Below are 56,482 nucleotides of genomic sequence, written 5' to 3' on the forward strand. Positions count from 1 at the left end.
AACACGAGCCGAACCAGGCGCGCCACCCTTGAGGACACGATCCCTACGTGAAAGAGTCACTTCATGACCAACCCCCTGCTTAGCCCCAGTCCCCTGCCGTACGGACTCCCACCGTTTGCCGGCATATCAGCTGTTCACTACGCCGAGGCAGTCAACGCCGGACTGGCAGAGCATCTGGAGGAAATCAACGTCATCGTGGCCAACCCGGACCCCGCAACGTTCGAGAACACCGCCGTAGCCATGGAACGTTCAGGCCTGCTCCTGAACAGGGCAGCAGCCGCCTTCTTCACAATGGTTTCGGCCCACGCGGACGACGACATCAGAGCGCTCGAGACCGAGCTGTCCCCGAAATTCGCGGCCCATCAGGATGCCGTGTTCATGAACCGGGGCCTGTATGAACGCTTCTCAGCGATCGACGTGGCGGCCCTGAATGCCGAATCAGCCCGGCTGGTGGAGGAACACCTCAAGGAGTTCCGCCAATCGGGTATCCAACTCGACGATGCCGGGCAGGACCGCCTGCGTCAGGTTAACGCTGAGCTCTCACGGTTGGGAACCGACTTTGGCCAACGGGTCAAAGAGGCCATGAAATCTTCAGCGCTGCTTCTTGAGGATCTGGAAGACCTCGCCGGCCTGCCGGAGGAGGACATCGCCGGCGCCGCCGAAGCAGCCAGCTCTGCGGGCCACGCCGGCAAATACCTGCTCACCCTGATTCAGCCCAGTAACCAGCCTGCCCTCGCCGTCCTCGAAAATCCGGGCATCCGGCGTCGTTTGTACGAAGCCTCCCTCGCTCGGGGCACCGATGGTGGACCGTTGGACGTCCGTGATCTGGTGTTGGCCACTGTCCGTTTAAGGGCAGAAAAGGCCAAGTTGCTGGGCTTTGCGAACTTTGCCGAGCTGGTGGTGGATCAGCAGACCGCGCCTGGTTTTGACGACGTCCACGCCATGCTGCAGCGGTTGGCACCAGCCGCCGTCCGCAACGCCGGGGCCGAGGCTGAGGCGCTGGCCGAGGCAGCGGGCAGGAAACTGGACCCGTGGGACTGGCCGTACTACTCGGCCCGGGTCCGCAAGGACAAATTCGAAGTGGACGAACAAGCCCTGCGTCCCTACTTTTCCTTGGACAGGGTGCTCCACGACGGCGTCTTCCATGCCGCGACCCAGCTCTACGGGATCACGTTCCATGAACGTATGGACCTGGACGGTTATCACCCCGATGTCCGGGTGTGGGAAGTCCGCGACGAGGACGGGAAGGGACTGGGCCTCTTCCTTGGCGACTATTACACCAGGGCGACCAAACGTGGTGGCGCGTGGATGAACTCGCTCGTGGAGCAGTCCACTCTTCTTGGTACGCAACCGGTGGTCATCAACAACCTGAACATCACCAAGCCGGCGCCCGGCGAGCCCACGCTCCTGACCCTCGATGAAGTCAGGACGGTGTTCCATGAATTCGGCCACGCCCTGCATGGCCTGTTTTCACAAGTCACCTACCCGCGGTTCTCCGGCACCTCGGTGCCCCGCGATTTCGTGGAATACCCTTCGCAGGTCAACGAAATGTGGATCATGTGGCCGGAAGTACTGGCTAACTACGCGCGGCATCACATCACAGGTGAGGCACTCCCCCAAAACATCGTGGACAAACTCAATGACTCCGTGTTGTGGGGTGAAGGTTTTGCCACTACGGAGTATTTGGGCGCCGCGTTGCTGGATCTTGCGTGGCACGTACTGTCCGAGGCTGACGTACCCAAAGACGTCCTTGCCTTCGAAGCCAGCGCACTGTCCCGGGCCTCGATTGCCCACCCCCTGATTCCGCCGCGCTACCGTAGTGGCTACTTCCAGCACATCTTCGCCGGAGCGGGTTACGCCGCCGGCTACTACTCCTACATCTGGAGCGAAGTACTGGACGCTGACACGGTGGAGTGGTTCAAGGACAACGGCGGGTTGAACCGTGCCAACGGCACCCGGTTTCGATCGGAGCTGCTGGCACGGGGCAACAGTCGCGATCCGTTGGAGTCCTTCCGGGCCTTCCGGGGCCGCGACGCGCAACTGGAACCCCTTCTGAAGCGCCGCGGACTTGAGTAGAACGACGCCGGGCCGGTCACCTTGGTAGGTGACCGGCCCGGCGTCGTACTGCTTTTGCTTGTTACCAGCCGCGCTCTGCGAGGCGGTGCGGCTCGGGGATTTCGTCGACATTGATGCCGACCATGGCTTCGCCCAGACCGCGGGAGACCTTGGCGATCACGTCAGGATCGTCGTGGAAGGTGGTGGCCTTGACGACGGCGGCCGCACGCTCTGCGGGGTTGCCGGACTTGAAGATACCCGAACCGACGAACACGCCATCAGCGCCGAGCTGCATCATCATCGCAGCATCAGCCGGGGTCGCGATGCCACCGGCGGTGAACAGCACCACCGGAAGCTTGCCCGTCGCGGCAACTTCCTTGACCAGTTCGTACGGGGCCTGCAGTTCCTTGGCCGCAACGTAGAGCTCGTCCTCGGGAAGAGCCGAAAGCTTCGCGATCTCAGCACGGATCTTGCGCATGTGACCGGTCGCGTTGGACACATCCCCGGTACCGGCCTCGCCCTTGGAACGGATCATCGCAGCACCTTCGTTGATGCGGCGCAGCGCCTCACCGAGGTTGGTGGCACCACAGACGAAGGGAACGGTGAAGTTCCACTTGTCGATGTGGTTGATGTAATCCGCCGGAGTCAACACCTCGGACTCATCGATGTAGTCCACACCCAACGACTGCAGGACCTGGGCCTCGACGAAGTGGCCGATACGGGCCTTGGCCATCACCGGGATGGACACCGCGGCAATAATCTGATCGATCATGTCGGGATCGGACATGCGGGACACGCCACCCTGGGCGCGGATATCAGCCGGAACACGCTCCAGCGCCATGACAGCCACGGCACCGGCGTCCTCGGCGATGCGGGCCTGCTCGACGTTAACGACGTCCATGATGACGCCGCCCTTGAGCATCTCCGCCATGCCCCGCTTCACGCGGCTGCTGCCCGTGACGCTGTTCGCGGACGAACCGGCTTCGTTGCTTACATCTGGTGTAGACACAAAAACCCCTATGGGTAGATAAACGACCTTCTTGCCGGAGGCACGCGCAGCCAACGACCACATTCAGCGCACACCGGGTTTCAGGTCAAGGTGACCAAGTACTAGTAATAGTAGTCGCAGGATGCATGGCGGAAGTACATTCATTACTGCCCCCTGGGGCAATAAACAGGCGCGTGGTAGGACAGCTGCACAAACCGCCACGGCGAAATCTGGTCAGATGCCAGTTCCCTCGGCTTCAGCCATGGCTTGCCGGCGAACAGTCGCCATTCTTTGGACGATGGTGGCAAAGCTGGCCAGTGCCAGCAGGACAAGGGTCGCGAAAAGCACCACGCGGGGAAGGCCCAGTCCGGTAAGGCCGGTTATCAGGAGGACCGACGCCAAACGCTCCGCACGCTCGGCAATGCCTACGCTTGCGTGGTAGCCAAGTGATTCCGCCTTGGCCCTTGCATAGGAAACGACCATCCCCAGGACCAGGCAAACGACGGCCGCGGTTCCGATCGCAGCATCGCGGCCCCCTGTGAAAAACCAGATGGTGAGGCCGGCAAAAATGGCACCATCGGCCAAACGGTCCAAGGTTGAGTCAAGAAAGTTTCCCCAACCTCCGCTGCGACCCTGCAGGCGTGCCATGATGCCGTCAACCACATCGGAAAAGGCGAAGAGCGCCACGATGACCGAACCCCACCACAAGTGGCCCAGCGGGTACAGGATGAGGCCGCCGAGCACCACTCCGGCAGTGCCCGCAATAGTGACGGCGTCAGGAGAGACGCCCAACCGCAGGAGCCAACGCGCCAGCGGGGTAAACAATGAAGTGAAGAAACCGCGCGCATGCCTATTGAGCATTCGACTCCCCTGGCCAGGCTTCAGCCACGAGTTTGCGGACCTCATCCAGGGTCTGCGTGATGGCTTTGGTCTGGGCAATGATGGGGAAGAAGTTTCCGTCTCCACCCCACCGTGGAACCACGTGCTGGTGGAGGTGCGCGGCGATGCCTGCCCCACCGGTGACACCTTGGTTCATCCCAAGGTTGAAGCCGCTGGGGTTGGAGACCTTGCGCAGGACCCTCATGGCGGTTTGCGTCAAGTCAGCGAACTCGGCCGTCTCCTCAACCGTGATGTCCGTGTAGTCGGGCACATGCCGGTAGGGGCAGATCAGCAGATGACCCGGGTTGTAAGGGAAAAGATTGAGCACCACGTAGCACGTCTTTCCCCGGTGGACGATCAAGGATTCCTCGTCCGAGCGGGTGGGACCTACACAGAACGGGCAGTCGTCCTTGTTCTTGAACTGATCCTGCCCGCCCTTGATGTAGGCCATGCGGTGCGGAGTCCACAGGCGCTGAAACGCATCCGGAACGCCTGCAAGTCCGAAGTCATCGGTTACATCTGCATCGCCCGGAAAGTCAGCTGCCGCGCCTGTGTTCTCCTGCACCGTCACTGTATCCGTTCCGTCAGCTCTCGCGGTTCTTTACGGCGTCGACAATCCTGCGGACCGCCTCTTCCACGGGGACGCCGTTATCCTGGCTGCCATCCCGGAACCGGAAGGACACCGCGCCAGCTTCGGCGTCTTCGCCTCCGGCAATGAGCACAAAGGGAATCTTGTCCTTGCTGGCTGTGCGGATTTTCTTCGGGAAGCGATCCGAGGAGATGTCCACCTCGGCGCGGATGCCTGCAGCCTTCAGCTGCCCCACGACGTCGAACATGTAGTCGTTGAACGCTTCGGCAACGGGAATGCCCACCACCTGGACCGGTGACAGCCAGGCCGGGAATGCTCCGGCGTAGTGCTCGGTGAGGACACCCATGAAGCGTTCAACCGAGCCGAAGAGGGCGCGGTGGATCATGACGGGGCGCTGACGCGTTCCGTCGGCAGCCTGGTACTCCAGTTCGAAGCGCTCGGGCAGGTTGAAGTCCAGCTGGATGGTGGACATCTGCCAGGTGCGGCCCAGGGCATCCTTCGCCTGCACGGAGATTTTGGGGCCGTAGAAGGCAGCTCCACCCGGGTCAGGAACCAGCTCAAGTCCGGAGGCCTCTGCCACCTCCGCCAATGTGCGTGTGGCTTCTTCCCACGTGGCGTCGTCCCCAACGAACTTTTCTTCGTTCTTGGTGGAGAGTTCCAGGTAGAAATCGTCCAGGCCGTAGTCCTTGAGGAGACCGAGGACGAAGTTCAACGTGGTGGTGAGCTCGTCCTTCATCTGCTCGCGGGTGCAGTAGATGTGGGCATCGTCCTGTGTCATGCCGCGCACGCGGGTCAGTCCGTGCACAACGCCGGACTTCTCGTAGCGGTACACCGAGCCGAATTCGAACAGGCGCAACGGCAGTTCACGGTACGAGCGGCCGCGCGAACGGAAGATCAGGTTGTGCATGGGGCAGTTCATCGGCTTCAGGTAGTAATCCTGGGCCGGCTTGCGCACAGTGCCGTCCGGGTTGAGCTCGGCGTCCACCTGCATCGCCGGGAACATGCCGTCCTTGTACCAATCAAGGTGGCCGGAGACCTCGTACAGGTGCCCCTTGGTGATGTGGGGGGTGTAGACGAACTCGTAGCCGGCATCCACGTGGCGCTTGCGCGAGTAGTCCTCCATCTCCTTGCGGATGATGCCGCCCTTGGGGTGGAAGACCGGCAGGCCGGAGCCAAGCTCATCCGGGAAGGAGAAGAGGTCCAGCTCGACGCCAAGCTTGCGGTGGTCGCGGCGTTCCGCTTCGGCGATGCGCTCCTGGTAGGCCTTGAGGGCTTCCTTGGTGGGCCAGGCCGTTCCATAGATGCGCTGCAGCTGCTGGTTGTTCTGGTTGCCCAGCCAGTAGGCAGACGACGAACGGGTCAGCGCGAAGGCGTTGGAGATGATCTTGGTGTTGGGCAGGTGGGGGCCGCGGCAAAGATCGCACCATACGCTGTCTCCGCTTTTGCGGTCGACGTTGTCGTAGATGGTGATGTCGCCGGCGCCCACCTCGACGTTGACGCCTTCCGCGGCGTCCGTGGCATCGTTTTTCTTGCCGAGCAACTCAAGCTTGTAGGGCTCGTTGGCCATGGCTTGGCGGGCTTCTTCTTCGGTGACCACGCGACGGACAAACTTCTGGTTCTGGTTGATGATCTTTTGCATCATCTTTTCCAGCTGGCGCAGGTCTTCCGGGGTGAACGGCTCAGCGACGTCGAAGTCGAAGTAGAAACCGTCGGTGATGTAGGGACCGATGCCAAGTTTTGCGTCCGGGCGCAGCTGCTGCACGGCCTGGGCCATGACGTGGGCCGTGGAGTGGCGGAGGACATTGAGTCCGTCCGGCGATTCAATCGTGACGCCCTCGACGTTCGCACCGTCGGAAAGGGGCTGGTCAAGGTCCTTGAGCACACCGTCAACACGGGCTACAACGACGTCGCGGCGCTCGAAGAAGAGTTCCGCGCCGGTAGTCCCTTCCGTCACCTTGGTCTCTTCGCCATCGACGATGAGGGTGATCTGTTGGGCATCTGACACGGGTGTCTCCTATTCATAGTGAAGGCTTCATAGCTTGTGGCGTACGGGGACCACAGCCAGCCATCGTCAATCGTATCCGCTTCGGCTAGGGCGGCCAAAGCAGCGCGCCGGGGCCGTGATCCGGGGAGGTTCAGCTTCCCAGACCAGTGATGGCAAGGTTCCTTGAGATGCCATGGAGTGGCCCACGGTGCGTGTATTCGGCAGGTGGCTGCTCATCGCTACGCAGGATTTCCGGGTACGGCAAGGTTTCCGGCCTGCCAAGGTCCCAGGCCTTGCTCGCACTCAGGCTGATGCCTTTGGGGCCGGTCCGCCTGGTTGTTCCACGGATTAAAAGCAGGCGTGTTCCGAACAGCAATGGCCCCGATTCTTCCTGGGCTTCGTGGAAGAAGACCGAATCAACGCATCCAGTGCCGTCATCGATGCTGATGAAGACAACACGCCTTCCTCCCCGCATGGGTGGGGTCTGTGTTGCTATGCGGACACCGGCAACCAGTACTTCTGTTCCGTTACGCAGGCCCAGGAGTTTGTCGGCGGTTGTCACACCCAATTTATCCAAGAGCGGGCGGTGGCTCTCCATCAGGTGTTCACTGACATCAACGGCCATCAGATCAAGTTCCGCCCTGACATTCTCGACCATGGTTGGCTCGGGAAGTTCCGGGGCGATGTTCCTCAGCTCAACATCCCCCAGGGCGAATGACAATTGCCCATCGATGACGCCGTTCTGCTTCTTGGAGGGACTGCTTTGCAGCGCCTGGAGATGCTGCACCAGATCGGCCCGGTTGGCAGTTCCCCCCGAGTCTTTGTGAAGGGCATCGAAGGCGCCGAGTTGAGCCAGTCTTTTGATGTTTGGCTTGCTCACCCTCGCCCGGGTGCGCAGGTCGGCCAAGGAATCGAAGGGTTGACCCGCCACGACTCTTTTCAGTTCAGCCCCCGAGAACCCATAGATCCCTGAAAGGCTCAAACGGATTCCGAGTTTTCCGCTATCAGGTCCTTCGAGGATCTTCTCCACCCTGTATTCAGCCTGGCTTCGGTTGATGTCCAACGGCAGGATGGGAATGCCAAGACGACGTGCTTCAGCGACCAACAAGCGCTTGGGGTACATCCCGGGATCGTGTTCCCAGAGCCCGGCCAGAAAGGCTTCGGGATGGTGGGCTTTAAGCCACGCCGATTGGTAGGTAGGTACAGCAAAGGCAGCTCCATGGGCTTTGCAGAAGCCGAAGCTTCCGAAGGCCTTTAACGTTCCCCAAACCTTGTCCACGACCTCAGGCGTGTAATTCCTGATGGCCTCGCGACGGAAATAGCTCTCCACTTCAGGTTCCCGGATTTCATCGCCAAGGGCCCTGCGGAATTCATCGGCCCTGGCCAACCCGCACCCTGTCATGACGTCGAAGGTCTTGAGGATCTGCTCGTGGAAAACTGTCACCCCGTGCGTTTCCTGCAGCACGGGTTTGAGATCCGGATGGGGGTACACCTCCGGTGCGAATCCATGCCTGTGCTCAAGGAAGGGCCGCACCATGTCCGATTTCATCGGTCCGGGACGGAACAACGAAATGTCGATGATGAGGTCGTTGAATTCGCGGGGGGCCATTTTTCCTATGAGCTCCCGTTGACCCGGCGACTCGATCTGGAAGCACCCCAGGGTGTGGGTGCTTCGAATCAGGTCGAAGGTGGGTTCGTCGTCGAAGGGGACGTCGTTGAGCTCAATCCGGCCGTCTTCGGCGATGTAGTCAGGTCCTGTTCCTTCAGGTCCCACAGGGTGGTTTCCCGCTGCAACCACCTCTTCCTTGGAAGGATGGAGCCGGATCACCTCGCGCACCGCGAAGGCCATGGCACTTTGCATTCTTACACCCAGGACATCCAGTTTGAGCATGCCCATGGGATCCATGTCATGTTTGTCGAACTGGCTCATGGGCAGGCCCAGGCCGCTGGGCTGGACAGGGGTCCGGTCAAGGAGTGTCGCATCCCCCAGAATCACTCCACAAGGGTGCATGGAAATATGCCGGGGCAAGCGGTCAAGTCTTTCTGTGAGATCCACCAGGAGATCAAGCTGCTGGTTTTCTTCCATGCCGCCGCGCTCAACCCGGCCGGCAAAGTCGCGGAGCTCGGGCTTCTCCACCAGCGCTTCGCGGAATTTTCTTGCTGAGAACCTCCAGAGCTGCTTGGCGATATCCCCGACCTCGCCCTCATCCATTCCCAGCGCCATCCCAGCGTCCCTGACCGCACCGCGGGCCCTGTAGCCGTTTTGCATGCTCATGAGCGTGACCCGTTCAGCCCCGAACCGGTCGAAGATCTTTCGGTATACGTTGTGCCGTTCAGCGCTTTCGACGTCGATATCAATATCCGGCAGGGTGGAGCGGCGTCCGGAGAGAAACCGTTCAAAAATGAGATCGTGGCGGATGGGATCAACCTGGCTGATGTCGATCAGGTAATTGACCAGGCTGGAGGCACCTGATCCCCGGGCAGCAACCCTGACCCCCATATCGAGGATCATCCGCGAAACCTCGGCAACAGTGAGGAAGTAGGAGCCAAAACCCAGCCCGGCGATGATCCCCAGCTCGTGCTCCAGCCGCGAGCGCAACCGCCTTTCCGCATCACCGCTGATACCTGGGAACCTTCGGGTGATACCGGCTTCACAACGTTGGGTCAGTTCCAGCATGGGGTCGTTGTCGATGCCGATGATGGATGCCTCCGGTACCACGGGTTTTTTCCACCCCATGTCAAGGATGGGGTCCGCGCGGCATTTATCGGCGAGCGCTTCTGTGTTGGCAAGCAGTTTGCTGAGCCCGGATTGCCCCAACCCGGCGGCGTTCATGATTTCCTTGCCGAGCTGGAGCATGTGGCGGGGGCTCTTCAACCAGCCCTGTCCTGTGGGTTGAAGATGTCCTGTGGGTTGAAGGTGCCCTGCAGCGGGGAGCATGGGCTCTGTGGAGAGCTCGGGGAGGGACTTCAAGGTGCGTGCCGAGTCCAGGACATCAGCGGTTGCTGCACCGTCCTGGGCACAATAACGGACTGCGTTGGCCAGGACGGCGGGGACGTTGTGTTCGAGGGCGAGTTTGAGCATGCGTACGGCATGGGCCGTACTGAGCGGCGCCCCGGGTGCGCTGAGGTGCGAGACGATCTCGGCAACCAGCGTTCCCGGTGGCATGGCGTCGATCCATTGTTTGAAAAGGGTCCGTGGCCTGAGGTATTTGCGTCCGCCCATGGCCCGTCCGACATCCGAGTCGGGTCCGATCAGTACGGTCAGCACGGGCTTGAGTGTTGTGGGGTCCAATGTCCTGGAAGCAAGTTCAGCGCGGGTTACTGCAACGGGGACTGCACCCCCGGCTTTGCCCGAGGTGCGGGCATGGGCATCGGATACCAGGCGGCATAGTGCACGGTAACCGGCGCCGTTGTTGTGTCCATGGGCCAGTACGACGACGCGGCCCGCTACTTGGGTGCGGTGGTCGCCGTCGTCGTCGAAAACTGCCAGGTCCACCCCGACGATGGGATCGATGCCTGCGTCCATGCAGGCTTTGAGATGTTTGACTGTGCCGTAGAGTCCGTCCCGGTCTGTGCAGGCGAGCGCCGTAGCTCCGTCGGCTGCTGCGGTTTGGGCGAGTTCGTCGGGCCAGGAGACGCCATAGTGTGCGCTGAAGGCCGTGGAGACGTGCAGATGGGTGAAGCTCAACAGTTCACGCTGCTTCGTCGGGTTCCACGGCGCGGGCTGGTGCGGCGTCATGGATTCGAAGGAGTCGCCAGCGGCCGCTGCCTAGGTGCCGGACAAGGTCCAAGGTGATGGTGTGGTTGTCCTTTTGTCCGGTTTCCAGGGGTTGAAGCTGGACGCGCCAGATTTCGTGGTCAACCAGGCCTGCGCCGGCGCCGATGGGTGCGCGGTGTTCTTCGACCCACCATTGGCGGCGTTCGAACCACCGGACCGGCTCGGTGGTGACGGTGTACAGGGTCCCTTTCCATTGGACTTCCTGCGGCTGGCCTGTTTCTGAGCAGTTGACTGCAACGGACTCGCTGAACAGCCCCATCCCACACCTCACTACGCCGGTTCAATTTATTCGAAAGTATGTTCGAATATTTCCAGTTTACGCCGACGAGAGAACAAAACCTACTTCGATGTTCAGCCCCGCACTGAAGCCTTTGCCACACGTTTACCAACCCGCTTCAGCAACCCGTCGCGCCACGGCTGCATCCCTTGCGCCAGCGCGACGTTTCCCATGAGCGATGAGGCGAGCCTCAGCTGCTGGGTGCGAAGTACGCGCTTCCTGTTGTAGGCCCTGAGGGCTTCATTTTTGGGAAGTTCGTTCAGGAGTGCTCCCAGGGTTACGGCGTCGATCAGCGCTTCGCAAGCACCCCGGCCAAGGTTCGGCGTCATGGCGTGGCACGCATCCCCCACGAGCACCACATTTTCCCGTGTGTACCGGTTCATCGGCGGTGTCGTCCAGATGCGTTGTGCCAGGGAATTGCCAGGGGTCGCCTGGTTCAGAACATCCCTGACGGCGTCCGAGTAGTTGGTGTACCTCCCCCGGGTGATCTCAAGTGCTTCCTGGACGTCTACCTTCTCCGGTCCAAGGTCGGAACGAAATGATGCGTACCAGTTGGTTCCGCCTACGGCCGGGGCCAGCCCAAAGATCTCTCCCTTGCCCCAGTATTCGCCAACGTCCCCGGAGGCGGGCGTACCGGGAACAACTCCCCTGACAGCCAGGAAAGGGGTGGGCCGTGCCGCACTCCGCCGGCCCCAGTGGCTTCGTCGGACGATACTGTTGACCCCGTCCGCCCCCACGGTCAACCAGGCATTGCCCGGAGTAATTTCGGCCCTTCGGTAAACACGTTCCACGGAGGCCGGCACCGCAGAATCGAGCAACTTAAGGAGCTCGGGTCTGGCTATGCCAACTACCCCTTCCCCTTCGATGGCCAGCAGGGCTTCACCCGTGGGGTCGCGCAGGGCTCCTGCGGTGATGATGGACCCACGGCTTCGAACGGCACCGAGGATCCCGATGTCAGACAAAGCACGTTGGGCCTCGCCCCACATGGCCAATGTTGTTCCCACGGCGGGCAGCTCGGGCCTCTGTTCGTACACGGTGACCTCGAACGCGCCCGGGTCGAGCCGTGCTGCGAGCGCCAAGCCAGCTATTCCACCGCCAATGATGTCCACTTTTTTCATGCGCACACTCTACTACTACATTTGTAGTAGAGATAGGTCCGGGAGCTAGACTTTCGCCATGCCCGACCGCCGAACCCAGTTAGCAGATGCAGCGCTCGCCGTCGTTGCCGCCCAGGGCCTGAAGGGCCTCACCCACCGTGCCGTGGACGCACAGGCCGGAGTCGCCGTCGGGACAACGTCAAACTACTTCCGTAACCGCGCGACCTTGGTGGCTGCCGCCGTCGACCGTGTTGAAGAGCTGGACAGCCTCCTGCTGCAGCAGGGCGCAAGGGAACGCCCGACGTCGGTCGCAGCAGTAGCAGAGCAGGTGGCCGGAGCAGTCATGGGACTCGCACAGGAAAACGCCGGACTGACGAGGGCACGCTTCGTTTTCGCGCTGGACCAGCCGGAGGTAGTGGCGGCCGGACACGAGCGGCTGGTATCGGCGTTGGCACAGCTGCTCGAGGCCATGGGGGTGACGGAACCGAGGGCGCGGGCAGAAGCGGTTTCCGATTACAGCGACGGCCTGGTCCTGCACCTGCTGACCTCGAGGAAGGGCCAGGGCATCAGCAAGGAAAGGGTGGCGGAAAACATCAAGCGGCTCTTGGAGGCTTGAGCAAAGGATCACCTGCAGGGGTGGACGGCAGCGGGTCCGCAGAGCAGGATTGTGCCATGAGTACCAATGAGGCATTCCTGAAGCAGGTCAACATCTCAGCCGCTGATGACAACCTGGTGGCGAGGTTCGAAATTGACGGCAACATCCCAGGCTCCGGCGCTTATGTCGTGGGCCTTGTTGCTGCCAGTGAAGACTACTCCTCGCAGCGAAGGCTCGGCATCGAGTTCATGAACGGCGAGGCGATCTCGTTCTACTCCTTCAACCATTCCCTCAGCGCGGAGGAAAACTACGACATCAAAGGCGTAGAGCACTCGGGCAACGTCATCACCGGGAACTTTCCCATGTCCGCCATCCACGGACTCAGCAAAGGCCACGTGATGACGGCGTTCAGTGAAGCTGATGGCCGTGAGTTCCAATCCGGCGTGCCCGTCAATGAAGCCCTCTGAGGCCTGGAAATCCTCTGAAGCCTAGAACAGGCCCTCCACGGGTTCGATAAGCTCCGGAGAGTTGTTGCGGACATTCCCGACGGCGGCCCCCACCGGGTCCAGCGTCCAATCGGCAGCTGCGTCGTGCGCCCTTGAACGGACCATGTCCACGAGCCCTGCGGCATCCTTTTCCCGCGGATCAAGCCACGCTTCCATCGTCTCCGTACTCATGGGCAGGGGAACGCGATCATGAAGGGATGTCAGTTCATCGAACACCGAGGCACTGCGCCGTGTCCGTGCTGAGTCCGCCGTCGGGGTATCCGCGGTCAAAATGGACATCGACAGCAACCAACGGGCGGGATCGTCCGGGGACGCACTCTGGTCCCGCCACCACTCATACAAACCCGCGAACACCAAGCCGTGTCCGTCGACGGGATGGACATAGTAGGGCTGCTTGTTCTTGCCCTCGCCCTTCTTCCACTCGTAATAGCCATCGGCCGGTACCGCGCACCGCCGGGCTACGGCAGCCTTCTTGAAGGAAGGTTTCTCCAGAAGTGTTTCACTGCGCGCGTTGATCAAGCGGGCGCCACCTTTGGGATCCTTGGCCCAGGAGGGCACCAATCCCCACTTGGCCACGTGAAGCTGCCTCTTGACGTCGTCATCGACCAGCCGTTCCAGCACGATCGGGACCGCATCCGTCGGGGCAACGTTCCACGACTTCTCCAAGGCAATCTCGTTCTCAAGCTCAGCGTCAAAATCGGCGAGCAAATCTCCCACCGCACGGGCCATAACGTAACGTCCACACATGGCAACAGTCTGCCCTTTCCCCCGAATTCACACCAGCACAACCGTGTGACGTAACGCGGGTCGGCGGCCACACGGGAATTATTCTGCGCCGGGTTACCGTTATGGGGAACGAAACACCCCGCGCAAACAACAACTGAGGAGAGCTCTGTGGACTTCACTCCCGACTCCGGCACCATCACCATGTTCTCGACCACCTGGTGCGGTTACTGCAACCGCCTGAAGAAGCAGCTCGATGCCAAGGGCATCGGCTACACCGAGATCAACATCGAAGAAGTGGATGGCACGGCCGAGCTCGTCGAGCAGCTCAACGGAGGCAACCGCACCGTACCCACCGTGCTCTTCCCGGATGGCACGGCTGCCACCAACCCCTCAGCATCCGAGGTCGAGAGCCGTCTGGCTGCCTAAAGTGCCGACGTAACCCGCGCAGGGCCCGCACGGAACAAACCACGTACTGTCTCTCACCTGTGATAGACAGAATGGGAATCCGTAGCGGGCCCTGCTGCATTAACCGTGCACCAACCGGGCCTGCCCTCCGCGAGTCCGAAGGGAACCACACCAATGGTCCACGCAGTCAAAGGCGTCGTCGTCCGCTCCAAAGGCGCACCCGCAACCCTCGAAACCGTCCTTGTTCCCGAACCCGGCCCAGGCGAGGCTTTGGTGGACATCCTCACCAGCGGCGTCTGCCACACCGACCTCCATTACAAGCTCGGAGGCATCAGCGACGACTTCCCGTTCCTGCTCGGCCACGAAGCTACCGGCGTCGTCAGCGCAGTGGGTCCCGACGTCACCGACGTTGCCCCCGGCGACCGCGTCGTCCTGAACTGGCGCGCTGTCTGCGGCAACTGCCGCGCCTGTAAGCGCGGCGAACCCCAGTACTGCTTCAACACCCACAACGCCACCCAGAAAATGACCCTTGAGGACGGCACGGAACTGTCCCCGGCGCTGGGCATCGGCGCTTTCATCGAAAAGACCCTCGTCGCAGCCGGACAATGCACCAAGGTCGACCCCGAAGCCGATGCCGCCGCCGTCGGCCTGCTCGGCTGCGGTGTCATGGCGGGCCTCGGCGCCGCACTGAACACCGGAGGCGTCAAGCGTGGCGACTCAGTAGCAGTCATCGGCTGCGGAGGCGTGGGCGTGGCGGCCATTGCCGGCGCTGCGCTCGCCGGGGCCACCACCATCATCGCCGTCGACATCGACGCCAAGAAGCTCGAACGCGCCAAGGACCTCGGCGCAACGCACACGGTTGATTCCTCCGCAGGCGATCCTGTCGAAGAAATCCGTGCGCTCACCGGTGGCTTTGGCGCAGACGTGGTGATTGACGCCGTCGGGCGCCCCGAAACGTACAAGCAGGCCTTCTACGCCCGCGACCTCGCAGGTACCGTGGTCCTCGTCGGCGTTCCCACGCCGGAGATGACGCTGGAACTGCCCTTGCTGGACGTGTTCGGCCGCGGCGGCTCCCTCAAATCGTCCTGGTACGGCGACTGCCTGCCCTCCCGCGATTTCCCCATGCTGGTGGACCTCTACAAGCAGGGCAAGCTGGACCTGGACGCCTTTGTCACCGAGCGGATCTCCATCGACCAGGTTGAAGAGGCATTCGACAAGATGCACCACGGCGCTGTCCTGCGATCGGTGGTTGAGCTGTGAGCGCCGCCAACCTCACGATTGAAAATGTTGTCACGTCCGGGACGTTTTCGTTGGACGGCGGCACTTGGGACGTGGACAACAACGTCTGGATCATTGGGGACGATTCCGAGTGCATCGTCATAGACCCCGCCCACAACCCCGCAGCGGTTGTGGACGCCGTCAACGGCCGGACCGTCAAAGCCATCCTGCTCACCCACGGCCACGATGACCACATCCGGTACGCCGGCGAGTTCCGCGAACTCGTCAAGGCACCGGTCTACCTGCACAAGGAAGACTGGATGCTGTGGCATGCCGTCTTCCCGGGGGTCGATCCTGACAACTCGATCTCGGACGGAGACACGTTCGAAGTCGCCGGAGGAATCCTCACAGCCGTGCACACGCCGGGGCATTCGCCGGGATCCGTGTCGTTCCTCCTGCCCAGTGAAGGCACCCTCTTCAGCGGGGATACGCTCTTCCACGGCGGCCCCGGAGCAACAGGGCGTTCCTACAGCGACTTCCCCACCATCATCGAGTCCATCAAGACCAAACTCCTGACTCTGCCGGAGGAGACTGTGGTACGCACCGGCCACGGAGACAGCACCACGATCGGCGCGGAGAAGCCGCAGCTCGATGAGTGGATAGCACGCGGCCACTGAGCGGGGCGCGCAGCAGTCCACAAACCAAAACGGCCACCGCCCACAACGTCAGGGGGGTGGCCGTTTGGCTTGGCAGCACCCAAGAAGCAGCGCGATCAGCCCAGAAGGGTGCTGAAGTCGCCGTCCACGACGTCCGCATAGCCGCGGTAAGCGTCCACCACCGCTGCCTCCACAGCGGCTACGTCAAGGTGGGGCAGCAAGTCGTTGGCGGCACCTGCGGTCGCCGGATCCCAGTCCAGGCCCAGCGCCTCATAGCTGGCCGTCAAGACATCGCGGATGGGACCGGAATTCTCCACCACCACCACGGAACTGAACAACCAGGCACCGGAGACGACGCGTTGGGCAGTGCCAATCAGTTTGATCCTGTGCGCGGGAAAATCAGGATCCTCGCCGTGGACGCTGAACTCGCCGGGGCAGTACTCCCCCGGGATCTCGCCGACGGCGGCATGTACGCCGACACTGCGAAGCGCACCGGCCAGCAGCTCGCCGAAGTCGGAGAAACGCGCCTTTGCGCGGACAATGGCGTCGGGGTGCGGCTCGATGTGGTCAATCACCAGCGTCCCTTGGTGATAGGCAGCTGCCCTGCCCCCGGCCTTGCGGACCAGCGGCTCAAAGCCACGTTCCCTGCACGCCTCTTCGGCAGCAGCGAAGCCTGGCAGGTTGGCATCCCGCTGGCCGAAAGCAACAGTGGGTTGCGGCCGGTACAAACGAAGCGAGGGCCCCAACTGACCGCCGCGGGCACGCTTGAGCAGCTCCAGGGCAAAGTCGAGGTCGCCTGCAGCGCCAAAGGACTCCTGCTGCCGGTAGACGGTGAGCTGCTTGCCGGAGGCTGCGGCTTCGTGCATCAGCTCTTCCTCAACGTCAGGATCTGCTCGGCCCTGCCGAACGGCCCATCAATGTCGTGCAACACTGTCGACGTCAAACCAATGCCATCGGCGCCGAAAGAGACCTTATTGTCCAGTCCAAGCCATTCGCCCGCCGGTGCGCGGTACATGTGGATCTGCAGGTCCACGTTCGGGAAGATGTAGCTGTCTATGCCCGGAGGGACACGAGCGGCGATGCCGTTGGCCGTGTCCACGAGGCCCATCAACCGCGCAAGGTCAGTGCTGTCCGCCCGATCGGTCAGGGGGTGCGAGGTCCGGATCCATACCCTGCCCGATCCCGGGCGGTGCCCTTCGGCGATGCGCATCTCCAGGGAGCGGATGTATCCGCCCGGCCAAACACTGGCCCCGTCCCAAGGCTTGCATTCATCCGGTGCGGGCATCGGTTCGTCCTCGACCGCGGCCACAGCACTGGTATCGCTCGTGATCATGCGCCAAGCGGCGGCCCGGATGGCTACGCGCCCTCCGGCGGAAAGCTCGGCCTGGATCAGTTCAATGGTCTTCCCCGGCCTCAACGTTGAGGTGGTGATCTGAAACTCTCCGCCGGGGATCAGACCAAGGATTTCGTAGCTGATCCGGGCAAGCCGGACATCATCCCTGGGCTCATGCCGCACAAGGGCATCGGCGAGGATTCCCGAGGCCGGCGCCATGTGTTGTTCGTGAGGATTCCAGGCGCCTTGGGCATGAATCGTGGAACGGAAACGGCCACCGCCCAACGATTCGTAATAGAAAACGCCGTCCGCCAGTTCCGGTAATGCAGTAGTCAACCCGAGCCTTTCGCCGATGCAGCAGTAGAACTCAGACCACTGTATCCGCTGATTTGCCTGCCGCCCGACGCTTGCGGATCACAACAATCCAGACAACCACGACAGCCGCCACGGCGACGCCCACCGCGGCCCCAACAGGCGACCCCGCGGCAACCGCCAGCCAGGCCTCCAGCGCCGCAAGTCCGATGGTGGCGTACAGGAGCGCCCAAACGACGGACCCAATAATGGCCGCGGGGAGATATCTCCGAAGGGGCATGCGTGCGGCGCCGGCTGCCAGATTGATCGCGGTCTGGAGGCCGATGGTAAGGAAGGAAAGAACGACGGCGTACGGTCCCAACCGCTGTATGAGGGCTTGGGCCCGGGCTGCTTTGGGGCGTTGGAGCGAGGTCCCGTAACGGGTGTGCGCGAATCCGGCGACAGCACCACGGCCGATCCAGTACGTGACATTGACGCGGATCATGACAATGGCGAAGAGCGCTGCAAGGGCAACGCCGAAGGGCAAACTCATGATCTGGTCCACCCGACTTAGGCTACCCTAAGCCAACGTTCCACGAAGATTCGCTCCCGGCAACGGCTGAGGGTGGACCCTAGGATGGGTTCATGGATCTCAGCGAGGCCGCCCAGGAGCTGTACGCAGTACTGCCGCGCGACTTCACCTCCGAGCGGACATCCTTGGTGCGCGCGGCCAAGGAATCCGGCCAGAAGGAGCTCGCCCAGGAGATCGGCCGCCTCCCCAAGCCAGCCGCAGGGGCCTGGGCCATCAACATGCTCGCAGTCCACAAGCCCGAGGTGATTGACGGCGTCGTGCGTTTTGGCGCGTCGCTCCGAAGCGCCCAGGAAGAATCGGACGCCGAAGCTTTCCGGGAACTGAGCCAGCAACGGCAGGGCCAACTGACGGCGGCCGTTCACGCCGCCAAGGACCTTGCCGAAGAGCTTGGCGCGCCCCTGAGCGCCGCGGCGGCATCTGACGCGGAACAAACCCTGCGGGCCGCCATGGCCGACGCCGGAGCTGCGCGGGCAGTGGCGACCGGCCGACTGGTGCGGGGGCTGAGCGGGAGCGGCTTCGAATCTGTCGACATCACCGACGCCGTCGCGGCAGCTGGACCAGAGGATGCGGTTGGCGGTGAGGAGCGCAACCCCGCTCCGGCCACAGCGCGAAGGACGAAAGCCGCAGCCGGCGAAGAAAAGCCGGGCTCCACGGCTCGTTCAAAGAACAGCCCGCCGGCTAAAACAAAAGATCCCAAGGAACAGGCCACGTCGCTGGCCGAACGCCGTGCCGCAAAGCGGCAGGCTGCGTTGCAGGAAGCGCAGGACGAGTTCGACGCAGCGGACCGCGAGGCCCGGCACGCGGAACATCAGGCATCCTCGGCCTGGGATGTCGTCAATGAGCTCGCCCGCCGTCGCTCGGATGTCGAGTCTGAAATTTCCGAGGTGAAGAAGAAGCTTGCCTCCCTGGAGGCCGATCTCATTGGCATTACGAGGGATGCCGAGTCCGCCGAATCCGACAAGAAACTTGCAGTCAGGACAGCCACGCAGCTCCGGCGCAGTGCTGACCAAGCACAACGCCGCGTCGACAGGCTTCGCTAGTCCTTCTTTTTGCCCACCGTTTTCTGGAGGTGGTGGGTTGCCGGCCCTTCAAGATATTTGCCCTCCGGCGTGAACCTTGAGCCATGCAGCGGGCAATCCCATGATTTTTCGGCATCGTTCCATGTCAGGAGTCCGCCCAAGTGCGCGCAGCTGGCCGAGACCCTGCAGACTTTGCCGTCGACCGTGGACACCGCTGCGGGTTCGCCCTTGTACAGCCCAACCACGCCGCTGCCTTCCGGTGGACGGGTTTCATCGGTGATCTCCGGGTTGCTCCTGACTTTGGCCTTGTCCTCAATCATTCGCTTGGTGGTACTTGCGTTGAGCCGGACAGCCTGCAGGGCACCCCGGGGAGAAGTGACCCTGTGATGGATGATTCTGGCCCAGGCGGACTGGCCACCAAGGATGTCCGAGGTGATGGACAACGCCGCGGCGACGCCGTTGCTCATCCCCCATTTGTTGTAGCCGGTGCCGAAGAAGATCCTGCCGTGGCCCCGGGGCAGCTTGCCGAAGAACGGCACGAGGTTGGTTGCCTGGTAGTCCTGCGCTGACCAGGTGTGTGTCACTTCCGCGCCCGGATAGTGCTTGTTGGCCCACCCCAGGAGGTCGTTCAGGTGCTGTTGCGGCGATGCGGCCCGGCCACCGGTGTGACCGTAGCCGCCCACCAGCAGCAGCTCGCCCTCAGCCGTGGGGTGCGTGCGCTGCGACCTGGTAGGAGCGTCAATGGACAAGTACATGGCTTGGGGAAGTTGTGCCCCTGGCGACGGGCGCAGTGCGGCAGCGTAGGAACGGTTGGGTTCCAGCTTGGCAAAGTACAGGCCGCGGTCGAGGATGGGAGTGCCCGTGGCTATCACCACGGTGTCGGCACTGAACGTTCCCTTGCGGGTGGACACTTCCACCGGCAGTTCGGAGCCGACGTTCTGCACCTGGACATCTTCGACTACCAGGCCGCCATGTTCCCGGATGTCCGCAGCAAGGGTGTCCAGGACCTCCATCGGGTGAATCTGCGCCTGATCCTCCAATTCCAGCGCCTCAATCACCGGAAACGGAAGCCCGGGGTCGCGGCTGAAGTGGACATCCAAACCTGCGTCCCTCGATACCGCAGCTTCCTTGCGGAGCCGCTGCGCGCCGTCGTCCGTCGTGGCGAAAGTGACCGCAGTCCGACGCTGGAACGGAACGCCCTGCTGTTCCAGATACTGCGTCAGCCAGGCTTGGCCTGACTTGTTGGCTTCCACATAGGCCTGCACCACTTTGAGGGAGTACTGCCCGCGGAGGGCGGACAGGGCTCCGCCCTGAAGCAGGCTCAGCTTTCCTGTGGTGTTCCCCGTGGTCACGGCCCCAAGGGTTCGTGCTTCGAAGACCACCACCCGCTGACCGGAGCGCGAGAGCAGCAAGGCAGTCACCATGCCCGTCAGCCCGGCACCCACCACGATGGTGTCGAAGTGCTTGTCCTCAGGGACGGCGTCGGATGTAAAGCGGGATTCCCTGTCCAACCACAGTGATTTCATCGAACGACTCGCCTTTCAATCCACGGGCACGCAGTATGGAAACGCTAGGCCGGTCTGTGGTGCTTATCAAGGGGTGGCGGCACCTGTGGCCAAAGCGGCGGCGTGGCGAAGCTCAGTGTCAGGGTCCGTAGACCACCGTTCCAGCACGCGGTCAGCACGTTCCTTGGCCCGCCCTTCCAGCCGTTCCAGCAAGGGTCGCACGACGTCCGTGGCGAGGGGATCCACCAACTCCCTGGTTCCGGCCTGCCTGATGAAGCCCTCGATGCGCGTGAGGTCCGTGTTGACCAGGACACCGACTTTGGTTTGGAGCAGGACGACGGCGGCCAGCCGCCGCTCGTAGACCGGCTCCTCCCACAGTTCCGAACTCAGTGCGGTGATGTCATCGTGGTCGAGGTTCTTGTGCCGCTTCAGGGCATCGCGCACCGTTCCCCGGACAGCGCCGACGGATGAGCCATAGACCTTCAGTCCCCCACCCAAACGCTCGGAAGCCTCAGCAGCTTTTTCCCAGGTCGATTCCATTTGCAGGGTGTGGTCAACGAATTCAGCGGCATCACTCACCCGTCTATTTTGTCAGTGCCCGCCCGTAGCGTGATGGCAACAGCAATCGACAGGAGCATCATGCCATCCAAAGAGCTCGCCACCGAGGCCTCGTTTCCGGGCGTTCCGGCGGCGTCCTCCATGCCTGACTGGTATCCCGCTTTGCTCAACACCGTGGCGCGGGAGGTCCGGGCGGGCAGGACCCGGGCCATGGCAGCGGCCAACTCGGAGCTGCTGAATTCGTACTGGAGCATCGGACGGCAACTGGCCGAGCGTGAATCCGAGCAAGGCTGGGGTGCCAAAGTGGTCACGCGGCTGTCGGCTGACATCCGCACCCGGTTCCCCGAGGCCAAGGGCTTCTCCCCCAGGAACCTGCGGTACATGAAGAGCTTCGCCCAGGCCTGGCCGGACTTTCCAATGTTGCAAGCGCCTCTTGCAACATTGCCCTGGTACCACCAGATCGCCCTTCTCGAAAAGCTCGACGACGCCGCCACGCGGCTTTGGTACGCGGCGGCGGCTGCGCAGCATGGATGGTCCCGCAACGTCCTGACACACCAGATCTCCACCCGCCTGCACGAACGCTCCGGGCAGGCGATCACCAATTTCAAGTCCACCATGGTTCCCGCGGACTCTGACCTTGCCCAGCAGGCCACCAAGGACCCCTATGTCTTTGACTTCCTGGCCATGAGCGATCGCCACACAGAACGGGACCTGGAGCTGCAGTTGGTGAAACACGTGGAGAAATTCCTGTTGGAACTGGGCCAGGGTTTCGCCTTTGTCGGCGAACAGGTCCGGCTTGAGATTGCAGGAGATGAGTTTTTCGCCGACTTGCTCTTCTACCACCTGAAGTTGCGCTGCTACATGGTCATCGAGCTGAAAGCCGTGAAGTTCGAGCCAGGTTTCCTTGGCCAGCTGGGTATGTACATGGCTGCCGTCGATGACCTCATGGCACACCCTGACGACAAACCAACCATCGGCTTGCTGCTGTGCAAGGAGAAGAATAGTGTCGTAGCGGAGTACGCCTTGCGGGGTTTCAATGCACCCGTGGGAATCGCGGAGTGGCGGACCTCGCTGGCAGATTCTTTGCCTGATGAGTTGTTTGCGAGCCTGCCGAGCATCGAGACACTGGAGGCGGAATTGGCCACCGAGGCTGCGCGGCTTGGGTCAGTTTCCAACACTGAATAGTGGCACAGCCCTCGATCTCGACCGAGGTGTGGGCTGTGAGGGAGGAGGACGGGCGCCCATCATCTGAGCACCCGCCCTCTTGGCCTACGCGAGTTCGGCCGAGAACCGGCATTGTGTCGAGTCAAACTCGAGAACACGCACGCTCAGCTTATCGCCGGGCGCGCCTTCCACACCCTTGGCGAGGCCCGGCACATCGGCGTACTCCACGAGAACTCCGAACGGCAGTGACTTCGTCACTGTCGCGGTGACCACGTCACCGGCCGCCAGAAACTGGTCGTCCATGCCTCCACCTCCTTTCCCTCAATCGGGTGAAGGAGAACAGGCGGATCAAGGAGCGGTCGGGTAAGCCTTCCAATTCATGCCGCGCATCGCGTCCAGCACAATCCCGATCTTCACAACACAAGTCTAGAACGACGCGTCTGATTCGGGATCAGAGGGACTCCAGCCTTAGCAGCATGCCCTAGCCGGTCCGTTAGTACGGGATGGCACACTGAACATACGAGCAGAAAGTCTTCCCGTGAGCAGGCAGGCTTCGCCCCACTGAACCGCTGTGGGCTTGTGGCCCACCGGCGACTTTGGGCGCCTGTTTGGGACCGTCTAATAATGTCGGAGCCTGCTGGCAGAGTAGGAACATGGGACGCAAGCCGGAGAGACGAGTTGGTGCAGGGGCCAGCGCTGCCGTGGTGCCAACTCTTCCGGCGAGTACCGTGCCCGCGGACGTAGTGGCCGATCTCAATCCAGCCTCCGCCAGTCCCGGCACCATAAGCACCGATCTGATTAACCAGCTGCGCGTACTGGAAGATATGAAGTCAGCCATATCGGGGTTGCAGGCCAAGATCACTGTGGCCTTCGACCTTGCCCAGCGCGCTGAGCAGGCCGAGGCGGGGGTGCCGCCTTCCGAACGCGGCAAGGGCGTGGGAGCGCAGGTGGCTCTCGCGCGGCGGGAATCCCCCACCCGTGGCTCCCGGCTGCTGGGGCTGGCGAAGGCATTGGTGACGGAGATGCCACACACCATGGCCGCTGTGGATGCAGGACTGCTGAATGAGTGGCGGGCGACGCTGATCGTCAAGGAAACAGCGTGCCTGTCCGTCGAAGACCGGGCGGCGGTGGATGAAGAACTGGCCCCGGACACTGGAACGTTCGACGGCGCCGGGGACAAGTCCATCGTCGCCGCCGCGAAAGCCGCCGCCTACCGCCGTGATCCTCGTTCGGTAACCCAAAGGGCTGCACATGCCGCGAACGAGAGGACCGTAAGCCTCCGCCCGGCACCGGACACCATGACCATCTTGACCGCACTGCTTCCGGTTGCCCAAGGCGTCGCAGCCTACGCGGCGCTCACCCGCGCCGCTGACTCAGCCCGGTCACGTCCCGGAGGTGACAAACGAGGTCGAGGCCAGGTGATGGCCGACACCCTGGTTGAACGGATCACTGGTTCCTCCGACGGCTATACCGGAATAGACCTGCAACTGGTGATGACAGACCGCACCCTCCTGGCCGGCGACCCGGAGCCGGCGCGACTGACCGGTTACGGGGTTGTCCCGGCCGAGTGGGCCAGAAACCTTGTGACCAGAACGAAGGCCCACGGCGATCCCGGGAGTGACTTCAACGTTTGGCTTCGCCGCCTCTATACGGCACCCGGAACCGGAGAACTCCTCGCTACGGATTCCCGGTCCCGCTTCTTTCCGCCAGGAATGCGACGCTTCGTCGAAGTACGTGACAACTTGTGCCGCACACCGTACTGCGACGCACCTATCCGTCACATCGACCACATCATCCCCTGGCGCCACGGTGGGCCCACCTCGTTGGAGAACGGCGCTGGGCTCTGCGAAGCCTGCAACCACACTAAGGAGAACCCAGGCTGGACCAGCAGAACAACTCCGGGCAGCATCGACACCCGGGCCATTCATACTTTTGAGGTCCTGACCCCCACCGGGCACAGCTACCGCTCACAGGCTCGTGCCCTGCCGGGACACGTTCCAGCAGTTGTAGATAGCTCCTGAGTTGTCTACTCCCCTACAGGGAAAGCCACTCCTTCACCCACCACGCGGAGGCAGAGTTCTGTTCCGGGTTTAGTAATCGAGGCGTTCCAGTGCCGGATGGTGATGATCTCGCCACCACCCGGGTAGCGGTGGCCATTGCCCTGTCCGGCACCATCGTGGGCCGTATAGGCATCGAGCTTGATACGGACCGTCGTTTCAGGGCCGAAGTAGTCTGTGTCTACAACGACGCCGCGGATCGGACCGTCCGGCGCGATCCTGATCTGCTCCGGGCGCAGCATCAGCTGTACCCTGCCCTGGGCCGGCGGGCGCCGTACTGCAATGCCTCCGAGGGAACACGTTGCGAGGGAACCCTCCATCCAGGCGTCAAGAATGACGGCCTCGCCCAGGAACTCCGCTGTCGCCCGGTCGGCCGGGCGGGTATATACGACGAACGGGTTGCCGATTTGAGCCAGCCTCCCGCCACGCATGATGGCTACCTGGTCGGCGAAGGACAACGCCTCGGCCTGGTCATGGGTGACCAGGATGGTGGTCACCCCGGCGGCGTTGAGGACCTTTGCTACGGCCCGACGGGTGGCAACCCTCAAACCGGCGTCAAGAGCAGAGAAGGGTTCATCGAGAAGCATCAGCTCCGGTTCGCGAGCCAACGCCCGGGCCAGGGCGACGCGTTGCTGCTGCCCGCCGGAAAGCTGATGCGGCCGCCGTTTGGCCATGGCCGGGTCCAAGGAGACCATCTCCAACAGCTCTTCCACGCGGGCCTTCACTGCCCGACGACCGCCGTCGAGCTTACCGGCATCCAACCCGAAGGCGACGTTCTGCCCGACCGTGAGGTGCGGAAACAGTGCACCATCCTGTGCGACGTAACCGACCTGGCGTTTGTGCGCGGGAACCTGGACACCGTCACCGGCCACCGGAACGCCGTTCATGCTGATGGATCCGGTGTTCGGGTGTTCGAAGCCGGCGATGAGGCGGAGCAGGGTGGTTTTGCCGGAACCCGACGGCCCGACGATGGCCGTTGTTCCGCCACGGGCGACCGAGAGGTTAACTCCCTTGAGAACAGCTTGGGCACCGAAGTTCTTGGTGACTTCGGAAATGTCCAAGTGCGAGTTCGTGGTCGGCGCCACTGAAGGGGCGACGCGCGGAGAAGGGAGTCTGGAAAAGGCTTGTTCTGTCACTGTCCGGCTACTTTCTTGGACTGTTGGAAAAGCAGGTAGGTCATGGGCGCCGAAAGCACGATCATCAACAAGGCATAAGGGGCTGCCCCGGTGTAGTCGATTTCGCTGCTCTTGCTCCAAAACTCGGTTGCCAAAGTACGGGTGCCGTTCGGGGCCAGGAGCAACGTGGCTGTGAGTTCGTTGACGATCGCAAGGAAAACCAGGGCCGCCCCGCCGGCTGCAGCCGGGGCGGTCAGCCGCAGCGTCACGCGGAAGAATGACACGAAGGGTGTCTTTCCCAAAGATTGCGCGGCCTCATCGAGTTCCTTGGGGGCTTGGGCCAAGCCCGAACGAAGGTTGACCAACGCCCTCGGAAGGAACAGCAACACGTAGGCAGCAATCAAGACTCCGGCGCTCTGGTAAACGCCGGGCACCGCACGGATACTGACCGTCACGAACGCCAGGCCCACCACGATCCCGGGCAGGGAACTCGTAACGTAGTTGGACAGTTCAAGCAGTTTGCTGAACCAACTCGGGTGGCGGACAGCAAGGTAAGCCATGGGGAAAGCCACCACAATGGTTACCGCAGCTCCAACTGCCCCGTAGATGAGTGTCTGAAGGAGTGCAGGCATGAATTCCTCGGCAGCCCAGATCTCAGTCCCACCGGTAATCACCCACTTCAGGACAAACCACAGAGGCAGGCCGAACGCCAAGGCGGTGAGTGCCAAAAGACCCAATTGGGCCGGCAACTGGTAGCGTCCCAACGGCAACTGGGTTGTCTTCCCCTGCGCACCCGATCCCACCCGGGCATAGCGCGCCGTGCCGCGGCTCTTCACCTCGGCCAGGAGCAGGAAAAGGCAAAGGATCACCAAGACACTGGCAAGCATATTGCCGGCGGTGCCGTTGAACGTCGACTGGAATTGGACCATGATCGCCGTCGTGAACGTATCGAAGCGGATCATGGCGAAGGCGCCGTATTCGGCCAAGAGGTGGAGTCCTACGAGCAAGGCTCCGCCGGTCATCGCGATGCGAAGCTGGGGCAACACCACGCGGAAGAAGACCGCCCACGGGCCCAAGCCAAGGGAGGCTGCGGACTGCTCAATGGCCGGGTCCAAGCGGCCCAGCGTCGCAGCGGCCGGTATGTAAACCAGCGGGAAGTAGGAGAGGGTGGAAATCAGAACCCCGGACCAGAGGCCCTCAAGCGAAGGAACAGCCGAAACCCACGAATAGCTGTTGACGAAGGCCGGAATGGCCAACGGTGCTGCCAGGGCAACGGCCCACCAACGACGCCCCCGGAGAGTTGTCCGCTCAACCAGCCAGGCACCGCCCACGCCCAGCAGCAGGCACAACGGGATGGTGACAAGAGTCAGCAGCACGGTATTGAGCAGAAGCTCGCCAACGCGCGGGCGGACAATAAGTTCGACGGCGGTCTCCCAGCCGGTGGTGACGGTCATGTAGACGACGTAGCCCAGTGGCAGAAGCGAAAACAGGGCGATCAACACTGCCAGCAGGGACACAGTGGAAACGCCGAAAGGCGGGCGGGGGCGCTTGCCCCTGCCCGCCGTCGTCGTGCTTTCCGTGCCTTGTGGTCGGGAAGCCGATAGGTCGGTACTCACAGAACTAGAGGAGTCCTGCCTTGGTCATCAGTTCGGTGACCTTGGCGGAGTTGAGCTTTGCCGGGTCCACGGTAGGAGCCTGCAGTTCCTTGATCGGAACGAGCTTGGCGTTGGCATCCACCTGCGATGCGATGGCGTACTCGAAGGACGTGCCGTTCTTCAGTACTTCCTGGCCCTTCTTGCCCGTAATGAACTTCAGGAAGGCCTGGGCGTCTGCTGCGTGCTTAGAGGACTTCAGGACGCCGCCGCCGGAGACGGACAGGAAAGCACCCGGATCCTGGTTCTTGAAGTAGTACGGGGTGACGTTCTTGGAGTTTTCGCCGGTCTTGGCCTGGTCACCGTAGTAGTAGTAGTGGTAGATCAGCGCGCCGTCCACTTCGCCTGCGTTGACTGCCTTCATGGCGGTGCTGTTGCCCTTGTAAGCCTTGAAGTTTTCCTTCATGCCCTTGAGCCACTCCTCGGTGGCAGCCTCGCCGTTGAGTTCAAGAAGTGCAGCAACGATTGCCTGGAAGTCGGCACCGGACGGCGAAGCCGCCCACTTGCCCTTCCACTCGGGGTTGGCCAGGTCCAGCATGGACTTGGGGAGCTTGTCATCGCTGATCTTGTTCTTGTCGTAAACAAAAACGGTGGAGCGTGCTGCGATGCCGGTCCACTTGCCGGTCGACGGGCGGAACTCGGCAGGCACCTGGTCCAGGGTTGCCTTGTCAACGTCCGCGAAGAGGCCCGCGTTCTCTACCTGCGCCATTGCAGGAGAGTTCTCGGTCAGGAACACATCAGCCGGTGAAGCCTGGCCTTCCTGGACAATCTGGTTGGACAGTTCGGTATCCGAGCCCTGGCGGATGGTGACCTTAATCCCGGTCTCCTTGGTGAAAGCGTCCACCCACTCCTTGGTCAGAGTGTCGTGCTGGGCGTTGTAAACCGTGATGTCACCGGAACCCGAACCTGCGGAAGCGGAGGCGTCGGAGGCACTGCCGGCGTTGGAGCCGCACGCGGTGAGGCCGAGTGCTGCGGATGCCGCGAGGGCGATTCCGGCCAGCGCTTTCTTGGGGATGTTCATGGAGGGCTTCTTTCTGCGAACAAAAACTCTTGGGACCTTCGTCCGTGCAGGCCTGGTGTTGGGAAGGCTTGCTTTTGTAAGAGTAGGTAAGGCTTGCCTACGCGCAAAGCCCAATCACCCAATAGTGACAAGGATCACGATAATTACGCAAATCTTGCGTGACCTAATAGCGGGACCTTGACAGCGCTCCTGACAAAGGAGGTGACCTCAACGCCAAAGCCCGGGACCTGCTGCATCACGCAGCCGATCCCGGGCCGGTATCCGATCATTCCTCAGGACTTAGAACTCCCAGTCCTCGTCCTCCGTGTTCACGGCCTTGCCGATCACGTAGGAAGATCCCGAACCGGAGAAGAAGTCGTGGTTCTCGTCGGCGTTCGGGGACAGGGCGGAGAGGATGGCCGGGTTCACGTCGGTGACCAACGCCGGGAACATGGCCTCATAGCCGAGGTTCATGAGTGCCTTGTTGGCGTTGTAGTGCAGGAACTTCTTGACGTCCTCAGCCAGGCCGACGCCGTCGTAGAGGTCGTGGGTGTACTGGACTTCGTTTTCGTACAGCTCGAAGAGGAGCTCAAAGGTGTAGTCCTTGATTTCCTGCTTGCGGGCCTCGGAAACCTTCTCCAGGCCCTTCTGGAACTTGTAGCCGATGTAGTACCCGTGCACAGCCTCGTCGCGGATGATGAGGCGGATCAGGTCAGCCGTGTTCGTGAGCTTGGCGCGCGAGGACCAGTACATCGGCAGGTAGAAGCCAGAGTAGAACAGGAAGCTCTCCAGCAGCGTGGAAGCGACCTTGCGCTTGAGGGGGTCGTCGCCCTGGTAGTAGTCCATGACGATCTGGGCCTTCTTCTGCAGGTTCTCGTTCTCGAGGGACCAGCGGAAAGCGTCGTCAATCTCCTTGGTGGAGCACAGGGTGGAGAAGATGGACGAGTAGGACTTGGCGTGCACGGACTCCATGAAGGCGATGTTGGTGTACACGGCCTCTTCGTGCGGGGTCAGAGCGTCCGGAATCAGCGAGACGGCTCCAACGGTGCCCTGGATCGTGTCCAGCAGGGTCAGACCGGTGAAAACGCGCATGGTCAGCTGCTGCTCTTCCGGGGTCAGCGTGTGCCACGACTGCACGTCGTTGGACAGCGGCACCTTCTCAGGCAGCCAGAAGTTGTTGACCAGGCGGTTCCAGACCTCCACGTCCTTGTCATCCTGGATCTTGTTCCAGTTGATGGCTTCGACGTGGCTCAGCAGCTTGACCTTTTCGGTCATATCATCCCCTTTAGCGATGGGTGGTTCTTTAAGGTAAGCGTACGACGGCGGGTGGTGGCCCGCCGTCGTACTCTTTAGTTTTGTGCGTGGTTGACTACAGCATGCAGCTGACGCAGCCCTCAACCTCAGTGCCCTCCAGCGCGAGCTGGCGGAGACGGATGTAGTAGAGGGTCTTGATGCCCTTGCGCCATGCGTAGATCTGCGCCTTGTTGATGTCACGCGTGGTGGCGGTGTCCTTGAAGAACAGCGTCAGGGACAGGCCCTGGTCCACGTGCTGCGTGGCAGCGGCGTAGGTGTCGATGATCTTCTCGTAGCCGATCTCGTAGGCATCCTGGTAGTACTCCAGGTTGTCGTTGGTCAGGTACGGTGCCGGGTAGTAGACGCGGCCGATCTTGCCTTCCTTGCGGATTTCAATCTTGGCGGCCACCGGGTGGATCGACGAGGTGGAGTTGTTGATGTAGCTGATGGAACCCGTGGGCGGAACAGCCTGGAGGTTCTGGTTGTAGATACCGTGCTCCATGACCGAAGCCTTCAACTCACGCCAGTCATCCTGGGTGGGGATGTCGTGGCCGGCGAAGAGCTCGCGGACGCGTTCCGTTGCCGGAACCCATTCCTGCTCCGTGTACTTGTCGAAGAATTCACCGGAAGCGTAGGTGGACTTCTCGAAGCCGCCGAACTTCTGGCCGGTCTCGATGGCCAGCTTGTTGGAAGCGCGGAGGGCGTGGAACAGCACCGTGTAGAAGTAGATGTTGGTGAAGTCCAGGCCTTCTTCGGAGCCATAGTGGACGCGCTCACGGGCAAGGTAGCCGTGGAGGTTCATCTGTCCGAGGCCGATCGCGTGGCTCTGGGCGTTGCCCTGGGCAATGGAGGGCACCGAGTTGATGTAGGACATGTCCGAGACCGCGCTGAGTGCACGGATGGACGTCTCGATGGAGAGACCGAAGTCCGGCGAATCCATGGTCTTGGCAATGTTCATCGATCCCAGGTTGCAGGAGATGTCCTTGCCCACGGTCTCGTAGCTGAGGTCCTCGTTGTAGATGGAAGGCGAGGAAACCTGCAGGATCTCCGAGCAGAGGTTGCTCATGGTGATCTTGCCGTCGATCGGGTTGGCCCGGTTCACGGTGTCTTCGAACATGATGTACGGGTAGCCGGACTCGAACTGGATCTCCGCGAGGGTCTGGAAGAACTCACGGGCACTGATCTTGGTCTTCTTGATCCGGGAATCGTCAACCATCTCGTAGTACTTCTCCGTCACCGAAATGTCGGAGAACGGTACACCGTAGACGCGCTCGACGTCGTACGGGGAGAAGAGGTACATGTCCTCGTTCTTCTTGGCGAGTTCGAAGGTGATGTCCGGGACCACGACACCCAAGGAAAGGGTCTTGATGCGGATCTTTTCATCGGCGTTCTCGCGCTTGGTGTCCAGGAAGCGGTGGATGTCCGGGTGGTGGGCGTGCAGGTACACGGCACCGGCACCCTGGCGGGCACCGAGCTGGTTGGCGTAGGAGAAGCTGTCTTCGAGGAGCTTCATCACGGGGATGACGCCTGAAGACTGGTTCTCGATCTGCTTGATCGGGGCACCGTGCTCGCGGATGTTCGTCAAGGACAGCGCTACGCCACCGCCGCGCTTGGACAGCTGGAGGGCAGAGTTGATGGCGCGGGCGATCGACTCCATGTTGTCTTCGATGCGGAGCAGGAAGCAGGAGACGAGCTCGCCACGCTGGGCTTTTCCGGCGTTCAGGAACGTCGGGGTGGCCGGCTGGAAACGGCCGTCGATGATTTCGTCCACCAGGCGGGTGGCGAGTTCTTCGTTGCCGCGGCCAAGGTGCAGCGCGACCATGCAGACACGGTCCTCGTAGCGTTCGAGGAAGCGCTTGCCGTCGAAGGTCTTCAGCGTGTAGGAGGTGTAGAACTTGAAGGCACCGAGGAAGGTCTCGAAGCGGAACTTCTTCTTGTACGCCCGGTTGAAGAGCTCGCGGATGAAGTTCATCGTGTACTGGTCGAGGGTCTCGCGCTCGTAGTACTGGTTCTTCACCAGGTAGTCGAGCTTCTCTTCGAGATCGTGGAAGAACACAGTGTTGTTGTTCACGTGCTGCAGGAAGTACTGGTGCGCAGCTTCGCGGTCGGCTTCGAACTGGATCTCGCCGTTGGGGCCATACAGGTTAAGCATGGCGTTGAGCTCGTGGTAGCCCAGACCCTTGTAAGCCTCAGGCAATGGCTTCTTGGTGTCCACAGCGCCCCCGGTTACTTCTGCTTCTGCGACAGTTGTGTCCAAAACTCTTCCAATCCTTGATTCACTCGGTCTACGTCTTCGGGAGTTCCCATGAGTTCGAACCGATAGAGGTGCGGAACTTTGCACTTGACGGAGACAATGTCTCCGGCTGCGCAGTAGTTGTCCGCGAAGTTTGTGTTCCCGGCCCCAATAACACCGCGGATCAGTTCCCTGTTCCGGGGATCGTTCAGAAACCTGATGACCTGCTTGGGCACTGAACCTTCACCGTTGGTACCTCCATAGGTGGGAAGTACCAGGACGAAGGGCTCAAGTGCTTGAAGCGGAGGCTCCTGGGAATAGAGAGGGATGCGCGCTGCGTCCCTGCCCAGTTTCTGGACGAATCTCTTGGTGTTTTCGGATGTCGAGGAAAAGTAGATGAGGTGACTCCTGGTGGTGACAGCTTCCGTCACATCAGGTGCGGTTGCCGCTGCCAGCGGTGCCATGGGAGTCACCTCGACTACATAGGGATTCTTTGTGTGCTGTGGTGGCGAAACTTAGGCCACGGAAGAAGCGGCCTGGGCCAGTTCTTCGATCTTGTCCGGACGGAAGCCTGACCAGTGGTCCTGCTCGGTCACGACAACCGGGGCCTGCATGTAACCCAGAGCCTTGAGGCGCTCAAGAGCCTCGGCGTCCTGGGAGATGTCGACGCTCTGGTAGGCAATGCCCTTCTTGTCGAGCGCCCGGTAGGTTGCGTTGCACTGAACACAGGCCGGCTTCGTGTAAACCGTTACGGTCATGATCCCTGTCCCCTAAGTTGAAGTCTGGTTCTCTTCGTATCTGGCGGGCTCAACCGGAACTTACTTCTGAATCCGATACCGGCCCGCAGGCTGCCGTGACAGCCAACACGCTCTTATTTAGTCTTGCGCTGGTTTCCCGCTCAATCCGTAAATCGATACTACATGTAGTGCAAGCACCTCGCCGGAACCCCAAGATGATGTATTACAAGTATGTCATTCAATCCACCGATCGTCCACAGGGCGGGGCCTTCAAAATGTCCGTAATTACGCCAAACTGAGAGATGTCATCCACACCCTGTGGACTACTTAGCCACATTTAATCTTCAGCGTGTCGCCCTCCTACGGCGTGTCGTGACACTTTGAAAATGTGGCGTGGCGAACAGCTAAAATCTGCTGATGGTCAACCTTCTCCACCTCCGGACGCTGATGGAAGTAACCCGTCTGGGTTCTTTTGCTGCGGCCGCCGCCCAGCTGGGCTACACAGCCTCGGCAGTCTCCCAACAGATGGCAGCGCTGGAACGCGACACCGGCGTCGAGCTTTTCCAGCGCTCGGCACGAAGCGTTGTCCCCACCGAAGCTGCCGTGACCATGACCCGGCACGCCTCCAAGGTACTGACCGATGTCGAAGCCCTCATGGCGGCGGCCTCCCGCACCAACGACTCCCCCGCCCAGGAATTGCGCCTTGGCATCTTCCCCAGCCTCGCCACGTACGTACTGCCCGACATCCTGCGGAATGAACGGTGGAACGGACTGGGCATCGAATTGAAGGTCTCGGTAGCCGAGCCGGCCCAAACCATCCAGGGGTTGCGCAGCGGGGGCGAACTGGACGTCGCACTTGTCTACCAGGTGGGGCAGTCGGGATTGGCATGGCCGCATTCGCTCGAGCGCCAATGGATCGGCGACGACGACTTCCGGGTGGTCTTGCCGGCGTCCTGGAAAATCCGCGAGGACGCCGAAATCGAAGCCGCGCATCTGTCCGACATGCCGTGGATCGTGCACCACCCGGGCACCAGCGATGCCCTGGTCATCGAGCGCCTGTTTGCCAGTTGCAACCTCCACCCCCGCGTGGTGGCCTACAGCGACGACTTCCACGCGAGCCTTGAGATGACAGCCGCTGGGCTTGGCGCTTCACTGGTACCGGAACTTGCGCTGCGGAACAGGCCTCCCGGCGTCGTGGTGCTGGACGTTCCGGACATCCGGCTGGCGCGGAACGTGTTTGCGTTGCTGATCAATGAAAAGCGGACCGCCCAGGTGCAACTCTTCACCCAACTGCTGGCCGATACCCTCCGGGCCACCGCCGACAAGAGCGGCCTCCACCCGCTGAAAACCGCTCCCGCCAAAGGTCCCCAGCGGCGCAGGTGAAATATCCCGAAGTGCTGGAACCCGCTGGATGTAGGGGTTAGATTGATCACATGGGCAAGGTAGCGAGCAAACATTTTGGGGAGATCGAGCTCAATCACGGGCGTGAACATTGCTTCGTCGCAAGACACGAACTTGGCGGCAACCAGCTTGAACTGGACTTGAACGTCGCCGCGCACGACCACTTCGATGAAGCAGCGCTACGCAAGGTGGACTACCGTTTGCGCTTCCTGCCCGAGCTGGTGGACCAGGTCCGGGAAATGATCGCCGATGAGCTGGACCAGGACGGTACAAACCCACAGCAGTTCCTGCATTTCCACTGTTCGCAGCTCAAGGAAGAACAGCTCGAATCTGTTTTCGGAGTCCGCGACAAGAACCAGCTCACCAACGACGTCTTCCTCAAAGCGCTCAAACTCGGCCACGTGGCCATTTATCCCGGGCAGCCTGAGCGCTACTTCGTCCTCGACTTCACCCTTGGTTCTCACTTCACGGACGAGCTGCTGGTCGCAGCCGCCGATGAAGATGGCGTGGTGGATGACGAAATTCTGTGGGAGTAGCACTGCCTGTTTAAAGCACGACGGCGGCCGGTCACCTACGGGGGCGGGTTCACCACGGCTTCTCCACGCCCGTGCTGTCATCCGGTCCGCGCAGATATTCGTCACGCTCCTGACCTTCGCCTCGCTCGATTCGGGCCTTCCGGGCGCTCTCTTCCAACTGCTGGAGTTGCTTCTCTGACGGGGTCGTCGCCGATTCCGGGGAGCTGTCCGGCTCCGCGTCCTTCGGGGACAGTTTTTCCTTCAGCCGCTCCTTCGCAGCCCTCAGGGCATCCCCCTCCCCCGCCGCGTTCGCCGGACCAGGCTCATGACACTGACTGGATGCGGCCTCGATGACAGCAAGGGCCTCGCGGACCAGCCGGTCCTTGGGCCCGGGATCTTTCCCGGAATCCGCAAGCTTCTCAATGCTGAGCGCCAGATTCACACGGACTTTGCACTCGTCCGTGCCGGGTCCGCGATTCAGGGCAATCTCGAATTCGGTGCGCGCCGCGGCGAAATCGCCGGCCAGGACCGCGGCGTCCCCGGACGCGAACGGGGCTTTGTGGGGCTCCAGCACATTGGCTACCCCCAGCCACGCCGCAGCCTGTGCCACGGCATCACGGTCCCCCGCCGCATAGGCGCTCCCTGCGGTCCCTCCCAGAAAGCCCACGCTCAGGAGTTTGGCAGCGACTGCGAGCGCCAGGAGGGCAGCCGGTGCCGACCAGAGCGCAAGGTGACGGTGTCGCCGTCGTGCGTTTGAGGCGGTCATCCCTTGGGCTCCTTGGGTGCTGGACTGCTCACTGCGCGCAACGCGTTCAGGTGCCTGAGCGGCTCTGGGATGGCGAGCAGAAAAGGCGCCAGTGCGAGCACCCAGTAGAGTTCGATCCTGCCGGGTGCATCCTCTGTGCCTGCTGAGAGCGTACCCGGTTGGGCTTTACCGAACATGCCGGATACCGGGTCCGTGGCTGTTCGGTGGACATAGGGGACGTTGAGATCATCGGCGATGCTGCGGAGCTGCTGTTCGTCGATCCTGGAGATGGCGTCCTGAGCGGCGCTTCGGTCTTTTACATAGGCAGCGGTGTTCCTGGAGGGGTCCTTCATCCGGCCGCCCGCCTCGGTTCCATACCCGAGCACCGCTCCTCCGGCAACGTTGGTGCCATCCATGGGCGGCGGGGCCGCGGCGCTGGTGTTCTCGCCATCGCCCGCGTAGAAAACCAACGCCGGCCTTCCCGGGTGTTGTTCACGGGCCGTGGCGAGCCTTTCTTTCAGCAGCTGCGCGGCTCCGGTCACGCTGCTGCCCTTGGCATAACGGGGATTCTGTGGCTGGAGGGTCGCCATGCTGGTTTGCAGGGCGGTGGCGTCCTGGGACAAAGGCATCCGGACGGTGGCCTTGTCATCGAAGGTGATGAGGGAGAATTTGGCTCCGGCCAGTTCTTGTGCGATCGCCATGACGTCGCGCTGAACGCCGGACAATCGTGTCGCGGTTCCGTTGTAGTCTTCGGCGCCCATGCTGGTGCTGGCGTCAACGACGAAGAAGACATCCAGCTCCGCTGTCGATGCCTGGGCTTGCCCTCCGGCCCAGCCAGGTCGCAAGGCGGCCAGAAGCAGGAGCACGACGACGAGGCAGCGGTTGAGCGCCGGGCGTACCGTTCGCAGTGACCGGCGTTGCGTTGACCGGCGTTGCCTTGCCGGGCGTGCCGTTGGCGAGGTCCCGGGACGCAGGCTCCATACGGTGAAGGCGATGGCCACAAGACCCGCGGCAGCCAGGAGCGGCCAGGGCAGGACGGGAGCGATGGTCATGGTCATGGCTCCACCCGCCGCCCCAGGACCAGCATGCCCAGCCCAGCGAGCACAGCGATACCCAATGGCCAGCCGGGGACGTCTGTCACGACTGCCTGCGGAGCCGAAACGTAGGAGCTGGCTTCGGTATCCTGCACCTTCCTGACGATGTTGGGCACGGCCTCTGGATTGTCCACGCCGGAGTAGGTGCCCCCTGTTGCTTCGACGGCAGCCTTGAGTTGGGTGCCTGGCTGATCCGGTTGGTCTCCGTAGTCCAGGTCGCTGGGATTCAGGGCATGGACCTTCACATTCTTGGTGCCGGCCAGGGCGGCAGCCTCCGAGAGGGTGAAGATGGGCGCTCCGGATACGAAGTTGTCCGTGGCCAGTACAACTGACCGCGAGCGCGCGGTGTCCCCTGCAGCGTTGCCGCTGGGATCCGTGTCGGGGAAGCTCTGGACGCAGGAAGCCAGGCCGTCACCGATCAGGGACGAGCCTTCCCCGTTCCAGGTCCCGTCGAAGAACGATCCCGCTCCGTCGGACAAGGCCTTTTCCGCGTGGCTCAGCTGTTCCTCGACGTAGTCGTAGTCATCGGTGAGGGGAAAGAGCTGCACGCTGCTGCTGTCGAAAATGACCATCCCGATCCTCTCGCCGTCGAACTGCTTGGCGAGGTCCTTGAAAACAGCCGCCAACGCAGCGTCGGTACTTGCCATTGAGCCGGATACATCCAGGCACAGCACGATGTCCCGGTTGCGGATCTCCGGCTGCTCGGTGGAGCGCAGCGCTGGTCTGGCAGCTGTGATGGCGCTGGCAACGAGGACCAGGCCTGCCAGCAAGGCGGCGAGGGCCAGCTGTGTCCGGTAGCGGCGAAGGGCGAGCCGGTATTCGGGGAGGTCAGTGAGCCGGTCGCCATGGGCGACCACCCGGGTTGGAACTGAACGACGACGCCGAAGGTACAGCCAGGCGGCGACAGTCACCGCAGCTGCAGCCAAGGGAAGAATCCACCAGTAGCTCAGTTCCATGCGTCGACCACCTCGCGGGCAAGATCAGCGGAGTGCCGTACGGGCTGGACGTGCCGGGCGGAGAATTCGCTGGGGTAGATGCCAGCTATGCCTTCAGCCAAGGTATCCAGGCCTTCGCCCCGCAACTCATCCAGGGTCATGGAGGTGATGGGAAGTCCTGTGGCGGCCCCGGCGAACTCCCGCACGAGGAAGCTGAGCCGCTGGTGGGCTTCGCGCTCGGGTAAGCGTCCGGCGTCGGCGTCTGCGGCAGTGTCCTCAATCGCTGCAAGGCAGCGGGACCGCAGCGTCTCCAGCGACGTCGGCCCTGGTGTCCGCGGCGCAGCCACCCGTGGCCTGGGCAGCAGCAGCCACCCGTACCATCCGGCAACAAGAACCAGGAGCAGAATCCCCAGCCACATCCAGATGCTTTGGTATGGCAGGGGTGCGTAGAAGTCAGCCGGCACGCTGGCCCCTTGGTGGCCGGCGGCCAGAGCTCAGCGCACCGGAGCGGTGTTTTTCCAGCAGGGCGAAGACGCTTGTCACGACATCGGCGCTGCCTTCGGCCTGTTCTTCTGCGATGCCCAAGCGGCGAAAGAGGGCCGCCCGAAGGTCAGCGCGCTGGACCATCGCGTTCTGGTAAGCGGCCCGGATGTCCCTGTCCGCGGCAAGCAGGAACGGTATCGCAGTGCCCGTGCCGACGTCAGTACTGTCCCGGGCTGCCTGTCCCTCGATCCGGGGCGCGAGGTCAGCATCGCGAACGGTCAACCAGAGCACTTCATGCCGTGCCCGCAGCCTGCGCAGCAGCTCCCCGGTCCGGGCGTCCGGAAGGAACTCGTCAGCAACAACCACAATCAGCATCCGGCCCTTGAGGTACCGCAGGACGTAGTCCAGCTGCCCCGCGATACCGCTGGGTTGGCCATGCAAGGTAATGGCCGAGTCAATCTCCCGCAGCAACCGCTCAAGGTGTTCCTCGCCGCCTTTGGCAGGCAGGTACCTGGAAGCGCTCGCATTCCCGTGCACCAGGCCAACATCGTCCCCGTGACGGCAGGCCAGGTAACCGACCACCCCGGCCGCGTAAACAGCAACGTCCTTCTTGCTTTCGCCCGAGAGGGCCTCCGCTGCCATGTTTCGTCCGGAGTCCACCACCAGCAACACTGCGTGCCGGCGGACGGCGACATAGCGTTTGACGAGCGGTGAGCCGTGCCGGGCCGTGGCCTTCCAATCGATGTCCCTGACTTCATCGCCGGGCACATAGCTCCGCAGCTCGTCGAAATCCATGCTGCGGCCCTTGAAGACAGAGCCGTATTCGCCATCGAGCAGGCTCAGCGTCCTTCGATGGGCGAAGATGAACATCTTCGATTTAACGCGTTTCAGAAGGCTGGCCACCTGCCGGCCCCGCTAAGGCGTCTGGACTGACGCCAGAACGGCATCGATGACTGTTCCCACGGCAACGCCCTCCACGACGGCGTCAAAACCAAGGATGATGCGGTGGCGGAGGACCCGGTGTGCCAGGTTCTTCACGTCTTCCGGGATGACGTGGTCGCGGCCGTTGAGCAATGCCAGGGCCCTGGCCGCCTGGCTGAAGGCGATGCTGGCCCTCGGACTGGCACCAAATTCCACGAGGTTGGCCAAATGTGGTTCCAGATATTGCGCAGCGTTCCGGGTGACGTAGGCAAGGCCCACGATGTAGCGCACGATGGCGGGGTCGATGTAGACCCGACGCACGAGTTCCTGGACCTGCACCACGGCGTCGAGGGAGGCTGCGGCCGGCGGCTTCTGCGCGGCGCTGAAGACCCCGGCGTCGATCCGCCTGATGACCTCGGCTTCTTCACCCGGGCTGGGGTAGTCCAGGACATCCTTGAGCATGAACCTGTCCATCTGCGCTTCAGGAAGGCGGTAGGTGCCCTCTTGCTCAATGGGGTTCTGGGTAGCGAGCACCAGGAAAGGCTGGGGCAACGGATAGGATTCGCCGCCGATGGAGGTCTGGCGTTCCTGCATTGCTTCCAGCATGGCGCTCTGGGTTTTTGCACTGGACCTGTTGATCTCATCGAGCAGCACGATATTGGCGTGGACCGGCCCCAGCTGGGTGACGAAGGTGCCTTTGGCGGCGTCGAAAATCTGGGTACCTGCAATGTCGCTGGGAAGCAGGTCCGGGGTGCACTGGATACGGCGGAAATCCGCACTGACGGATTCGGCGATGGCCTGGGCAGCTGTCGTCTTGGCGAGTCCGGGGACACTTTCCAGCAGCACATGGCCGCCGGTCAGCAACCCAATCAGCAGCGTCTCCCTCAGTCGTGTCTGGCCCACGACCTTGTTCTCGAAACTGCGGACGATGCTGCCCACCAGTTGCTGGGCCCGCGCCATGTCAGGTGCATCAATTCCGGCCATGGCTGTGATCTGGTGCACTCGGGTCCCCTCGCTGGCGTTATGAGTCGTGCCGCAAGCGGTGGGCTGATGTTTCCGCCTGCATCGGCCACTCTATCCAAACGGGCCTGCGTCCAAGCCGCAATGGGTACCCCTCCCCATGGAGACCCCCGAGGTCTATCCTTTTGCCATGCATCAGCTACCAGCCGCCTATCAGAACTACCTCGCATCCCAGAACCAGCACGTCATCGACGCCGTACGACCGGTCCTCCTGCAGTCGGCAGCGGACCAGCGGCACGGTGTACGGATTACCTACAACTCAGGTCCAACAGGACATCAGGCCCACTTGGATGAGTCCATCCCCTACGGCGAAATCATCGAAGACATCGACTGAAACGCCGGCAGGACCCTCTGCGCGTCAGCCCTTCATGGCGCCGGACAGCGCAAAGGAGTTCCCCATGCCCCGTGCCACCACCGCGTAGAGAACCAGCACCGGGACCGAATAGAGGATGGAGAACGCAGCCAGCTGCCCATAGGCAATGGCGCCGTGCTGGCCGAAGAAGCTGAAGATGGACACCGCAGCGGGTTGCTTGCCGATGGAGAGCAGAAGGATGAAGGGAACGAAGAAGTTTCCCCATGCCTGGATGAACACAACAATGAATACCACTGCCAGGCCTTGGCGCATGAGCGGGAGCACAACGGTCCGCAGTGTCACCAGGCCCGATGCCCCATCCATCCAGGCTGCTTCTTCCAGCTCCAGGGGAACTGCGTCCATGAAGTTTTTGGCCATCCAAATCGCCATGGGCAACGTGGTGGTGGCCATGAAGAAGATGGTCGCGGCCATGGAGTCCAGGAGCTGCAGTTGTACGAACAGTCCGTAGACCGGGACCATGATGGCAGTCACCGGCAATGATGTGCCGAAAAGAACCGTGTACATGAACGGCTTGTTAAAGCGGGATTGGTACCTCGATAACGGATAGGCGGCCAGCACGGCCACCAGCACGTTCACCAAGGCAGTACCGCCGGACAACAGGAGGCTGTTGAGCAACGGGCGGCCCAACAGCTCCGGCGTCATGACTGCGGTGAAGTTGATCATCGACGGCGCCGATGGCACCTTCGTCCCGTACCCCGCTTGAGGGTCGACGGCGGCCAGCAGCAACCAAACAAGCGGTGCCGCAAAACACAGACCAATGAGCGCCAAGGCGATGTCCGCCCCGAGCCTGGCACGGAAGCGCCTCACGTACGCCGCTCCCGCAATAGCCGGACGTAGACGGCGCCGAAGACCATTCCCAGCAGGATCAGCACCGATGCCACCGCGGTACCGTACCCAATGTCACCGAATTTGAAGGCCTCCTGGTAGGCCAGGACAGGCAACGTGGTGCTTGCATTGGCAGGACCGCCGGCTGTCATCACCCAAATGAGGGTGAACACTGCCAGCGTCTGGAGGGTGATCAGCATCAGGTTGGTGGCGATGCTGTTGCGGATCAGTGGCAGGGTGATGAACGCGAGCCGCTGCCAACCCCGGGCACCGTCCACAAGGGCCGCTTCGGTCACGTCGCGGGGCACCTCGGCCAGGGCCGCCCGGTAGACCAGCATGGAAAACGCCGTTCCGCGCCAGGTGTTGGCCAGGATGATGGCGACCAGCGGGAAGGAATACAGCCAATCCAAGCCGTGGGTCCCCAGCGCTGCGAGTATCTGGTTCAGTGTCCCGTCCCGGTTGAAATAGGCGTACGCCGCAAACGCGGCCACGATCTCAGGCAACACCCAAGCGGCCACAACAGCCGTACCGACCCAGTCCGCGACGATCTTGCGTGAGCGCGTCATGAGCAAGGCGGTAAGCAGTCCAAGGACGTTCTGCCCCAGCACGGCGGACGCGGCAACGAAGACTACTGTGAGCCACGTGGCCAGAGGAAACGAGTCGTCGGTAAACATCCGCACGTAGTTCCCGGTTCCTACCCATTGCGGATCCCGGGCTCCCCTTCCGGACAATGCGGCGTCGGTGAAAGAGGCGTAAAAGGACCACGCCACGGGGGCGAGCAGGAAAACCAGCAGGAGCACGATTGCAGGGGCTACCGGCAGAAGCCGCAGATGGCGGCGGGCTTTCATTTTTGCAGGACCTTGTCCTCACCCACCAGCCTGCGGACAGTGGCATCGTATTCCGCGGCGGCGTCCCGGGGGCTTTGCCTGCCTGTGATGACTGATTCGGTGGCTTCCTGGACTGCTGTGGAAATCCTTGGATAGTCAGCAGTGGCTGGCCGGTAGTGTGTCACCTCCACCAGATCGGACACATCCTTCACGAACGGGTTGGCAGCCAGATATCCGGCGTCCTCGGCTACGTCCGTCCTCACTGCGATTTGCGAGTTGTTGATGTCATAGGCCAATGCGTTCTTCTTGTTCAGCGCGGTGGCGAGGAACTTGAAGGAAAGCTCGGGGTTCTTGGACTTCGCCCCCACCGCCAAGGTCCAGCCGCCGGACATGCTGACGTGGCCTGGATCCTGTCCCTTTTGGGTAGGGAAGCCCGCTACTGCCATGTCCTGCTCATAGCCGGCCCACTCGTAGGTGCCGCCTTTTTTCCAGAACGACGGCGCGTAGGAACCTTCCACGGTTGCCGCCAGTTTGCCTTGGGGGAACCACTCGCCGAAGACCTTCTTCCAGACATTGGCGTCCAATGCTTCGGCGGGGCTGACTGCGAGCTTCTCGTCATAGAGCGTTTTCAGGAAGTCCAAAGAGTCAGTGAAGCCCTGTGACCCAATGACCCACTTCTTTTGGTCCTCGTCGTAAAGGGTGCTGCCCGTGCCGTAGAGGAGTTCGTAGAAACTCTGCATCACGGTTCCTTCGCCGGTCGCTTTGCCTGCGTACATGGTGAAGGGAATCACGGTGGGGTCTGCGGCCTTGACCTTGCGGGCCATGGTCAAGATATCCTCCCAGCTTTGGGGCTGCCAAGGAACAGGGATCCCGGCTTTCTGCAGGACGGCCTTGTTGTACCAAATGGCCCGGGTATCCGTCCCCAACGGTACCGCGTAGATTCCGCCGTCGTCCGCCCGGCCGGCTGCCTTCGCGGCCTCGCTGAACTTCCCCCACTCGTCCCACGCCTCAAGGTAACTGTCGAGCTTGAGCAAGTAGCCGGCGTCGACGTCCGAGCGCACCTTGAACGTGTCTTCATAGAAGACATCCGGCGCGGTGTCCGGGGAGCGCTGCGCCAAAGCCAGCTTGGTCCCGTAGTCGTCATCGTTGGCCTGGATCGGCTGGAGGTCTACCGTTACCCCTGAATTGGCTGCCTCGAACTCCTTCTTGGCATCCTGCATCACGAGGTCCAGCGCGGTGAAGGCATCGGTCTTTTGGTAAACGATCTTCAGCGTCTTGTCCTGGGCTGCCTCCGGAGTCGTGGAACACGACGTCACTCCGAGGAGCGCAGCGGCAACGGCAATTCCGATGGCGATTTTGCTGGGACGCATGGTCTTCATTGGGCGCATGGTGTTCCAATCACTCAATCGTGCTGCTTGGTCAGCCCTCCAACAGGAGCCGTTGGGCGCGGGGGGCCAGCATATGCTCCAGGACCAGGCAGGCAGCACCAATGGCGCCGACATCTTCGCCTACTCCGGTACCTACGACTTCGAGTCCGTGGATCATGCGGGCCGCGTTGTTTTCGTCCAGGAGACCGGGAACACGGTCGAGGAAATATGGGGACATGCGGCCCCAGAACGGGCCACCAAAGACAACACGCTCCACGTCCAGGGTGTTCGTCACTACGGACACCGCGCGTGCCACGAGCGTGGCCGACTTGTCCAAAATTGCAATGGCGCGCTCATCGCCGGCGTCGGCTTTGTCGCACAGCTCTGCGAAGCGTTCCTGCACTTCCGGACCATCCGCCCCATGCCCGTGCCCGTCCAGGACCCCTGCGGCTTCGGCCTCAGCAACCAGCACTTGCGGGATGCACGACGATTTGACGCATCCCCGCAGGCCACAATCACAAGCCGGACCCTCCGGGTCAACGATGATATGGCCAATTTCGCCGGCGTTGCCCGAAGTACCGCGGACAACCTCGTCGTTGAGCACGATGCCGCAACCGATACCGGTTCCCATGTACATGAAAACGAAGCTTCCGGCCCCGCTCGCACCGCCGGCCCACGTCTCGGCCACCGCCGCGCTGGTGACGTCTTTATCCACCAGCGTCTCCAGGCCCGTGGCCTCGGCCAACGCCTCGCGGATGCGCACTCTGTCCCATCCCGACAGGAGCGGCGGTTCCACCACGGATCCCTCGTCCAGGTCGATCGGTCCAGGAACGGCAACGCCCAGCCCGGCAATCTTCGCCACATCAACACCGGACTCGTCAATCAACGTCCCGACTTGGCCAGCGATGCTGGTGATCACCTCTGCCGGGTCGCCGGCTGGGGTGGCCAAACGGGAATGCTTGACGACATCCCCCAGCAAGTCGAGGACGACGAAAGTGATGACGGCCGGATCCAAATGCACTCCAACGGCGTACATTCCTGCCGGGTTCAAGCGGAGGATGGTCCGCGGCTTCCCCGGACCGGAGCCTTCCTTGCCGGCCTCGACAATCAGCTGCTGGTCCAGGAGCCGCCGGGAGATGTTGGAGATCGTTTGCGGAGACAACCCGACGATCTGCGCCAGCTCCACCCGGCTGAGACCGCCCGGAGACCGCCGGATCGCCTCCAGAATGACGGTCAGGTTGAAGTCCCCCATACGGGGTAGGTTGGTTCCGCGCCTCGGTGTCGGCTGCCGGATCTCAGTCACTGATGCCCCTAGTCATTCGGAAAATCTTCGTCGAATTTGATCTGTGTCTGCATCGTACGGCACCTCTGCTCCCACGGATACGAGCACACGCTGGCACCGATGTCAGGGCTTGGTAACGATGACACTGCATTTTATGTGACCACGCCCCTCCGGCGCGCCACGGCCGGACTCTCAGGACTTCCTGCTGCGCGTCACCGTGAATTTCGGGTTCCGGCCTTCTTCCACAGTGGGTCCAATGAGCCGTTCGAGCGCGGAGCGGTAGTGCAAGTGGCTGTTATACACCGTCCACAGCTCCCCGCCCGGTGCCAGCACGCGCGCGGCCGCCTCGAACATCTTCACGGCGGCACCGGCGTGTACGCTGGCGCCCAAATGGAAAGGCGGATTCAGCAGGATAAGGTCTGCGCTGCCGGGCGGAAGCGAGGACATGGCATCGTCGTGGAGGACCGTTATCCGGCCCGCGAGACCATTCTCCAACGCGGTGCCCTGGGCCGAGGCGACAGCCGCGGCTGACTGGTCGGTGGCAATGACTTCAGCATGCTCCTGTTGTTTGGCGATCATGGTGGCGAGAATGCCCGTACCGCACCCCAGGTCCACGATGCGCCTCGCCTCTGGCATGCGTTCAAGGAACGTCAGCAGGAAGCGGGTTCCGATATCCAGCCGGGCTCCGGAAAAGACAGCACCGAGGGCGCTTACGCTAATGCCCAGCTCAGGCAGGACTTCGACCACGGGAAAGGGCGGCCGCACCTGCACCGGCAGCGCATCCCGGGCAACCAACACGCGGGACTTCTGCCGGGCCAGCTGGGGTTGGACCGTCGAAAAGTACTTCGCCAGCACGCTGTTCATCCCCACCGACATGTGCTTGACGCGGCCGCCGGCCAGCAGGACAGCACCCGGGGCAGCAAACCGGGCAACGGCGTCGGCGATTTCCTCCAACTCCGCCAAGGACTTCGGCAGCTGCAGGAGCACCAGGTCCGCCTCCGCCAGAAGCTCCTTTCCCAGTTCGTGGGAGCTGTAGTGCCCCGCCGCTCCGACTTCGTTGGCGTTGCGCTCCAGCGCCAGCCTCCCCGTGAAGAGATCCTGATGGACACGGACATGATCGACGCCGAGCCGCGCCAGGGCGCCCAACGTCAACGCTCCGTAGCGGTCACCAATGATGACGATCCTGGTGTCGGAAGAGCTGATATCCGAGGCGGTTTCCAGCAAGAGCCTGTCCGTGGCGTCGAAAGCCCGCAAATTGTCAGCTTCGACATCCGGAAACCTCCCCAAGGCGCCAAAGACGGTCTCCAGATCCAGCTCCGTCACTATGAGGTTCCCGCTTTCCTTGCTTGATTGCCGGACCGGGCCGGCGTATCGACTTTATGGGTGCTTCGGAGGAAGCTTAAGCTTGCATCACGCAAACACCAGACCTCCTTCAGCAGCATGTGAAAGATCCCGAAGGTGGCCGGCATACGTCACGGCGACCCCAGGAGCCAGGCGCCGGGTCTGCATGTCATCGGGCTCCCAGTCCTTTGCGAGAAGCCATGAGTGTCAATGTTGTCACGAACCTTGAAGTAAAGTCCCACAACTCCCCCGACGAAACCCGCCGCGCGGACAAAACCGTGGTGGACCTGGTCACTGTGGGAGATTACACCATCGCCCGCATGACATTTGAACCGGGCTGGTCTTGGGCCGACTGCATCAAGCCGGCCGTGGGAACTGATTCCTGCCAGCTTAGCCACGTCGGGTTCTGCGTTTCCGGTTCACTGGAAGTGGAGACCAACGACGGTGCGAAGATCAGCATCTCCTCTGGAGCCTCCTACTCCATTCCTCCGGGACATAATGCATGGGTGGTGGGAGATCAGCCGTTCCAAGGCATCGAATTCGTCAGCGGCGCTGAATTTGCCGAGGCTCTCACCTAGGAGCTCCCCCAAAGGCGACCATGCTGCGGAAAGCAAAAGACCCCGCTCCAAGGAGCGGGGTCTTTTTCCGGAGTGGAGCTGAGGGGACTCGAACCCCTGACCCCCTGCATGCCATGCAGGTGCGCTACCAGCTGCGCCACAGCCCCGGATTTGTTGGCCTCAATCGGAAGATTTTCTCTTTCCGTCGAAGCAACTCGTCAATACTAACCACAATCCCGGCATAAGAGAAATCGGCGCGGGGTGAGCTGCGCCACAGTATTAGAACATCCACTGGGAGGCCCGCACGGCCGAGGTGCGTGGATAATTCCACCGCACCTCCCCCCAAAACCGGCCGCACGGAATCCTCCCATAGGACGTGCTGTAAGAAGTCTAGAATCCAGACGATGGAAAACAAAACCGTCCAGTCGGTTTTCACTGATGTCGGTGGTAGCGTAGTGAAGTCTCGACGGCGGTCCGCCCTCCGTCGCCCCTATGGTTGAGAGGCTCACCCTTGCCCCAGCAACAACGCGCGAAGGAAACCCGGCTGGCTGTTATTGAGGGCGCCGCCACGGTCTTCGCAGCTACCGGCTACGGAAACGCGAGCCTGTCGGACATCATCAAGAATGCCTCCGTAACGAAGGGAGCCCTGTACTTCCACTTCACGTCCAAGCGGGAGCTGGCGTTGGCCGTCATCGAAGAGCAGCACTCCATGGTCCTGGCAGCGGGGGCTGCCATCCTCGGCTCGGAATCCCCGGCCCTGGAGAAGATCGTCAGCCTCTGCAGGATGTTTGGGCGGCAATTGCTGGATGAGCCAATCGTCCAAGCCGGCATCCGGCTCACTTTCGAAGCCTCGGCTTTCGCAGCGGACGTGTCGGGCCGTTACGAGGACTGGATCGGAACGGTCCAGCAGCTCCTGGTGGAAGCTCAAGCGGAGGGCACAGTGCGGCCGGACCTGGATGCGGCAACCTTCAGCCGGTACCTTGTTGCATCCTTCACCGGCGTCCAAATGGTGTCGGACGTGCTCACGGGGCGCGAAGATGTCCTGGCGAGGATAGAACAGATGTGGGAGTTCATGCTGCCGGCGCTCACGCCTGCGCGCTAGCCGATCCGGCCCGGCACTACTCCTGCCGGGGATGCGTCGATTTTTCCGGTTCCGCGAGGGCGTCTATGAGCTTGAGCCCGCGTTTCCCCCATTCAATTTCCGTCTCCGCGCGCGCTATGAGGCCTTCATAGGTAAATATCTTGTATTCAATGGTGCGCTGGTGGTCAGCCTTGGGAGTTACGGCCAGTCGCTTGTTCAACATCTCATTGGCACCGGACTTCAGCTCCTCGATCATGTGCGCCCACTGGTCGCGACGCATGAGGTGATAGTCAATATGCGCCTGCATGTGATCCCTGGCGGCCTGCGGCTCCACCCACTCAAGGTAGGCGGCCTTCAAATGGACGGGGTCCCGCTCACGCGAGTACTCCAGCGGTGAGTACATCCACTCACGGAAGACATCACGGCCCTCCTCGGTGATCCGATACTGCGTCTTCTTGCCGCGGGGTCCCCACGAAACTTCCTCCGCCGTGAGCAGCCCACCTTTTTCCATCTTGCGCAGCTCCGGATAGATCTGGGAATCCGGGGCGTGCCAGACGAAACCCACAGAGGACCCGAAGCGTTTCGCGAGGTCATATCCGGTCATTGGCTCAACGGAAAGCAAGGCCAGGATGGCGTGGCGGAGACTCATGAGAAGTTCCTTTCAAGGTCTTGCCAATAACTATATCTATAGATAGTGTGTGACGCACCCCACCATCTATGTCCATAGATAGTGGGGTGCATTTGGAAATTTTGCGAAAGGTCAACGATGACTGTGCTTCAGTCCAGCAGTTCCACCACCAGCAAGGTTCTTGGGCATCCCGTGAATGCCTGGTACGTCGCCGCTTGGGATCACGAAGTGACCCGCAAACCCATGGCACGCCGCATTGCCAACAGGCCACTGGCCCTATATCGCACCGAGGATGGCAAAGCTGTAGCTCTTGCCGATGCTTGCTGGCATCGGCTGGCTCCCCTCTCCATGGGGAAGGTGGTGGGGAGGGACGAGATCCAGTGCCCCTACCACGGCATCCGGTACAACTCAGCGGGGCGCTGTACTTCCATGCCGGCACAGGAGACGATCAATCCCTCCGCCACTGTCCCCTCCTTTCCCGTGGTGGAACGGTACCGGTTCGTTTGGGTCTGGTTGGGAGATCCCGGGAAAGCGGACCCGGACCTCATTCCGGACATGCACCAAATGGACAGCCCTGAATGGGCCGGCGACGGACAACTGATCTACGCCCCGTGCAACTACCAGCTGGTGCTCGACAACCTGATGGACCTCACCCACGAGGAATTCGTCCACTCCTCCAGCATTGGCCAGGAGGAACTGAGCGAGTCGGACTTCGTTGTCTCCCATGAGGGCCAGACCGTCACGGTCACCCGTTGGATGCTCGATATAGAGGCCCCGCCCTTCTGGCTCAAGAACATGCGGGACAAGTTCCCCGGGTTCTCCGGCAGGGTCGACCGGTGGCAGATCATCCGCTACGAGGCACCATCGACAATCCGGATCGACGTCGGTGTCGCCAAGGCGGGGTCCGGCGCCCCCGAAGGGGACCGGAGCCAGGGCGTCAATGGCTACGTGATGAACACCATCAGTCCGGAGACTGACAAGACCTGCCACTACTTTTGGGCCTTCATGCGCAACTACTGCCTCGACAGCCAGCTGATCACCACACAATTGCGCGACGGAGTGGACGGCGTCTTTGCCGAGGACGAGGCCATGCTGACCGCGCAGCAGGAAGCCATCGACGCCAACCCCGACTACGAGTTCTACAGCCTCAACATCGATGCCGGGGGAATGTGGGTGCGCCGGATGATAGAGCGGATGCTTGAGGCCGAGGGCCGCCTGGCCGCTGCCGTCTAAGCACCCGGCTTCGAGGAGAAAAGACAATGGCAGCAAACAACACCGAAGTCTGGCAGTCCGCAAGGGTCGCCGCAGTGGTCGAAGTCGCAACAGGCATCAGGCGGATTGAGCTCACCCCATCCATGCCTGTGCCCGCTGAACCGGGATCCCACGTCGACGTTATGGTCGTCGTTGACGGCGCGCAGGAAAAGCGCTCCTATTCAGTGGTGGAGTGCTCCGAGGATGGTGCCCGCCTGGTCATCAGTGTTTTGAAGGCCCCCGCTTCCAGAGGCGGCTCTGTCTTCATGCATATGCTCCAGGAAGGCGAGACCCTGCGCATAACGCAGCCGCTGCAGAACTTCCCTCTCCGCATCGGCGCAGAGCGGTACGTGCTCCTTGCGGGAGGAATCGGCATCACCGCCATCAAGAACATGGCTGACGTCCTCCGCAGCGTCAAGGCAGATTACACGCTGGTCTACGTCGGCCGGAGCCGCAGGGCAATGGCATACCTGGAGGATTTGCGGCAGTTGCACGGAGACAGACTCCGGGTTCATGTCGATGACGAAGGCAATGGCCTGGACGTCAGCACCTTGGTGGACGACCTCGATGCGACGACCGAGCTGTACATGTGTGGCCCGATCCGTCTGATGGACGCCGTGCGACGTGCATGGGGAGAACGCAACCTTTCCTTGCCGAATCTGCGCTACGAGACGTTTGGCAATTCAGGCTGGTACGACCCCGAAGAATTCATCGTCAGCATCCCCCGGCTGGGCGTTGAAGCCACTGTCGGTCGTGGCCGCTCCATGCTTGAGGCACTCGAAGACGCGGGCGTGGACATGATGTTCGACTGCCGCAAAGGCGAATGCGGACTCTGCGAAGTGCGGATCCTGAACCTCCAAGGCACCCTCGACCACCGCGACGTGTTCTACAGCGAGAGACAGCAACATGCGACCGAAAAGATGTGCTGCTGTGTTTCCCGCGCCGTCAGCCGTCCTGGTCCAACCAAGACAGCCGGATCCCCGGCAGTCCTGACCATCGACGTTTCCTGAGCCCAGTTACCCCGGACATCAGCACCGTCTCGATGCCCTATCCGCTCCACGCCCCGACGGTGGACGGCACGATACGACGAAGTATCTCCAAGAAAGGTTTACCGTGGACGTAAAGAGTGAGATCAAGAACTCACCCATGAGTCGCTTTCAAATAGTGACAGTGACCATCTGCCTCATCCTCATCATGATCGACGGCTTTGACGTCCTGGTCATGTCATTCACAGCCCCGACGCTTTCGGCCGAATGGAAAGTGCCCCCCATCGAATTGGGCTACCTCCTCAGCGCCGGGCTGTTCGGCATGTCGGCAGGCTCCATTCTGTTGACGCCCTTGGCGGACAAAATCGGGCGCAGGAACCTGACCCTGGTTGCGCTGTCCATCATTTCGGTTGGCATGATCTTGTCCGTGACGGCGGCAGATGTTCCCCAGCTGATCGCCTACAGGGTCTTCACCGGACTGGGCATTGGCGGCATGATCGCCAATCTCAGTGTCCTTGTTTCCGAATACTCCTCGGACCGCCGTCGTGGCATGGCCATGGGAATCTTCTCCGCGGGCTACCCGATCGGCGGAGCCGTCGGCGGTGTTATCGCCGGGTCATTGATTGCCTCATATGGATGGCGGGCGGCGTTTGCCTTCGGTGCCGTCGTCAGCGTGGCCATGTTGATTGCCAGCTGGTTCCTTCTGCCGGAATCGCTCGAATACTTGGCCGAGAAGGGAACCGACCGTTCACTTCCCGCGATCAACAAAATTCTTGGCAGGATGGGCCGCCCCCAGCTGACGGAACTTCCAGCTGCCCCTTCCCTGCTTGAAAATTCCGAAAATGTCTTCAAGGAAGTCTTCGGGTCCAAGATGTTGGGTAAAACGCTTCTCATGTGGATCGGTTATGCGTTCCTTATCGCAGCCTTCTATTTCGCCAACACGTGGACGCCCAAAATCATGGCCGAAGCAGCAGGGGACAACCAGCTCGGTGTCACCGCCGGAATTCTCGTCAGCACTGGTGGCATTGTCGGTGCCCTTGGCTTCGGCGTTATGTCGACCTGGGTCAAGAGCCGTCTCCTGAACACCCTCTGCTTGGTGGTAGCCGCTATCGCCTACATCGCCTTTGCCGGCTCATTCGGCGCCACTGGCCTTGCACTGGCCCTGGCCACACTCGTCGGCATGCTCACCAACGCAGGCGTGGCTGGTTACTACACCATCGTGCCGCCCTTGTATTCGGCGAAGGCAAGGGCATCAGGGTTCGGCTGGATGATCGGTGTTGGGCGTTTGGTCTCCATCGTCGCCCCGATCCTGGTCGGATATTTGATTGCCGCCGGAATACCGCCGGTCACCATCTTCTATCTTTTCGCAGTCCCCTTGTTCCTGTCCGCCCTTTGCTGTGTGGCACTGGGCAGGGTACTTCGGCGACACGAGTCCACGGACGCCGCGCGTACGGAAGCTGACGAGCCCGCAATGAGCTAACGGGAATGCTTCCTGTCGGACCGCTGGGATAAACGACGGAAATGAAAAAGGAGAGCTACCACATTGGTAGCTCTCCTTTTATCCTGCTTCCGGCAGGACCTTTATGGTGGAGCTGAGGGGACTCGAACCCCTGACCCCCTGCATGCCATGCAGGTGCGCTACCAGCTGCGCCACAGCCCCATATTCTTGCCGCTTCGTCCTTGGCCTTGAAGCCATCCGCGCCGAAGCAACTCAAATATCTTAGAACAGCATTTCCGAAAATTCCAAATCGGGCATATTCGGCATGCGGACCGCTTCTAGGCCTCGGACTCCCCCGCGGCTGTGGTGTTGGCTTGCGCCGCGTCGCCGAGCTCGAGGTCGACCACAGGGCAGTCCTTCCACAGGCGCTCAAGGGCATAGAACACGCGGTCTTCGGCATGCTGGACGTGGATAACGATGTCTGCGTAGTCCAAGAGGACCCAGCGTCCCTCCGAACGGCCTTCACGGCGGACCGGGCGAAGATTTTGCTTCAGCAGCTCCTCTTCAATCCCGTCGACAATGGCGTTGACTTGCCGCTCGGTGGGAGCGGAGGCAATCAGGAAAACATCCGTCAGCGCCAGACGTTCGCTGACATCAAGAGCGACGATGTCTTCTGCCAGCTTGTCGGCCGCGGCACGTGCAGCATGACGGGCGAGAGTGATGGATTGTTCGTGTGCAGACAAGGGAACTCCTAGTTGTGGCGCGTGGCCGGAAAGTGGCTTAAGCCGTGTTGGGGCGGATTATCCGCTGGTAATCATGATGATGCCGACGATCAGGGCCACCAGGCCCAGTGCCAGGACGCCGTACTGCAGCAAACGGTTGCGCTGGGCCCTGGCCAGGCCGGCGGTGTTGGCGTCCAAGGGATCCAAGCCGTAGGCGGTACTGGCAGACACTGGGGGCCTCTGCGCTTCTTCACCGGGCTCAATCCTGGTCGCAGATTTGTTCCTGGCCGATCGGGCTACTGCCTCGGCCCGGGCAAGTACGCCCGCACGGCCGCGCGGGGCGCGTTCCTTGGCTGGAGCCTGTGCGGAATCAAGCTTCTGACCGGACGAAGTGACTACCGGAACGAAGGTAGTACTCGGACGCTTCATCACCGGACGTTCAACACCGGGGACCTTGACGAACTCCAGCGGAGTCACCATCGCCAGGTTGTTCGCCGTTGAAGGACCGGCCGATGCGGACGGAGCCTTGCCCTGCCCGGATTGGTTTGGGCCGGCTTGGTTCTGCTCGGCAAGTTTCTGCTTCGCTGCGGCGCGCTTGTTCAGCACTGCCGCGCGCTCAGCCAAAGCAATCTGCTGGGCCAGGACGTCAGGATCAACAGCCAGAGGATCCTGCTCGGCAATGTGTTCAAGTTTGGAGGTCTGGTTCTGGACCTGCGCAGCAATCAGTTCGCGGACTGCCAGAGCCTGTTCCACGGACATCCCGGACTCCGCGGGACCGCTGGGAGCCCCTGAGGGAACAGCCTTTGCCGGTTGTGCGGGCTCTTGTTTCTGCGTGGAGTCTTGGAGCGGCGCAACTTCCTCCTGCTGCGCAGGCGCTTGCTGCTTGCCGCCTTCCTTGACCGCGGCTTCGCCCTTGGCGCCGGGCAGGGGAACAACCGGGTTCATGGACGTGGCGACTTCTGCCTGAAGCTGCTGAAGCCGCAGCTGGCGTCGTGTGGGCGGGCCGCCGCCGGACAATTGCTCTTCCTTGTCAGCGAGCTCCTTGATGGTACGCAAGGCAGCACGGTCACGGGCCCGGATCTGGGACGAACGTTCCTGTGCTGCGGCGCCCACCGCATCTACGGGGGCATCTGCGGCACGGCGGTTGCGGGCGTGCAAACGCTCTTCACCGACGGCGGTATCTGCCTGCTGGGGTGCGGCGGCCTCCGACTGGACCTCAGGGTTCTCTTCCCGGGCACGACGAAGCTCACGCCTGCTGCGGATGGGTCGCTGTTCCTGGCTGCTCATATTACAAACTCATTCAGTACGTGCTTGGTCGTCTGATCCGGAAAGTGCCGGCGAAAGATCTCCCGGTACGGCGTCCGGCGCATACAGTCCATACTTGGCGATGTACTGCACAACGCCATCCGGCACCAGATACCACACGGGGTTGCCCGCACCGACACGGATACGGCAATCCGTGGAGGAGATCGCCATGGCCGGAACTTCCAGCAGGCTGACATCGTCAGTCCGCCCGAGGTCGTTCAGCTCGTGCCCGGGCCGGGTCACTCCCACGAAGTGGGCCAAGGACCAGAGTTCGTCCACGTCTTTCCATGACAGGATCTGCGCCAGGGCATCCGCGCCCGTGATGAAGAACAGGTCGGCATCTGGACGCTGCGCCCGAAGATCGCGCAGGGTGTCGATGGTGAACGTCGGGCCTGGCCGGTCCACATCGACGCGGCTGACGGTAAACCGGGGGTTTGATGCAGTGGCGATGACAGTCATCAAGTACCGGTGCTCGGGTTCGCTGACCAGTTTGTGCGACTTCTGCCACGGCTGACCCGTAGGCACGAAAACGACTTCGTCGAGGTCGAACTTGGCTGCGACTTCACTTGCAGCCACAAGGTGGCCGTGATGGATGGGATCAAAGGTTCCACCCATCACGCCCAGCCGAAGCCTGCGCTCCGACTCCCCGCGAGGTGTTGCGGCAATAATGTTAGTGGCCCTGGCCGTGGGTGTGCTTGTTCGGGTGCTGGCGGTGCGGGTCAGCGTGCTCTTCCACTGCCTCGTGGCGGTTGCCCAGGTTGGTGTAGGACAGGGTCACGAACATGAGAACCAGCAGCAGGGCGAACATGACGACGCCGAAGACCCACGGCTCGGCCCACAGCGGGGCGAGTTCCTCGTGGCCGCCTTCTGTCTGGGCGGCAATGGACGTGGCGATCTGCTGAAACAGCATCTTCTCCCCTAGTTGGTTCTCAAAGGATTTCGACGGCGGGACTCCCCGCCGTTCCTGGCTTCTGTTCTATGTTACCGCGTTGCTAGCCGCGGACTTGGCCTTCGCCTTGCACGATCCACTTTGTGGTGGTCAATTCGCTAAGCCCCATGGGGCCTCGGGCGTGAAGCTTCTGCGTGGAGATGCCGACCTCGGCACCGAGGCCGAGTTCGCCGCCGTCGGTAAACCGCGTTGATGCATTGACAATCACGGCCGCGGAGTCGATTTCTGCGATAAACCGCTCCGCATTGGCCAGGTTGTTCGTCAGGATGGCTTCTGTGTGCCCGGTAGTCCACTTGCGGATGTGCTTCACGGCGTCATCCAGGCTGTCCACCATGGCTACTGCGAGGTCGAGGTCCATGTACTCAGTGGCCCAGTCGTCGTCGTCCGCCGGAACGGTCTCGACACTGCTGCCAAGTGCGGCAGCAATCCGGTCGTCGACGTGGAGCGTCACGCCGGCTTTCCGCAAGGCGGCCGCAACCGCCGGCAGAGTGGTGGAACCCGAGTGCACCAGGAGTGTCTCGACGGTGTTGCAGACACTGGGACGCTGGGTTTTGGCGTTGAGGAGAATCTCCACTGCCATCTCTTCGCCCGCAGATTCGTCGATGAAGATATGGACGTTGCCCTCTCCGGTTTCGATGACGGGCACCGAAGAGTTGTTCACGACGGTCTGGATAAGGTCCCGTCCGCCCCGGGGAATGAGGACATCCACCCGGCCACGGGCACGCATCAGGACATTCGCACCCTCGCGGCCGTACTGGTCAACGGTCTGGACAGCATCGGCGGGAAGCCCCACCGAGTCCAGGGCATCACGGAGGATCCGGACCAAGGCCTCGTTCGTGTTCGCGGCAGCGGAGCCACCCCGGAGAATCACGGCGTTGCCACTCTTGAGGGCCAAGCCCGCAATGTCAACGGTGACGTTGGGGCGGGCTTCATAGATGGCTGCGACAACGCCCATGGGGACGTTGACCTGGCGAAGGCGGAGGCCGTTGGGCAGCGTCTGTCCCCGGACCACATTGCCCACGGGATCGGGCAGACCGGCCAGGTTCTCCAAGGCGGCAACCAAGCCGTCAATACGCTCCGGAGTCAAGGTAAGGCGGTCAAGAAGGGCTGCGGACGTGCCGTTGGAGCGGCCTGCGGCGACATCCTTGGCATTGGCCTCGAGTACGTGCTTGCGGTTCTCCAGCAAGGCGGCACCGATGGCACGAAGCGCACGGTCCTTCCACGCGCGGTTCGCCTGCCCAAGGCGACGGGCAGCCTTGCGTGAACGGTCGGCAATGGCGTGGACTGCAGCCTCGAGCTCTTCCGGTGACAGCGGAAGGCGACCTGCCGCAGGGTTCTCCGGTGCGTGGCCGGTGGTACCGGTGACGTCGGAGATCACGGGGGCGTCAGGGGTCAGCGCTTCAGTCATGCACCCAGTTTAGATGAGCGGGGCCTCTGCAGAAGCACCAGATCGTCAACATGAACAACTTCACGGTCATAGCCCTGCCCCAGGGACTGGCCAAGCTCCTGCGTGGTTCGGCCCAGCATGCGGGGAAGCTCCTGGGATGAGTAGTTCACCAGCCCACGGGCCACGATGCTTCGGTCCAGTGACACCATCTCCACGGGATCACCGGCTTCGAAGTCACCACTGACCTCCGCGATACCTGCCGGAAGCAGCGAGCGGTGCCGGTCGCGCACGGCTTTCACGGCGCCGTCGTCGAGAGTCAACCTGCCGTGGACCGTAGCCAGGTGGGCCAGCCACAGAAGGCGGACAGGTTTACGGCTGCCGTTCACCGCGAACCAGGTTCCGACATCCTCCCCTGCCAGGGCGGCTGCTGCGTTGGCCGTGGAAGTTACCAGTGCATGGATGCCCGATCCGGCGGCGATGGAGGCGGCCTCGACCTTGGTCATCATGCCGCCGGTTCCAACACCGGCCTTGCCGGCCTTGCCGATGGTCACGTCCTCCAGATCCTGGGGGCCTCGGACCAGCGGGATGCGCCGGGCCCCCTGGGAGGGAGGACCGTCATAGACGGCGTCGACGTCGGAGAGCAGCACGAGCGCGTCGGCGCGGACGAGGTGCGCCACGAGTGCCGCGAGGCGGTCGTTGTCACCAAAACGGATTTCGTGGGTTGCCACGGTGTCATTCTCATTGACC

At 62.0% G+C, this 56,482-nt stretch carries 56 protein-coding genes and 2 tRNA genes (1 of these 58 running past the window's edge); 17 read left to right on the top strand and 41 right to left on the bottom strand.

Annotation, left to right across the window (positions count from 1 at the left end; translation table 11 throughout):
* Positions 1-63: 63 nt before the first annotated feature.
* Positions 64-2,076 (top strand): M3 family metallopeptidase, encoded by a 2,013-nt coding sequence (locus tag FDP28_RS02130; protein WP_144658961.1) that lies wholly within the window; start codon positions 64-66, stop codon positions 2,074-2,076.
* Positions 2,077-2,137: 61 nt separating this feature from the next.
* Here the strand turns inward: FDP28_RS02130 and pdxS are convergent, their stop codons facing one another.
* The 7 genes from pdxS to FDP28_RS02165 all read right to left on the bottom strand — a co-directional run bounded on the left by pdxS (position 2,138) and on the right by FDP28_RS02165 (position 11,674).
* Positions 2,138-3,064 (bottom strand): pyridoxal 5'-phosphate synthase lyase subunit PdxS, encoded by a 927-nt coding sequence (pdxS, locus tag FDP28_RS02135; RefSeq protein ID WP_144658962.1) that lies wholly within the window; start codon positions 3,062-3,064, stop codon positions 2,138-2,140.
* 213 nt (positions 3,065-3,277) lie between these two features.
* A complete protein-coding gene (gene pgsA / locus FDP28_RS02140) occupies positions 3,278-3,904 on the bottom strand; it encodes a phosphatidylinositol phosphate synthase (protein ID WP_144658963.1) in 627 nt (208 codons plus the stop codon).
* Complete coding sequence (locus FDP28_RS02145) at positions 3,894-4,487, bottom strand: HIT family protein (protein WP_144658964.1); 594 nt, start codon at positions 4,485-4,487, stop codon at positions 3,894-3,896. Before FDP28_RS02145 ends, pgsA begins: the two co-directional genes overlap by 11 nt.
* A 19-nt stretch (positions 4,488-4,506) precedes the next feature.
* The gene (gene thrS / locus FDP28_RS02150) at positions 4,507-6,516 is read right to left on the bottom strand and encodes a threonine--tRNA ligase (RefSeq protein ID WP_144658965.1); all 2,010 of its coding nucleotides are present in this window, start codon (positions 6,514-6,516) and stop codon (positions 4,507-4,509) included.
* Positions 6,517-6,646: 130 nt separating this feature from the next.
* On the bottom strand, positions 6,647-10,183 hold the full coding sequence (locus FDP28_RS02155; RefSeq protein ID WP_144658966.1) for a DNA polymerase III subunit alpha: 3,537 nt from the start codon (positions 10,181-10,183) through the stop codon (positions 6,647-6,649).
* A gap of 4 nt (positions 10,184-10,187) precedes the next feature.
* Positions 10,188-10,532, bottom strand: a complete 345-nt coding sequence (locus FDP28_RS02160) for a DUF6504 family protein (protein ID WP_144658967.1) — start codon at positions 10,530-10,532, stop codon at positions 10,188-10,190.
* Positions 10,533-10,624: 92 nt separating this feature from the next.
* The gene (locus FDP28_RS02165) at positions 10,625-11,674 is read right to left on the bottom strand and encodes an FAD-dependent monooxygenase (RefSeq protein ID WP_144658968.1); all 1,050 of its coding nucleotides are present in this window, start codon (positions 11,672-11,674) and stop codon (positions 10,625-10,627) included.
* Positions 11,675-11,726: 52 nt separating this feature from the next.
* On the opposite strand from FDP28_RS02165, the gene FDP28_RS02170 reads away from it, so the two are divergent.
* Positions 11,727-12,263 (top strand): TetR/AcrR family transcriptional regulator, encoded by a 537-nt coding sequence (locus FDP28_RS02170; RefSeq protein WP_144658969.1) that lies wholly within the window; start codon positions 11,727-11,729, stop codon positions 12,261-12,263.
* Between the two features lie 56 nt (positions 12,264-12,319).
* Positions 12,320-12,709, top strand: a complete 390-nt coding sequence (locus tag FDP28_RS02175; protein ID WP_144658970.1) for a hypothetical protein — start codon at positions 12,320-12,322, stop codon at positions 12,707-12,709.
* A 21-nt stretch (positions 12,710-12,730) separates the two neighbouring features.
* Here the strand turns inward: FDP28_RS02175 and FDP28_RS02180 are convergent, their stop codons facing one another.
* Positions 12,731-13,477 (bottom strand): SOS response-associated peptidase, encoded by a 747-nt coding sequence (locus FDP28_RS02180; protein WP_260842302.1) that lies wholly within the window; start codon positions 13,475-13,477, stop codon positions 12,731-12,733.
* A gap of 165 nt (positions 13,478-13,642) precedes the next feature.
* On the opposite strand from FDP28_RS02180, the gene FDP28_RS02185 reads away from it, so the two are divergent.
* From FDP28_RS02185 to FDP28_RS02195, 3 genes are all read left to right on the top strand, one after another.
* The gene (locus FDP28_RS02185; RefSeq protein WP_018777778.1) at positions 13,643-13,900 is read left to right on the top strand and encodes a mycoredoxin; all 258 of its coding nucleotides are present in this window, start codon (positions 13,643-13,645) and stop codon (positions 13,898-13,900) included.
* Positions 13,901-14,053: 153 nt separating this feature from the next.
* Entirely contained in the window at positions 14,054-15,139 is a 1,086-nt protein-coding gene (locus tag FDP28_RS02190) for an S-(hydroxymethyl)mycothiol dehydrogenase (protein ID WP_144658972.1), read from the top strand.
* A complete protein-coding gene (locus FDP28_RS02195; protein WP_144658973.1) occupies positions 15,136-15,774 on the top strand; it encodes an MBL fold metallo-hydrolase in 639 nt (212 codons plus the stop codon). The genes FDP28_RS02190 and FDP28_RS02195 overlap by 4 nt, the downstream gene beginning before the upstream one ends.
* A 95-nt stretch (positions 15,775-15,869) precedes the next feature.
* On the opposite strand, the gene FDP28_RS02200 is transcribed toward FDP28_RS02195, so the two are convergent.
* From FDP28_RS02200 to FDP28_RS02210, 3 genes are read right to left on the bottom strand one after another with little or no spacing between them, the layout of a single operon-like run.
* On the bottom strand, positions 15,870-16,619 hold the full coding sequence (locus FDP28_RS02200; protein WP_144658974.1) for a lipoate--protein ligase family protein: 750 nt from the start codon (positions 16,617-16,619) through the stop codon (positions 15,870-15,872).
* Positions 16,619-17,422, bottom strand: coding sequence for a thioesterase family protein (locus tag FDP28_RS02205; protein WP_144658975.1), 804 nt, complete (start codon positions 17,420-17,422; stop codon positions 16,619-16,621). The genes FDP28_RS02200 and FDP28_RS02205 overlap by 1 nt, the downstream gene beginning before the upstream one ends.
* Positions 17,423-17,453: 31 nt before the next feature.
* Complete coding sequence (locus tag FDP28_RS02210) at positions 17,454-17,942, bottom strand: DedA family protein (protein WP_144658976.1); 489 nt, start codon at positions 17,940-17,942, stop codon at positions 17,454-17,456.
* Positions 17,943-18,022: 80 nt separating this feature from the next.
* Here FDP28_RS02210 and FDP28_RS02215 point away from each other — a divergent pair, with 80 nt between their 5' ends.
* Positions 18,023-19,009 (top strand): hypothetical protein, encoded by a 987-nt coding sequence (locus FDP28_RS02215; RefSeq protein ID WP_144658977.1) that lies wholly within the window; start codon positions 18,023-18,025, stop codon positions 19,007-19,009.
* Here FDP28_RS02215 and FDP28_RS02220 read toward each other — a convergent pair.
* Both FDP28_RS02220 and FDP28_RS02225 read right to left on the bottom strand, forming a co-directional pair.
* The gene (locus FDP28_RS02220) at positions 19,006-20,514 is read right to left on the bottom strand and encodes an FAD-dependent oxidoreductase (RefSeq protein WP_144658978.1); all 1,509 of its coding nucleotides are present in this window, start codon (positions 20,512-20,514) and stop codon (positions 19,006-19,008) included. The genes FDP28_RS02215 and FDP28_RS02220 overlap by 4 nt on opposite strands.
* A 66-nt stretch (positions 20,515-20,580) precedes the next feature.
* A complete protein-coding gene (locus tag FDP28_RS02225) occupies positions 20,581-21,072 on the bottom strand; it encodes a DNA alkylation repair protein (protein WP_144658979.1) in 492 nt (163 codons plus the stop codon).
* 60 nt (positions 21,073-21,132) lie between these two features.
* Between FDP28_RS02225 and FDP28_RS02230 the strand changes: the two genes are divergently transcribed.
* Entirely contained in the window at positions 21,133-22,236 is a 1,104-nt protein-coding gene (locus FDP28_RS02230; RefSeq protein ID WP_144658980.1) for a PDDEXK nuclease domain-containing protein, read from the top strand.
* Positions 22,237-22,320: 84 nt separating this feature from the next.
* On the opposite strand, the gene FDP28_RS02235 is transcribed toward FDP28_RS02230, so the two are convergent.
* Positions 22,321-22,518, bottom strand: coding sequence for a hypothetical protein (locus FDP28_RS02235; RefSeq protein WP_144658981.1), 198 nt, complete (start codon positions 22,516-22,518; stop codon positions 22,321-22,323).
* A gap of 350 nt (positions 22,519-22,868) precedes the next feature.
* On the opposite strand from FDP28_RS02235, the gene FDP28_RS02240 reads away from it, so the two are divergent.
* Positions 22,869-24,236: an HNH endonuclease gene (locus FDP28_RS02240; protein WP_144658982.1), complete on the top strand. Its 1,368-nt coding sequence runs from the start codon at positions 22,869-22,871 to the stop codon at positions 24,234-24,236.
* A 5-nt stretch (positions 24,237-24,241) separates the two neighbouring features.
* Here FDP28_RS02240 and FDP28_RS02245 read toward each other — a convergent pair whose 3' ends face one another.
* The 7 genes from FDP28_RS02245 to nrdH all read right to left on the bottom strand — a co-directional run bounded on the left by FDP28_RS02245 (position 24,242) and on the right by nrdH (position 32,323).
* Complete coding sequence (locus FDP28_RS02245; protein WP_144659104.1) at positions 24,242-25,357, bottom strand: ABC transporter ATP-binding protein; 1,116 nt, start codon at positions 25,355-25,357, stop codon at positions 24,242-24,244.
* A gap of 47 nt (positions 25,358-25,404) precedes the next feature.
* The gene (locus FDP28_RS02250; RefSeq protein ID WP_186313476.1) at positions 25,405-27,003 is read right to left on the bottom strand and encodes an ABC transporter permease; all 1,599 of its coding nucleotides are present in this window, start codon (positions 27,001-27,003) and stop codon (positions 25,405-25,407) included.
* 4 nt (positions 27,004-27,007) lie between these two features.
* Positions 27,008-28,060, bottom strand: a complete 1,053-nt coding sequence (locus FDP28_RS02255; protein WP_144658983.1) for an iron ABC transporter substrate-binding protein — start codon at positions 28,058-28,060, stop codon at positions 27,008-27,010.
* 279 nt (positions 28,061-28,339) lie between these two features.
* On the bottom strand, positions 28,340-29,314 hold the full coding sequence (gene nrdF, locus FDP28_RS02260) for a class 1b ribonucleoside-diphosphate reductase subunit beta (protein WP_144658984.1): 975 nt from the start codon (positions 29,312-29,314) through the stop codon (positions 28,340-28,342).
* Between the two features lie 94 nt (positions 29,315-29,408).
* The gene (gene nrdE / locus FDP28_RS02265) at positions 29,409-31,547 is read right to left on the bottom strand and encodes a class 1b ribonucleoside-diphosphate reductase subunit alpha (protein WP_373458728.1); all 2,139 of its coding nucleotides are present in this window, start codon (positions 31,545-31,547) and stop codon (positions 29,409-29,411) included.
* Positions 31,548-31,558: 11 nt separating this feature from the next.
* Positions 31,559-32,029 carry a class Ib ribonucleoside-diphosphate reductase assembly flavoprotein NrdI gene (nrdI, locus tag FDP28_RS02270; RefSeq protein WP_144658985.1) on the bottom strand — a complete coding sequence of 157 codons (471 nt, stop codon included), beginning with the start codon at positions 32,027-32,029 and terminating at the stop codon, positions 31,559-31,561.
* A 51-nt stretch (positions 32,030-32,080) separates the two neighbouring features.
* On the bottom strand, positions 32,081-32,323 hold the full coding sequence (gene nrdH / locus FDP28_RS02275; RefSeq protein ID WP_144658986.1) for a glutaredoxin-like protein NrdH: 243 nt from the start codon (positions 32,321-32,323) through the stop codon (positions 32,081-32,083).
* Positions 32,324-32,719: 396 nt separating this feature from the next.
* Here nrdH and FDP28_RS02280 point away from each other — a divergent pair, with 396 nt between their 5' ends.
* Positions 32,720-33,685, top strand: a complete 966-nt coding sequence (locus tag FDP28_RS02280; protein WP_144658987.1) for a LysR family transcriptional regulator — start codon at positions 32,720-32,722, stop codon at positions 33,683-33,685.
* A gap of 50 nt (positions 33,686-33,735) precedes the next feature.
* Positions 33,736-34,239, top strand: coding sequence for a DUF2004 domain-containing protein (locus tag FDP28_RS02285; RefSeq protein ID WP_144658988.1), 504 nt, complete (start codon positions 33,736-33,738; stop codon positions 34,237-34,239).
* Between the two features lie 49 nt (positions 34,240-34,288).
* On the opposite strand, the gene FDP28_RS02290 is transcribed toward FDP28_RS02285, so the two are convergent.
* The 6 genes from FDP28_RS02290 to FDP28_RS02315 are packed head-to-tail and all read right to left on the bottom strand — an operon-like array spanning position 34,289 to position 39,398.
* Positions 34,289-34,984 carry a hypothetical protein gene (locus FDP28_RS02290; RefSeq protein WP_144658989.1) on the bottom strand — a complete coding sequence of 232 codons (696 nt, stop codon included), beginning with the start codon at positions 34,982-34,984 and terminating at the stop codon, positions 34,289-34,291.
* Entirely contained in the window at positions 34,981-36,015 is a 1,035-nt protein-coding gene (locus FDP28_RS02295) for a vWA domain-containing protein (protein WP_144658990.1), read from the bottom strand. The genes FDP28_RS02290 and FDP28_RS02295 overlap by 4 nt, the downstream gene beginning before the upstream one ends.
* Positions 36,016-36,017: 2 nt before the next feature.
* A complete protein-coding gene (locus FDP28_RS02300) occupies positions 36,018-37,013 on the bottom strand; it encodes a vWA domain-containing protein (protein ID WP_144658991.1) in 996 nt (331 codons plus the stop codon).
* Positions 37,004-37,456 carry a hypothetical protein gene (locus FDP28_RS02305; protein ID WP_144658992.1) on the bottom strand — a complete coding sequence of 151 codons (453 nt, stop codon included), beginning with the start codon at positions 37,454-37,456 and terminating at the stop codon, positions 37,004-37,006. Before FDP28_RS02305 ends, FDP28_RS02300 begins: the two co-directional genes overlap by 10 nt.
* On the bottom strand, positions 37,446-38,378 hold the full coding sequence (locus FDP28_RS02310) for a DUF58 domain-containing protein (RefSeq protein ID WP_144658993.1): 933 nt from the start codon (positions 38,376-38,378) through the stop codon (positions 37,446-37,448). The genes FDP28_RS02305 and FDP28_RS02310 overlap by 11 nt, the downstream gene beginning before the upstream one ends.
* A 12-nt stretch (positions 38,379-38,390) precedes the next feature.
* Positions 38,391-39,398, bottom strand: a complete 1,008-nt coding sequence (locus tag FDP28_RS02315; RefSeq protein WP_144658994.1) for an AAA family ATPase — start codon at positions 39,396-39,398, stop codon at positions 38,391-38,393.
* A 148-nt stretch (positions 39,399-39,546) separates the two neighbouring features.
* On the opposite strand from FDP28_RS02315, the gene FDP28_RS02320 reads away from it, so the two are divergent.
* Positions 39,547-39,750 (top strand): hypothetical protein, encoded by a 204-nt coding sequence (locus tag FDP28_RS02320; RefSeq protein WP_373458717.1) that lies wholly within the window; start codon positions 39,547-39,549, stop codon positions 39,748-39,750.
* A gap of 24 nt (positions 39,751-39,774) precedes the next feature.
* Here FDP28_RS02320 and FDP28_RS02325 read toward each other — a convergent pair whose 3' ends face one another.
* From FDP28_RS02325 to FDP28_RS02345, 5 genes are all read right to left on the bottom strand, one after another.
* The gene (locus FDP28_RS02325) at positions 39,775-40,596 is read right to left on the bottom strand and encodes a carbohydrate ABC transporter permease (RefSeq protein WP_144658996.1); all 822 of its coding nucleotides are present in this window, start codon (positions 40,594-40,596) and stop codon (positions 39,775-39,777) included.
* Positions 40,593-41,462, bottom strand: a complete 870-nt coding sequence (locus tag FDP28_RS02330) for a carbohydrate ABC transporter permease (RefSeq protein ID WP_144658997.1) — start codon at positions 41,460-41,462, stop codon at positions 40,593-40,595. Before FDP28_RS02330 ends, FDP28_RS02325 begins: the two co-directional genes overlap by 4 nt.
* A complete protein-coding gene (locus FDP28_RS02335; protein ID WP_144659107.1) occupies positions 41,459-42,829 on the bottom strand; it encodes an extracellular solute-binding protein in 1,371 nt (456 codons plus the stop codon). Before FDP28_RS02335 ends, FDP28_RS02330 begins: the two co-directional genes overlap by 4 nt.
* Positions 42,830-42,860: 31 nt before the next feature.
* A complete protein-coding gene (locus FDP28_RS02340) occupies positions 42,861-44,060 on the bottom strand; it encodes an ROK family transcriptional regulator (RefSeq protein WP_260842295.1) in 1,200 nt (399 codons plus the stop codon).
* Positions 44,061-44,282: 222 nt separating this feature from the next.
* Positions 44,283-45,413: a class I SAM-dependent methyltransferase gene (locus tag FDP28_RS02345; RefSeq protein ID WP_186313477.1), complete on the bottom strand. Its 1,131-nt coding sequence runs from the start codon at positions 45,411-45,413 to the stop codon at positions 44,283-44,285.
* Between the two features lie 218 nt (positions 45,414-45,631).
* Between FDP28_RS02345 and FDP28_RS02350 the strand changes: the two genes are divergently transcribed.
* Complete coding sequence (locus FDP28_RS02350) at positions 45,632-46,009, top strand: cupin domain-containing protein (RefSeq protein WP_144658999.1); 378 nt, start codon at positions 45,632-45,634, stop codon at positions 46,007-46,009.
* 73 nt (positions 46,010-46,082) lie between these two features.
* On the opposite strand, the gene FDP28_RS02355 is transcribed toward FDP28_RS02350, so the two are convergent.
* Positions 46,083-46,155, bottom strand: a tRNA-Ala gene (locus FDP28_RS02355).
* Between the two features lie 344 nt (positions 46,156-46,499).
* On the opposite strand from FDP28_RS02355, the gene FDP28_RS02360 reads away from it, so the two are divergent.
* Positions 46,500-47,090, top strand: coding sequence for a ScbR family autoregulator-binding transcription factor (locus tag FDP28_RS02360; RefSeq protein ID WP_144659000.1), 591 nt, complete (start codon positions 46,500-46,502; stop codon positions 47,088-47,090).
* A gap of 16 nt (positions 47,091-47,106) precedes the next feature.
* Here FDP28_RS02360 and FDP28_RS02365 read toward each other — a convergent pair whose 3' ends face one another.
* Positions 47,107-47,718, bottom strand: a complete 612-nt coding sequence (locus FDP28_RS02365) for a PadR family transcriptional regulator (RefSeq protein WP_144659001.1) — start codon at positions 47,716-47,718, stop codon at positions 47,107-47,109.
* Positions 47,719-47,835: 117 nt separating this feature from the next.
* On the opposite strand from FDP28_RS02365, the gene FDP28_RS02370 reads away from it, so the two are divergent.
* The 3 genes from FDP28_RS02370 (at position 47,836) to FDP28_RS02380 (ending at position 51,414) form a co-directional block, all read left to right on the top strand.
* Positions 47,836-48,930 carry an aromatic ring-hydroxylating dioxygenase subunit alpha gene (locus tag FDP28_RS02370; protein ID WP_144659002.1) on the top strand — a complete coding sequence of 365 codons (1,095 nt, stop codon included), beginning with the start codon at positions 47,836-47,838 and terminating at the stop codon, positions 48,928-48,930.
* A 26-nt stretch (positions 48,931-48,956) separates the two neighbouring features.
* Positions 48,957-49,958, top strand: coding sequence for a PDR/VanB family oxidoreductase (locus tag FDP28_RS02375; protein ID WP_144659003.1), 1,002 nt, complete (start codon positions 48,957-48,959; stop codon positions 49,956-49,958).
* A gap of 136 nt (positions 49,959-50,094) precedes the next feature.
* On the top strand, positions 50,095-51,414 hold the full coding sequence (locus tag FDP28_RS02380; protein ID WP_260842296.1) for an MFS transporter: 1,320 nt from the start codon (positions 50,095-50,097) through the stop codon (positions 51,412-51,414).
* A 104-nt stretch (positions 51,415-51,518) separates the two neighbouring features.
* On the opposite strand, the gene FDP28_RS02385 is transcribed toward FDP28_RS02380, so the two are convergent.
* The 7 genes from FDP28_RS02385 to proB all read right to left on the bottom strand — a co-directional run.
* Positions 51,519-51,594, bottom strand: a tRNA-Ala gene (locus FDP28_RS02385).
* A 116-nt stretch (positions 51,595-51,710) separates the two neighbouring features.
* Positions 51,711-52,115: a ribosome silencing factor gene (gene rsfS, locus FDP28_RS02390; protein WP_144659005.1), complete on the bottom strand. Its 405-nt coding sequence runs from the start codon at positions 52,113-52,115 to the stop codon at positions 51,711-51,713.
* A gap of 57 nt (positions 52,116-52,172) precedes the next feature.
* The gene (locus tag FDP28_RS02395) at positions 52,173-53,381 is read right to left on the bottom strand and encodes a hypothetical protein (RefSeq protein ID WP_144659006.1); all 1,209 of its coding nucleotides are present in this window, start codon (positions 53,379-53,381) and stop codon (positions 52,173-52,175) included.
* A gap of 9 nt (positions 53,382-53,390) precedes the next feature.
* Positions 53,391-54,014: a nicotinate-nucleotide adenylyltransferase gene (gene nadD, locus FDP28_RS02400; RefSeq protein ID WP_373458718.1), complete on the bottom strand. Its 624-nt coding sequence runs from the start codon at positions 54,012-54,014 to the stop codon at positions 53,391-53,393.
* Positions 54,015-54,069: 55 nt separating this feature from the next.
* Positions 54,070-54,309 (bottom strand): hypothetical protein, encoded by a 240-nt coding sequence (locus FDP28_RS02405; protein ID WP_144659008.1) that lies wholly within the window; start codon positions 54,307-54,309, stop codon positions 54,070-54,072.
* A gap of 82 nt (positions 54,310-54,391) precedes the next feature.
* Positions 54,392-55,756 (bottom strand): glutamate-5-semialdehyde dehydrogenase, encoded by a 1,365-nt coding sequence (locus tag FDP28_RS02410; RefSeq protein ID WP_144659009.1) that lies wholly within the window; start codon positions 55,754-55,756, stop codon positions 54,392-54,394.
* A protein-coding gene (gene proB / locus FDP28_RS02415; protein ID WP_144659010.1) for a glutamate 5-kinase crosses the window boundary here: on the bottom strand, positions 55,753-56,482 show its 3' portion. The gene runs 452 nt beyond the window's last position; 730 of the gene's 1,182 nt are visible here — the last part of the coding sequence; the start codon falls outside the window, past its right edge; the stop codon is at positions 55,753-55,755. Before proB ends, FDP28_RS02410 begins: the two co-directional genes overlap by 4 nt.

Source organism: Paenarthrobacter nicotinovorans (genome assembly GCF_007670255.1).
In the GTDB taxonomy this organism is placed as follows: Bacteria; Actinomycetota; Actinomycetes; order Actinomycetales; family Micrococcaceae; genus Arthrobacter; species Arthrobacter nicotinovorans_B.

Coding starts and splice junctions, on each gene's coding strand:
- FDP28_RS02175 (WP_144658970.1), top strand. CDS start 12,320: ATGAGTACCAATGAGGCATTCCTGAAGCAGGTCAACATCTCAGCCGCT.
- FDP28_RS02295 (WP_144658990.1), bottom strand. CDS start 36,015: ATGACCATCGCTCCCGTCCTGCCCTGGCCGCTCCTGGCTGCCGCGGGT.
- nrdF (WP_144658984.1), bottom strand. CDS start 29,314: ATGACCGAAAAGGTCAAGCTGCTGAGCCACGTCGAAGCCATCAACTGG.
- FDP28_RS02320 (WP_373458717.1), top strand. CDS start 39,547: ATGCATCAGCTACCAGCCGCCTATCAGAACTACCTCGCATCCCAGAAC.
- FDP28_RS02290 (WP_144658989.1), bottom strand. CDS start 34,984: ATGACCGCCTCAAACGCACGACGGCGACACCGTCACCTTGCGCTCTGG.
- FDP28_RS02280 (WP_144658987.1), top strand. CDS start 32,720: ATGGTCAACCTTCTCCACCTCCGGACGCTGATGGAAGTAACCCGTCTG.
- FDP28_RS02350 (WP_144658999.1), top strand. CDS start 45,632: ATGAGTGTCAATGTTGTCACGAACCTTGAAGTAAAGTCCCACAACTCC.
- FDP28_RS02190 (WP_144658972.1), top strand. CDS start 14,054: ATGGTCCACGCAGTCAAAGGCGTCGTCGTCCGCTCCAAAGGCGCACCC.
- FDP28_RS02255 (WP_144658983.1), bottom strand. CDS start 28,060: ATGAACATCCCCAAGAAAGCGCTGGCCGGAATCGCCCTCGCGGCATCC.
- FDP28_RS02235 (WP_144658981.1), bottom strand. CDS start 22,518: ATGGACGACCAGTTTCTGGCGGCCGGTGACGTGGTCACCGCGACAGTG.
- FDP28_RS02170 (WP_144658969.1), top strand. CDS start 11,727: ATGCCCGACCGCCGAACCCAGTTAGCAGATGCAGCGCTCGCCGTCGTT.
- FDP28_RS02380 (WP_260842296.1), top strand. CDS start 50,095: ATGAGTCGCTTTCAAATAGTGACAGTGACCATCTGCCTCATCCTCATC.
- FDP28_RS02130 (WP_144658961.1), top strand. CDS start 64: ATGACCAACCCCCTGCTTAGCCCCAGTCCCCTGCCGTACGGACTCCCA.
- FDP28_RS02330 (WP_144658997.1), bottom strand. CDS start 41,462: ATGAAAGCCCGCCGCCATCTGCGGCTTCTGCCGGTAGCCCCTGCAATC.
- FDP28_RS02340 (WP_260842295.1), bottom strand. CDS start 44,060: ATGGGGGACTTCAACCTGACCGTCATTCTGGAGGCGATCCGGCGGTCT.
- FDP28_RS02230 (WP_144658980.1), top strand. CDS start 21,133: ATGCCATCCAAAGAGCTCGCCACCGAGGCCTCGTTTCCGGGCGTTCCG.
- FDP28_RS02300 (WP_144658991.1), bottom strand. CDS start 37,013: ATGGAACTGAGCTACTGGTGGATTCTTCCCTTGGCTGCAGCTGCGGTG.
- FDP28_RS02405 (WP_144659008.1), bottom strand. CDS start 54,309: ATGCTGTTTCAGCAGATCGCCACGTCCATTGCCGCCCAGACAGAAGGC.
- FDP28_RS02375 (WP_144659003.1), top strand. CDS start 48,957: ATGGCAGCAAACAACACCGAAGTCTGGCAGTCCGCAAGGGTCGCCGCA.
- FDP28_RS02220 (WP_144658978.1), bottom strand. CDS start 20,514: ATGAAATCACTGTGGTTGGACAGGGAATCCCGCTTTACATCCGACGCC.
- pgsA (WP_144658963.1), bottom strand. CDS start 3,904: ATGCTCAATAGGCATGCGCGCGGTTTCTTCACTTCATTGTTTACCCCG.
- FDP28_RS02285 (WP_144658988.1), top strand. CDS start 33,736: ATGGGCAAGGTAGCGAGCAAACATTTTGGGGAGATCGAGCTCAATCAC.
- nrdH (WP_144658986.1), bottom strand. CDS start 32,323: ATGACCGTAACGGTTTACACGAAGCCGGCCTGTGTTCAGTGCAACGCA.
- FDP28_RS02200 (WP_144658974.1), bottom strand. CDS start 16,619: ATGCACGAAGCCGCAGCCTCCGGCAAGCAGCTCACCGTCTACCGGCAG.
- FDP28_RS02160 (WP_144658967.1), bottom strand. CDS start 10,532: ATGGGGCTGTTCAGCGAGTCCGTTGCAGTCAACTGCTCAGAAACAGGC.
- FDP28_RS02180 (WP_260842302.1), bottom strand. CDS start 13,477: ATGGCCCGTGCGGTGGGAGATTTGCTCGCCGATTTTGACGCTGAGCTT.
- FDP28_RS02370 (WP_144659002.1), top strand. CDS start 47,836: ATGACTGTGCTTCAGTCCAGCAGTTCCACCACCAGCAAGGTTCTTGGG.
- FDP28_RS02215 (WP_144658977.1), top strand. CDS start 18,023: ATGGATCTCAGCGAGGCCGCCCAGGAGCTGTACGCAGTACTGCCGCGC.
- FDP28_RS02395 (WP_144659006.1), bottom strand. CDS start 53,381: ATGAGCAGCCAGGAACAGCGACCCATCCGCAGCAGGCGTGAGCTTCGT.
- nrdI (WP_144658985.1), bottom strand. CDS start 32,029: ATGGCACCGCTGGCAGCGGCAACCGCACCTGATGTGACGGAAGCTGTC.
- FDP28_RS02365 (WP_144659001.1), bottom strand. CDS start 47,718: ATGAGTCTCCGCCACGCCATCCTGGCCTTGCTTTCCGTTGAGCCAATG.
- FDP28_RS02335 (WP_144659107.1), bottom strand. CDS start 42,829: ATGCGCCCAATGAAGACCATGCGTCCCAGCAAAATCGCCATCGGAATT.
- nadD (WP_373458718.1), bottom strand. CDS start 54,014: ATGGGTGGAACCTTTGATCCCATCCATCACGGCCACCTTGTGGCTGCA.
- FDP28_RS02410 (WP_144659009.1), bottom strand. CDS start 55,756: ATGACTGAAGCGCTGACCCCTGACGCCCCCGTGATCTCCGACGTCACC.
- FDP28_RS02240 (WP_144658982.1), top strand. CDS start 22,869: ATGGGACGCAAGCCGGAGAGACGAGTTGGTGCAGGGGCCAGCGCTGCC.